The organism is Pantoea eucrina (assembly GCF_002095385.1).
GTDB lineage: Bacteria > Pseudomonadota > Gammaproteobacteria > Enterobacterales > Enterobacteriaceae > Pantoea > Pantoea eucrina.
Genome location: NZ_MIPP01000024.1, coordinates 1 through 55,069 on the forward strand (window position 1 = coordinate 1; position 55,069 = coordinate 55,069).

Below are 55,069 nucleotides of genomic sequence, written 5' to 3' on the forward strand. Positions count from 1 at the left end.
GCTGTGATTTTTAATTCCGCTAGCTACAAAGCCCACTGAATAGTTTATTCTTAGTGTCATGGAATATTGACTATTGCTGCGCATGCTGCGGAGAGGTTAGCCGCGCCATGCTATGAAACCGGGAGTAAGGATCGAACATGAGTTCACTGCTGCGAATCCGCCAGCTCTATCCCCGGCTGGCGCTGAATGAGCGCCGGCTGGCCGACTTTTTACTGTCACAGCCCGATCGGGCGCGCCATCTCAGCTCGCAGAAGCTGGCTGAAGAGGCGGGCGTCAGCCAGTCGAGCGTGGTGAAATTTGCGCAGAAGCTGGGTTATAAAGGCTTTCCTGCACTGAAGCTGGCGCTGAGCGAATCGCTGGCGGATCGCGATGCGATCACCGTGCATAATCATATCCTCAGCGACGATCCGCTGAAGATCGTGGGAGAGAAGCTGCTGACGGAGAAGATCTCCGCGATCCGCGCCACGCTGGATATTAACAGCGAAGAGAAGCTGATGGAGACGCTGCATCTGCTGAAGAATGCCAACCGCATTCTGCTGGTGGGTATCGGGGCATCCGGTCTGGTGGCGAAAGATTTCTCCTGGAAACTGATGAAAATCGGTATTAACGCGGTGGCAGAGCAGGATATGCACGCCCTGCTCGCCAGCGTTCAGGCGATGGCGCCGGGCGATGTCCTGCTGGCCATCTCCTACACCGGCGAACGACGCGAAATCAATCTGGCGGCACAGGAAGCAGCCGCTATCGGTGCGGATGTGGTGGCCTTTACCGGTTTTACGCCAAATGCGCTGCAGCAGTGCGCGTCAATCTGCCTCTATACCGTTGCAGAGGAGCAGAGCACGCGCAGCGCGGCAATCTCCTCAACCAGCGCCCAGCTGGCCCTGACAGATTTGCTGTTTATGGCGCTGGTGCAGAACGATCCCGAGCGGGCATCGAGCCACATCCGCCACAGCGAAGCGCTGGTGAAAAAGCTGATATAAGCGTCAAACCGGCTTATAATGACCGCGTTTTTATTGAGGATTAACGGACGTGAAGAATGGCGTTACTGATTACGGCGAAATGTATTAACTGCGACATGTGTGAGCCGGAGTGTCCCAATCAGGCTATCGCGCTGGGTGAGGCGATATATGAAATCGATCCGGCGCGCTGCACCGAGTGCGTGGGGCATTATGAAACGCCAACCTGCCAGAGCGTCTGTCCTATCGACAATACGATTATCAGCGACCCGCAGCGCGCCGAAAGCCGCGACGCGCTGTGGGAGAAATTCGTGCAGCTCTGGCCGCACTGAGCGCGTAACGCTCAGTCCTCGATGATCACCGTGGCACAGGCGTAGTGGCGCTCATCAGCCAGCGTCACGTGCACGCGCTGCACGCCCAGCCGTTCAGCAATGATGCTCGCCTGCTCAAAAAAGCGCAGACCCGGTTTTCCCAGCGCATCGTTGAACACCTCAAACTGATTAAACGCCAGTCCGCCGCGGATCCCGGTGCCAAAGGCTTTGGCCGCCGCCTCTTTCACGGCGAAGCGCTTGGCAAGGAAACGCACCGGCTGCTGATGCGCCTGATACTGCTGCCACTCCGCGTCACTCAGTACGCGGCGCGCCAGACGATCGCCGGATCGTTCGATAACGCCGGCGATGCGCTCAATTTCCACGATATCGCTGCCGAGGCCGAGAATCGCCATCAGCGCCGCGCTTCCCGCATCAGCTGCTTCATTTCGCTTACCGCATCTGCCAGCCCGCTGAAGAGCGCGCGGCCGATGATGGCATGGCCGATATTCAGCTCATGCATCTCCGGCAGCGCCGCAATTGGCTGCACATTGTGATAAGTCAGTCCGTGGCCGGCATTGACCTTCAGCCCGAGAGAGGCAGCGTAGTGCGCTGCTTCGCGAATACGCATTAGCTCGGCGTCACGCGCCTGCCCTTCCGGCGCTTCAGCGTATGCGCCGGTATGAATTTCGATATAAGGCGCGCCGCTGGCAACCGCTGCGTCAATCTGCCGGCGGTCGGCATCGATAAACAGTGACACCAGTATGCCCGCCTCTGACAGCTGCTGTACCGCTGCGCTGACGCTCGCCTGCTGGCCCGCCACATCCAGGCCGCCCTCCGTGGTGACCTCCTGACGCTTCTCCGGCACCAGGCAGACAAAGTGCGGCCGGATGTCACAGGCGATAGCGATCATCTCATCCGTGACCGCCATCTCCAGGTTCATCCGCGTCTGAATGGTATCGCGCAGGATACGCACATCGCGATCGGTGATATGCCGGCGGTCTTCACGCAGATGCACGGTAATACCATCAGCGCCCGCCTGCTCGGCCACGAAAGCGGCCTGTACCGGATCGGGATAGTGGGTGCCACGCGCGTTACGTACGGTAGCGATATGATCAATATTGACGCCTAACAGCAACTCAGCCATAACTACGCTTCTCTTTATTTAATGTCAGTGCAGTGTATCGCGACGATACGTTCAGGTGGTCTGACCGCCGCTACGCCTGCGGCGCATCAGGTTTCTTCTTTGGAATAAACTGGCGAAACAGCTCCTGACTCTTCAGCGGTTTGCCGCCGAGATAGGGCTTTAGCGCAATGCGCGTGAAGCGCTTGGCGGCCCGCAGGCTATCGGCATCGGGGAAACTGCGCGCTTCAATGGCGCGCAGCTGGTGACCGGTAAAGCTGCGCTGATTCAGCACCAGGCTGGCGATAAAGCCCTTCTCTTCGCGGTAGCTGTAAGTCATGGCGTCGTCGATCGCCTCGCCGCTGCCGGCGCAGTGCAGAAAATCGACGCCGTAGCCGAGATGCCCGAGCAGCGCCAGCTCAAAACGGCGCAGCGCCGGTTCCGGCGAGGCGGTGCCGGCGGCCAGCTCCTGAATACAGTTCAGGTAATCGAAGAAGAGTTCAGAAAAGGGGATCTCCTGCTCCAGCACGCGCGACAGCAGTTCATTGACATAGAGACCGCAGTAGAGCGTGATACCGCTGAGCGGCAGCGCCAGCGAAACCGCTTCGGCATTACGCAGCGTTTTGACTTCACCGCGTCCGCCCCAGCGGACCAGCAGCGGCGTAAAAGGCTGCAGGGTGCCTTTCAGCTGAGAGCGACGCGAGCGCGCGCCTTTAGCCAGGACGCGAACGCGTCCCTGACTTTCCGTAAAGAGATCGAGCAGCAGGCTGGTTTCGCTGTAGGGGCGACTATGCAGCACAAACGCGCGTTGCCAGCCTTCCATCAGTTACAGATCGTCTGTGTAGCCCAGGCTGCGCAGCGCACGTTCGTCGTCTGCCCAGCCCGATTTAACTTTCACCCAGAGTTCAAGGTGCACTTTGGCTTCAAACATCTCTTCCATGTCACGTCGCGCTTCAATGCCGATGGTTTTGATTTTCGAGCCTTTATTGCCAATTACCATTTTCTTCTGGCCTTCACGCTCTACCAGAATCAGGCCATTGATGTCGTAGCCGCCGCGCTCATTGGCCACAAACTGTTCGATCTCAACGGTCACAGAGTAAGGCAGCTCGGCACCGAGGAAACGCATCAGCTTTTCGCGGATGATCTCTGAAGCCATAAAGCGCTGTGAGCGGTCGGTGATGTAATCTTCCGGGAAGTGGTGCTCCGCCAGCGGCAGACGCTTACGGGCAATCGCTGCGATGGTATCGACGTTTTTGCCATTCTCAGCAGAGATAGGCACGATATCGAGGAAATTCATCTGCTGGCTCAGGAACTGCAGGTGCGGCAGCAGGATACTTTTATCCTGAATGTTATCCACCTTGTTCACCGCCAGCACCACCGGGACTTTGCCGTCGCGCAGCTTGTTGAGCACCATCTCATCATCCGGCGTCCAGCGCGTGCCTTCCACGACGAAAATTACCAGCTCCACGTCGCCAATTGAGCTGCTGGCAGCACGGTTCATCAGGCGGTTGATCGCCCGCTTCTCTTCCATATGCAGCCCGGGTGTATCCACGTAGATCGCCTGATAAGCGCCCTCGGTGTGGATGCCCATAATACGGTGGCGCGTGGTTTGCGGTTTGCGTGAGGTGATCGAGACCTTCTGCCCCAGCAGCTGGTTCAGTAAGGTTGATTTACCGACGTTGGGCCGGCCTACAATCGCGACAAAGCCGCAATAAGTTTCGTGTTCGCTCATTCGGGTCCTGACTTAGTCAGCGCCGGGATGGCGCTGTCGTAAAACAATTTATTCGAGTCCAAGCTTAATTAAAGCCTGTTCGGCGGCAGCCTGTTCCGCTTTGCGGCGGCTGGAGCCTACGCCCACGACCGGATCGGCCATGCCACTCACCTGACAGTGAATGGTGAACTCCTGGTCGTGCGCTTCGCCCCGCACCTGCACCACCAGATAGGAAGGCAGCGGCAGATGGCGACCCTGCAGATACTCCTGCAGGCGCGTTTTGGGATCTTTCTGTTTATCGCCCGGGCTTATCTGCTCCAGACGGTTCAGATACCAGTCGAGAATCAGCTTCTCAACGGTCTGGATATTACTGTCGAGGAAGATGCCGCCAATCAGCGCCTCTACCGTATCCGCAAGGATCGACTCGCGACGGAAGCCGCCGCTTTTCAGTTCGCCTGGTCCAAGACGCAGGCACTCGCCCAGTTCAAACTCACGCGCCATCTCAGCCAGCGTATTGCCGCGCACCAGCGTGGCGCGCATGCGGCTCATATCGCCTTCGTCCACGCGCGGGAAGCGGTGATAAAGCGCGTTGGCAATCACATAGCTGAGAATTGAATCGCCTAAAAATTCAAGCCGTTCGTTATGCTTGCTGCTGGCGCTGCGGTGTGTCAGGGCCTGCTGCAAAAGTTCCGGATGAGTAAAAGTGTAGCCCAGTTTGCGCTGCAGCTTAGTAATGAGAATGGGGTTCATGCGATTCCAGTTGTTCTGTGCGTCTGTAACTCTGCATACGAAACAGGGCTGATAGCAGCGCGTTCTGTTTCGTGTGCAGTGGCTTCCTGTCAGACAGGAAGCCACCCGTATTTAGTGAATGCCGCCGATACGGCTCAGGCGTACGCCTGTCGGCCACTCACCTTCCTGTTTTTCAAAGCTCATCCAGATAGCGACCGCTTTACCGACCAGATTCTTCTCAGGCACAAAGCCCCAGTAGCGGCTGTCGGCGCTGTTGTCACGGTTGTCGCCCATCATGAAATATTGACCCTGCGGTACCACCCAGGTCGCCTGCGGCTGGCCCGGCTGCTGATAGTACATGTTCGCCTGACTCTGCGCCTCATTCACCAGCAGAATATTGTGCGTCACATCGCCCAGCGTCTCTTTGCGCGTCCCGAGACGCAGGCCACCGCGCAGCGTTTCACCCTGCGGTTTCCGGAAGAAGCCGTTGCCGGTCTCGTTGCCGTCAAAGCCGCTGAACGTCTGGATAAAGTCGCTTGGCTCAATATTGGTATAGGTGACCGGCAGCGCCGTATCACATTTACCGTTACCGCAGCCGGGATTGATGGTCAGCGTTTTACTGAACGGATCAAACACCACTTTATCGCCCGGCAGACCAATCACGCGCTTGATGTAGTCAACGCTGGGATCTTTCGGATATTTAAACACGGCGACATCGCCGCGCTTTGGATGTCCGGTCGGGATCAGCGTGGTCTGCGTAATGGGATCTTTAATACCGTAGGCAAACTTCTCCACCAGAATAAAGTCGCCAATCAGCAGCGTTGGCATCATTGAGCCGGAGGGGATCTGAAAGGGTTCAAAAATAAATGAACGTACAATCAGTACCACCGCCAGCACCGGGAATACCGATGCCGCCGTTTCAATCCAGCCTGGCTGCGCAGCCACTTTCGCCAGCGTTTTGCTGTCGAGCGAGTTACCCGCCTGCGCCTGTGCAGCGGCCTGTTTTGCCCGACGCTCAGGTGCCCACTTCACGCGATCGATACACCAGATGATGCCGGTCAGCAGCGTAGCGATAACCAGAATCAGGCGAACATGTTAGCCATTGTGGTTCCTTATTTGCTGTCTTTACCGACATGCAGAATGGCGAGGAAAGCTTCCTGCGGCAGCTCAACGTTGCCGACCTGCTTCATGCGTTTCTTACCATCTTTCTGTTTCTGCAGCAGTTTTTTCTTACGGCTGACGTCACCGCCGTAGCATTTTGCCAGAACGTTTTTGCGCAGCTGCTTCACGGTCGAACGCGCAATGATATGGTTGCCAATCGCCGCCTGAATCGCGATATCAAACTGCTGGCGCGGGATCAGATCTTTCATCTTCTCCACCAGCTCGCGACCGCGGTACTGCGAGTTATCGCGGTGGGTGATCAGCGCCAGGGCATCAACGCGCTCTGCGTTAATTAATACGTCCACGCGCACCATGTCTGACGCCTGGAAACGCTTGAAGTTGTAGTCCAGCGACGCATAGCCGCGCGATGTCGATTTCAGACGGTCGAAGAAGTCGAGTACCACTTCAGCCATCGGGATATCGTAGGTGAGCGCGACCTGGTTGCCGTGGTAAACCATATTGGTCTGCACGCCGCGCTTCTCCACGCACAGGGTAATCACGTTACCCAGATACTCCTGTGGCAGCAACATGTGACACTCTGCAATCGGCTCACGCAGCTCTTCAATATTGTTGAGCGGCGGCAGCTTGGCCGGGCTGTCAACATATACCACTTCGCCATCGGTGGTTTGCACTTCATACACAACCGTTGGCGCAGTGGTGATCAGATCGAGATCGTACTCGCGCTCCAGGCGCTCCTGAATGATCTCCATATGCAGCAGACCCAGGAAGCCGCAGCGGAAACCAAAGCCCAGCGCGGTTGAACTCTCTGGCTCATAGAACAGAGAGGCGTCGTTCAGGCTCAGCTTGCCGAGCGCGTCGCGGAATGACTCATAGTCATCTGAACTCACCGGGAAAAGACCGGCATAAACCTGCGGTTTGACCTTTTTGAAGCCAGGCAGCGCTTTATCTGCCGGGTTGCGCTGCAGCGTCAGCGTATCGCCCACCGGCGCACCCAGAATGTCTTTGATGGCGCACACCAGCCAGCCCACTTCCCCGCACTTCAGTTCGGTGCGGTCAACCTGTTTGGGTGTGAAGATACCCAGGCGGTCAGCGTTATAAACCTGACCGGTACTCATGACTTTGACCTTCTCGCCCTTGCGCAGCGTACCGTTTTTAATACGGATCAGGGAAACAACGCCAAGGTAGTTATCGAACCAGGAGTCGATGATCAGCGCCTGCAGCGGGCCATCCGGATCGCCTTCCGGTGCCGGAATATCGCGCACCAGGCGCTCCAGCACATCCGGCACGCCGATGCCGGTTTTAGCCGAGCAGCGCACGGCATCTACGGCATCGATACCCACGATATCTTCAATCTCTTCGGCTACGCGCTCAGGATCGGCAGCGGGCAGGTCGATCTTATTCAGTACCGGTACCACTTCCAGATCCATTTCCATGGCGGTATAGCAGTTCGCCAGCGTCTGTGCTTCAACGCCCTGTCCTGCATCGACCACCAGCAGCGCCCCTTCACAGGCCGCCAGCGAGCGGGAAACTTCATACGAGAAGTCTACGTGGCCCGGGGTGTCGATAAAATTGAGCTGGTAAGTTTCACCGTCTGGCGCTGTGTAATCGAGCGTGACGCTCTGCGCTTTAATCGTAATGCCGCGCTCGCGCTCCAGATCCATGGAATCAAGAACCTGCGCCGCCATCTCACGATCGCTCAGGCCACCACAAATCTGAATCAGACGATCGGAGAGCGTTGATTTGCCGTGGTCAATGTGAGCAATAATAGAGAAATTTCGTATGTGCTTCATTTATATGAATATCTTCACGTAGAGAATCAGTTGAAAACGTGAGCACAGACACATTCAGGCAAGCGATCTTTACCCGGAACCCTGTCGGCCTCATTAATGACGTCGCATATTACACTGTTAACGCCGCGCGTTAAAGAATGGAACCTGTGGGATTTGCAACAGAATTCAGCGGGTAAGCGGGAAATGAAAAGGCCGCACAGCAGGCGGCCCGGGCGGCATCAGCTGACATCTTCAACCCGCAGCGCATCAGGCGGAAGCGCAACGCTGAGGATCACCGGCTGAAAGGCTTCGCGTCCGGCGTAGCGGGATGAGACGCCTTTAGCAATGATAAATCCCCCTACGCCGCCAAGCAGCGCCCCGCAGGCGGCCGCGAGGTCGCTGTGAAACAGCATCTGGAACAGGCCAGCCACAGCAAACAGACCAAACAGCGGCGTCATATAGACCAGCAGCGCTGAGCCGAGCAGGCTGCTCTCGCGAATGCCTAACTCAATGCGCTGACCCGGCTGTAGCGGCTCAGCGCTGGGAATGGTCATGACATGAGCGTTCTTCGGCCCAAGCTTATTGAGCGCATGGCTGCCACAGCCTTTACGCGCTGAACAGCTGTTGCAGGAAGTTTTCGCTTCAGAATGCAGCGTGGCAACGCCATCCTGCCATGCCACTACGGTGGCCCACTCTCTCATCATTTTTTTGCCCCTGCATCAATAGCGCTGGCGATACGTTTCGCGGTTGCAGGCGGTAATTCGCCCACCACGGTGATCTCCTGATTATCGCGCACAACGGTCTGCACCGTACGACGTCCCGTGCGCAATTGCTGAGGCACGCTATTTTTATCGGCAGGCGCAATGTTAATGGCAAAACTGAACAGCCCGTCGCTGTAGAGACGCGATTCAACGGTTTTATTCATAGCGGGTATTGCGCGACGACTCTGCGAAATCAGCTTCATGCCTGCCGGTATCCAGCCAGGCTGCCAGTTAAGCTCCACTTTGTCTCCCGCCGGCAGGGAGAGCGACGGCGGCAGATTTGCCTTCTCAAGCCCCTGCATCAGATTGCGCACGCCCTCATCCACTGCAAAGCTGATAACGCGGAACTGCTCCAGCGTTTCACCATCGCGATCCAGCAAATCGATGCGCAGCGGCAGTTTGGTATCCACGTCCAGCCAGACCACATAGCTGTAGCGCGTACCGTCACGAGAGACAATACGCACAACTTCGCACATCTGGTCAGCCATACGCGATCGCCCTACCGGCACAAAGTCATACGCCTGACCCAGCCGGGAGAAATCAGCAAACATCAGTGAAGGCAGCGCGTCGATAATATGGTTGCCCGGCAGTGAGAACGGATCCAGCCCGGGTTCAAAATAGCTGATGTCGTTACCGCGCTGGATCACTTCACGGCGCGGACCATCCATCTGCAGCAGCTGCGCAAAGACGCGCTTATCCACCACGGCGTGACGATAGCGCAGAGACTCAATGCCCAGTCGTGAGACATTAATATACGCAAATTCATAATTGAGATTTTGAGTCGCCTGCTCCATCTGCTGTAACAACGCCCCGGAAGACGACGTCTGTGCCGGGGCGGTTGATGTCCAGAGCAGGCTGCCGGCCATAAGGCTAACGGCGCACCAGAGTTGCTTCATTACTGCTGTTGAGTTCCTAACGACTGCGTTCCGGGAACGGTGGCCTGCGCCTGCTGCGGTACGCTGTTTTCAAACTGTACCTGATCGGCATGCAGACGGCGCTGCAGTTCATAATCCTGCAGCATGGCGTTAACACGACGCCGCTGATCCTGAACCTGCTGATTTGAACTGTTGGTTTCAAAGGCATCAGACGGTACGCCCAGGCTTACCGGTGATGCTTTACCCATCATCGGCAGCGTATTGAACGCCGGAGCATCTGAGGATTCTGCTGCCCCACCGGCAGAAGAGCCGTTGTAATGCTGCACGCCAACAATTACCGCCAGTGATACGCAGGCGGCTACGCCAATTTGCGTGACTGATGCCACCCAGCTGCCACCGCGACGCCAGAACGGCATTTTTTGCCAGCGTGCCGGTTCCGGCTGCGCTTCAGGGATCAGCGGTGTTGCCGCAGGGCGCAGCGGTTCATTTTCAATGGCTGCGGCCACGCGGGCGGAGATATCAAAATGCAGCACTTCGCCTACATCCCCGCGAAGGGTGTCGCGAATAAGATGGTAGCTCTCCCAGCTTTTTTGAAGTTCGACATCCTTTGACAACGAGGACAACAGCTCGCTGTCTAACGTTTCACCATCCATTAAAGCGGAAAGTTTTTCTTTCTGCATGCCTTGGTACCCTTTCAGTAGCCGTTATCACTAACGTTGGATAAGCGGTTGAACTTTGTTATCAATGGCTTCCCGGGCACGAAATATGCGCGATCGGACAGTACCAACCGGGCAATCCATAATGGCAGCGATCTCTTCATAACTCAGACCATCCAGCTCCCGGAGCGTGATAGCCATACGGAGATCTTCAGGAAGTGACTCAATTGTCCGAAAAACAATTTGTTTCAGTTCGTCAGACAACATTAAGTTCTCAGGGTTCGATATTTCTTTTAACGCGCCCGCACTTTCGAAGTTTTCTGCATCAATTGCATCTACGTCGCTGGAAGGCGGACGACGGCCCTGAGCCACCAGATAATTTTTTGCCGTGTTTACCGCGATGCGGTAAAGCCACGTGTAAAAAGCGCTATCCCCGCGGAACGACTCCAGCGCGCGATAGGCTTTGATAAATGATTCCTGTACCACATCGGGCACGTCACCCGAAGGGACATAGCGTGAAACTAGGCTCGCCACTTTATGCTGGTATCGGACTACCAGTAAGTTAAAGGACTTTTGATCTCCTTTCTGAACCCGCTCAACGAGAACCTGATCCGTTAACTGCTCGCTCATCCGAGGTAATGTCTCCCCAAAACTCTTTTATGCGTAAGTGGACTGCCAGCACATCTCATACCCGTGAGCAAGCATGCGCTTTGAGTTCTGTTCTGGCCTGAAGTTCACTACGACCTGTTTTTTCGTCGCGGCATTGCAACCCGTTATGACGTAGCGGCTGACCCGCTTTCAATAGCTTATGCAGTGCCGATCGGTGCTGGCAGAGTAGCGTAAGGCGATCTCTTTTTCATCTTTATTACTCTTCTTTTCAGCATAGCTGACGGCAGCGCGCAAAATCCGCCACTTTGCAACACGATGCAGCAGGGATCCCGCGAACGTAACGACAGATCGCGACCGCTGCTGCAGTATGGTGACAGCCAATACTCAGCGGAAAAGATAGAAGTCTGTCACCAGGCTCAGCCAGTCAGCGGAGTAGCTTTTATCTTCATTGCGGATCGCCAGCCGCTCCTGGATCAGCTCCCCGGCCGCAGGTGAAAAGCCCAGCACCAGCCGGTTAGGCGGCCGCTGTGCGTAAGGCGCGACGTCGTAGCGCAGCCGCAAATGCCAGCCATCGGCGCGGGCGAGCTGCACCAGCGCCTCGCCGCTATCCACCGGCAACACCACGCAAAACAGCCCCTCTTCTTCGATAAGCTGCGCCGCGCACTGCAGCAGCGCGGCGTGATCGAGCGTGGCGGTGCTGCGCGCCGCGTCCCGTGCTGCGCTGGACGAGGCCATGCCGGGCACAAAAAAAGGCGGATTACTGACGATCAGCGAGTAGCGCTTTTCGCACTGGCGGCTCCAGTTAAGAATATCGGCCTGATGCACGCTGATACGGGCGGCCCACGGCGACGCCTGCACATTCTCCTGCGCCTGCGCGGCGGCTTCGCTATCAAGCTCAACCGCATCCAGCGTAACCTGTTGCGGCGTACGCTGCGCCAGCATCAGAGCGATAAGCCCGCTGCCGCAGCCAATATCCAGAATACGCCGCGCCCCGGCCACTGGCGCCCACGCTCCCAGCAGCACGCCATCCGTGCCAACCTTCATTGCACAGCGATCGTGTGCGACAAAAAATTGTTTAAACGTAAACCCATCTTTTCTTAATGTCGCCCGTGCTGGCGGCTGGTACTGAGACATGCTTTCGGCCATTGAATTGTTATCTGGCGAGAGTGTAACGTGGTCGCACAATGAATTCATCTGCGCCTGATGAACACAAACAGATGAAGATTGCGGCCGATCTGTCTATAATCAGCGCCCCAAACTGAGGTAGAACATGACAGTAACCACATTCTCCGAACTCGAACTCGACGAAAGCCTGCTGGATGCCCTGCAGGAAAAAGGCTTCACGCGCCCGACGGCCATTCAGGCTGAAGCCATTCCTGCCGCGCTGGAAGGCCGTGACGTGTTAGGTTCGGCACCCACCGGAACGGGGAAAACCGCCGCCTATCTGCTGCCCGCATTACAGCATCTGCTGGACTTCCCGCGTAAGAAGTCGGGTCCGCCGCGTATCCTGATCCTCACCCCTACCCGCGAACTGGCGATGCAGGTGGCCGATCAGGCGCGTGAGCTGGCGAAGCATACCCATCTGGATATCGCCACCATCACCGGCGGCGTTGCCTATATGAACCACGCTGAAGTCTTCAGCGAAAACCAGGATATTGTGGTGGCGACCACCGGCCGTCTGCTGCAGTACATCAAAGAAGAGAACTTTGACTGCCGCGCGGTAGAAACACTGATTCTCGATGAAGCGGACCGCATGGTCGATATGGGCTTTGCCCAGGATATCGAGACCATCGCCGGTGAGACGCGCTGGCGCAAACAGACGCTGCTCTTCTCCGCCACGCTGGAAGGCGAGCACATCAAAGATTTTGCTGAACGCCTGCTCAACGATCCGGTCGCGATTGAAGCCGACCCGAGCAAAAGCGAACGCAAGCGCATTCAGCAGTGGTACTACCGTGCTGATAACCTTGAGCACAAAACCAAACTGCTGGTGCACCTGTTAAAGCAGCCGGAAGTGAAGCGTGCGATTGTGTTTGTGCGCAAGCGTGAACGTCTGCACGAGCTGGTAACCTGGATGCATGAGGCGGGCCTGCGCAGCAGCTACCTCGAAGGTGAGATGGTACAGGCGAACCGTAATGAAGCGATTAAACGCATCAACGATGATCGCGTCAATGTGCTGGTTGCCACTGACGTTGCGGCGCGCGGTATCGATATTGATGATGTGACCCACGTGATCAACTTTGACCTGCCGCGTACGGCAGATACGTATCTGCACCGCATTGGCCGTACCGGCCGTGCCGGCCGCAAAGGGATCGCCATCTCGCTGGTAGAAGCGCACGATCACGTTCTGCTGGGTAAAATCAGCCGCTACGTTAATGAGCCGCTGAAATCACGCGTGATTGATGAGCTGCGCCCTGAGTCGCGTGCGCCGAGTGCTAAAGTCACCGGAAAGCCGTCGAAAAAGGCGCTTGCCAAACGCAAAGAGAAGAAAGAGAAAGAAGACGAAAAGCCGCGCGTGAAGAAACGTCATCGCGACACTAAAAACGTCGGTAAACGCCGCAAGCCAAGCGGATCGACCACACCGGAGTCTGGTGCGGAATAAAACGTCACCGCAGTAAAAAAAGCGCCTGAACCGGCGCTTTTTTTTTACTTTTTGTGAACTTTACGTGCCACTGCCATGCAGGTCAGCGCGAACCCCGGTAAAGGGCGCCTTTCAAACAGCGCCCGGGTTCCGGGCCGCTTCCGCGCTGACCTGCAGCATGAGCAACTTTTCATCGCTGCTTCAGTTACAGGCTCTCTGTAAAGGTACGGGTGATCACATCGCGCTGCTGCTCGGGCGTCAGGGCGTTAAACCGCACGGCATAACCGGATACGCGAATGGTCAGCTGCGGATACTTTTCGGGATGCTTAACCGCATCCTCCAGCGTCTCCCGCTGCAGTACGTTGACGTTAAGGTGCTGTCCGCCCTCAACCCGCACCTGCGGTTTCTGCTCCAGGGGCACTTCACGGTATGCCATCTCGCCCAGCTCGCTCAGGGCAACCACCTGATCCTCCTCATAGAGGCCTCTGGCGCACAGACAGCGCGCCTGTCCCGCCTCTTCATCCAGCAGCCAGAATGAGTTCAGCAGCAGCGGGTTATGGGTTTGGGTAATTTGAATGCCGGTAATCATAGCGATCTCCAGAAAGGGGCGTTCTGTCTCTGAACGCCGTTGACAGATAGACAGGCTGGTATATCACCGGGACGCTGCCAGCGCCTTGACCTGCATCAAGCTGAAACGGCGGGGTTAATCCTTCTGCTCCCGCGCTGAAGCAGCTAAGCTAAGGAAAACTAGCGGCAGGAGTTAACCATGAGTGACAAGCTGACCTGGCACGATGTGCTGGCAGATGAGAAAGAGAAACCCTATTTCAAAGAGACGCTGCAGGCGGTTGCGCAGCAGCGGGCAGCAGGCGTGACCGTTTATCCGCCGCAGAAAGATGTGTTTAACGCATTTAAGCTGACAGAGCTGGGCGATATTAAAGTGGTGATTTTGGGTCAGGACCCCTATCACGGGCCAAATCAGGCGCACGGCCTGGCTTTTTCGGTGCTGCCTGGCGTGGCCATCCCGCCCTCTCTGCTTAATATGTATAAAGAGCTTGAACAGGATATCGACGGCTTTCAGCGCCCGCAGCACGGTTTTCTGGAGAGCTGGGCCACGCAGGGGGTAATGCTGCTGAATACGGTGCTGACCGTTGAGGCGGGCAAAGCACACTCGCACGCGCGGCTTGGCTGGGAGACGTTTACTGACAGGGTGATTGATGCCATCAATACGCACCGTGAGGGCGTGGTTTTTCTGCTGTGGGGATCGCATGCGCAGAAGAAAGGCAGCATCATTGATGCGCAGCGTCACCACGTGCTGAAAGCGCCCCACCCCTCCCCGCTCTCTGCGCACCGCGGCTTTTTAGGCTGCCGGCACTTTTCACAGACCAACGCGCTGCTCAGTAAGGCAGGAGAAACGCCGATCGACTGGACGCCGGTACTGCCCTGAAACAACAACGGCCGCGTCAGGGCGGCCGTTATGATGTACTACTCTGCTCAGGCTTTGGCTTTAGAGACCGCCACCATGGCCGGACGCAGCAGGCGACCATTCAGGGTATAGCCACGCTGCATTACCATCAGTACATGGTTCGGCTCAACCTCATCCGATTCCATCATCGACATCGCCTGATGCAGATCCGGGTTAAACGGCACGTGGGTGTCGCCCACCACTTCAACGCCAAACTTGCGCACGGCGCCCAGCAGGGATTTCAGCGTCAGCTCGATGCCTTCAATCATTGAGGCGAGCCCGGTGTTCTCTTTATCAGCCACTTCCAGCGCGCGTTCCAGGCTATCAATCACTGGCAGCAGCTCGTTGGCAAATTTTTCCAGCGCAAATTTATGCGCTTTTTCGACATCCATTTCTGCACGGCGACGGATGTTTTCAATTTCCGCCTGCGCACGCAGCTGCGCTTCACGCACGCCACCCTGCGCCTGGGTAAGCTCCGCTTCCAGTTGCGCAATGCGCTCATCACGCGGATCCACCTCAGTTGCTGTCTCCGCGTCCGCCGGCTGTTGATCCTGTTGAATTTCGTCTGAGACTTGCTCGTTTGGGGTGTTCTGTTCTTTACTACTCATGAATTTCTCCGCGTTTTGCACATTCATTTCGCTGGTTGGCTTATTATGGGGATCAGTTTGACGGTTTCAAGTGAACCCATCACATTGCCAGGCCGTTTTGGCTTATGAGGAATACCCGCCACATGAACACACACTTTAGCTGCATCGGGATCGTGGGTCATCCGCGCCATCCAACCGCGTTGACCACCCATGAGATGCTCTGGCGCTGGCTGACTGATAAGGGATACGAGGTGATTGTCGAACAGCAGATTGCGCGCGAGCTGAGTTTAACCGATGTCAAAACCGGCACGCTGGCGGAAATAGGACAGCAGGCCGATCTGGCCGTGGTGGTCGGCGGTGATGGCAATATGCTGGGCGCAGCCAGGGTGCTGGCACGCTATGACATTAAAGTGATTGGCATCAACCGTGGCAATCTGGGCTTCCTGACCGACCTCGATCCGGATAACGCGCAGCAGCAGCTGGATGATGTCCTGCAGGGCGACTACTTTGTCGAGAGCCGCTTTCTGCTTGAGGCGCAGGTCTGCCGCGATACCTGCTCGCCGCGCATTGGCAGCGCCATCAATGAAGTGGTGCTCCATCCGGGAAAAGTGGCGCATATGATTGAGTTTGAGGTCTATATCGACGAAGTGTTCGCCTTTTCTCAGCGTTCCGATGGCCTGATTATCTCCACCCCTACCGGTTCCACCGCCTACTCGCTCTCCGCAGGCGGACCTATCCTTACCCCTTCGCTTGATGCCATTGTACTGGTGCCGATGTTCCCGCACACGCTGTCGTCGCGTCCGCTGGTTATCAACAGCAACAGTACCATTCGCCTGCGCTTCTCCTCGCTGCGCAGCGATCTGGAGATCAGCTGTGACAGCCAGATTGCCCTGCCGATTCAGGAGGGTGAAGATGTGCTGATCCGGCGCAGCAGCAGCCACCTTAATCTTATTCATCCTAAAAACTATAACTACTTCAACACATTAAGCTCAAAACTCGGCTGGTCGAAAAAATTGTTCTAGAAATCAGTGCTGGCTACTTTACTGGTTAAAAAACCAGTTTATACTGTACGAAAAACCATATCTGTTTTTCTATACAGGTGATTGTATGCTGGCACAACTGACCATCAGTAACTTCGCAATCGTTCGTGAGCTTGAGATCGACTTTCATCGCGGTATGACAGCGATCACCGGTGAGACCGGCGCAGGTAAATCTATTGCCATTGATGCGCTGGGCCTCTGCCTCGGCGGACGGGCGGAAGCGGATATGGTGCGTCAGGGCGCAAGCCGGGCTGATATCTGTGCCCGCTTTCAGCTGAAATTATCGCCGTCAGCGCAGCGCTGGCTGGTTGATAATCAGCTGGATGACGGTAATGAGTGCCTGCTGCGTCGCGTTATCAGCGCGGATGGTCGCTCGCGCGGCTTCATCAACGGCACGGCCGTACCGCTCTCACAGCTGCGCGAGCTGGGCCAGCTGCTGATTCAGATCCACGGTCAGCACGCGCATCAGCTGCTGCTGAAAACCGATCACCAGAAGCATCTGCTCGATGCTTACGCGGCGCATGACGGGCTGCTGACGGAGATGCGTCAGCACTACCAGCGCTGGCATCACAGCTGCCGTGTGCTGGCGCAGCATCAGCAGCAGTCGCAGGAGCGTGAAGCGCGCCGCGAGCTGCTGCAGTATCAGCTGAAAGAGCTGAATGAGTTTGCCCCGCAGGCGGGTGAATATGAGCAGATTGATGAAGAGTACAAGCGTCTGGCTAACAGCGGACAGCTGCTCTCTACCAGCCAGCAGGCGCTGCATATTCTTGCCGACGGTGAAGATACCAACCTGCAGAGCCTGCTCTACAGCGCCCGCAACATGCTCAGCGAGCTGGTCTCGCTGGATGATAAAGTCAGCGGCGTATTTAACCTGCTGGAAGAAGCGGCGATTCAGCTGAGCGAAGCCAGCGACGAACTGCGTCACTACTGCGAACGCCTCGATCTTGATCCTAACCGTCTTTACGAGCTGGAGCAGCGCCTGTCGCGGCAGATTGCACTGGCGCGCAAGCATCACGTTGCGCCTGAAGCGCTGCCGGCCCTGCATCAGCAGCTGCTGGAAGAGGCGGAGCTGCTGTCGCAGCAGGAGAGCGATCAGGAGAGTCTGCAGCACGACGTGGTAATGCATCACAAAGCCGCTATCACCTGCGCCGAAGCGCTGCATCATCAGCGTGAAAAATCCGCTCAGGAGCTGTGCGATCTCATTACGCAAAGCATGCGCACCCTGGCGATGCCGCACGGGCAGTTTGCGATTGTGCTGGAGTTTAATCCCGATCAGCTCACCGCCGAAGGTGCCAGCCGCATCGATTTCCGGGTGACAACTAACCCGGGCCAGCCTCTGCAGCCGCTGGGTAAAGTCGCCTCTGGCGGTGAGCTGTCGCGTATTGCGCTCGCTATTCAGGTGATCACCGCGCAGAAGATGGAAACCCCGGCCATGATTTTCGATGAAGTGGATGTTGGCATCAGCGGCCCGACGGCTGCTGTAGTGGGCAAGATGCTGCGTCAGCTGGGCGAATCGACGCAGGTTATGTGTGTCACGCACCTGCCACAGGTTGCGGGCTGCGGTCATCAGCACTTCTTTGTCAGCAAAGAGACCGACGGCGCGATGACGGAAACGCATATGCAGCCGCTGGATAAGCGGGCACGTCTGCAGGAGCTGGCTCGTCTGCTGGGCGGCAGCGAAGTCACGCGTAACACGCTGGCGAACGCCAAAGAACTTTTAGCAGCCTGAGACCGCACTTTTTTCCGGCCTGATGGTCATATGCATGCTCTGTAGAGGTTCCCAACCGGGAAAAGGTCTATTATCATCGGCAGTGATATCGCCATAATAAAAGCCTGCCGCGTGCAGAGTTCAGAATGTAATGGCAACAAAACTGCCTGCTGAAAGGCGTTTGGCCCGAAAAAAGGAATGTACAGATGCGCTTTAAGACGCTGACTGCTGCGGCAGTGGTAATGTTGATGACAACCGCCGGATGTTCCACGCTGGAGCGCGTTGTCTATCGTCCGGATATCAATCAGGGGAATTACCTGGCCGCCAACGATGTCGCCAAGATCCACACCGGCATGACGCAGCAGCAGGTGGCCTATACGCTGGGCACCCCGATGATGCACGATCCCTTTGGCAGCAACGTCTGGTATTACATTTTCCGCCAGGAGCCTGGTCACGAGCGCGTGAAGCAGCAGACGCTGACGCTGACGTTTGATCGCAGCGGTGTCCTGACGAATATTGATAACAAGCCGCGGCTCGCGGGTCAGAAAAACAGTTAAGCTGATGACAATAAAAAAGGCGCCCGGGGCGCCTTTTTTAATGCTTAACGTCAGCTACTTTTTCACCGCGGCACGCTCAGCGCGCTGGCGGCGCAGCTCTTTCGGATCGGCAATCAGTGGCCGGTAGATCTCAACCCGATCGCCCTCTTCAACCGTGTCACCAAGCTTAACCGGCCGGCTGAAGATCCCGGTTTTATTCTGCGCCAGATCGATATCGCGGCGCAGCTGCAGCAGGCCCGATGCCTCTATCGCCTGCTCTACCGTGGCGCCCTGCTCCAGCGTAACCTCACGCAGATACTGCTTATCCGGAAGCGCATAAACTACCTCCACGCGGATCTCAGTCACGATAGACCTCTTTGGCACGCTGGGTAAACGCCTGCACCATGCTGTTTGCCAGCTCTTTGAACACGCGCCCGAATGCCATCTCAACCAGCATATTGGTGAACTCAAAGTCGAGGCTCAACTCAACCTTGCAGGCGTCATCACCCAGCGAGATAAATTTCCAGCCGCCGGTCAGCTTACGGAACGGGCCGTCAACCAGCTGCATGTGAATGCTCTGGTTGTCAGTCAGCGTATTGCGCGTGGTAAAGGTTTTACTGATGCCCGCTTTTGAGACATCGACCGCAGCGGTCATCTGATGACCGCTGTTATCCAGCACGCGACTGCCGGTGCAGCCAGGAAGAAATTCAGGATAGGCATCCACGTCATTCACAAGCTGGTACATCTGTGCAGCGCTATAGGGGACCAGCGCTGAGCGGCTAATCTGAGCCATAAGGGTTCCTGTTGGTCACAAAACCATTGAATTGTACCATTTTAGGCCATTAAACAAAAATTCATGCTTTTGCCAGCTGTGCTAAAATAGGATGTTTTTTACCGCCCCGCAGGACATGGGGATGCGCCCACAAACTGAGTAATGTAGACTACGCCGCACTATGACAAAGAAAAAAGCTCACAAACCCGGTTCAGCCACCATTGCCCTCAACAAACGCGCGCGCCACGAATACTTCGTCGAAGAGGAGTTCGAAGCGGGTCTGTCGTTACAGGGATGGGAAGTTAAAGCACTGCGCGCCGGTAAAGCCAATATCAGCGAAAGCTATATCATGCTGCGCGACGGCGAAGCGTTTCTGTTCGGCGCCACGTTCCAGCCGCTGATCGGTGCTTCAACGCACGTGGTATGCGACCCTACGCGCACCCGTAAGCTGCTGCTGAAAGAGCGCGAGCTCGCTTCACTGTTTGGCAGCGTTAACCGCGACGGTTATACCATCATACCGCTTTCGCTCTACTGGAAAAACGCCTGGGCCAAGCTCAAAATCGGCGTCGCACGCGGTAAGAAAGAGCACGATAAGCGCTCTGATATCAAAGATCGCGAGTGGAAGATGGATAAAGCACGAATTATGAAGAGCGCCAGCCGTTAAGCACTGGATTCTTTTATAGATTTGCGCTACAGTTTTAGAACTTGGGGCTGATTCTGGATTCGACGGGATTCGCGAAACCCAAGGTGCATGCCGAGGGGCGGTTTGCCTCGTAAAAAGCCGCAAAAAAATAGTCGCAAACGACGAAAACTACGCACTAGCAGCTTAATAACCTGCTTAGAGCCCTCTCTCCCTAGCCTCCGCTCTTAGGACGGGGATCAAGAGAGGTCAAACCCAAAAGAGATCGCGTGGATGCCCTGCCTGGGGTTGAAGCGTTAAAACTAATCAGGCTAGTCTGTCAGTGGCGTGTCTGTCCGCAGCTGCCAGGCGAATGTAAAGACCGACTAAGCATGTAGTACCGACGGTGTAGTAATTTCGGACGCGGGTTCAACTCCCGCCAGCTCCACCAAAATTCTTCAAAGATGGTTCCAGTGCCATCCGCAGAAGTCCTGAAAGCCCGCATGGCACAAGCTGCGGGCTTTTTTGTGTCTGTAATCTTCCGAGACGATCCGCCTGAATCCAGTGATTATTGGTACACGTTTAGGTACACGCTATAATGTGGGCCAAAAACGTGTACCAATTATGGACGGAAATCAATCATGGCGCGGATTACACGCCCCCTCACCAATAATGAAATCCTCAAAGCTAAGCCTCAAGAGAAAGACTTCACACTGCATGATGGGGATGGGCTTTTCCTGCTCGTCAAAACATCCGGTAAGAAGCTATGGCGTTTTCGCTACCAGCGACCAAATAGCAGCAGTCGCACAAATCTCAGCCTTGGCTCTTATCCTGCCCTAACACTCGCTGTCGCACGCCAAATGCGTGACCAATATCTTTCGATACTTGCGCAAGGGATTGACCCGCAGAAGCAGCAAGAGGAAGTTTCTGAGCAACGACAAATTGAGCAGGATAGTATTTTTTCGGTCGTGGCCGGAAGGTGGTTCCAGCTCAAAAGCAAAAGCGTCACTGAGGATTACGCAAAAGATATTTGGCGATCGCTGGAGAAGGACGTTTTTCCGGCTGTTGGTGAAATTCCTGTTCAACAGCTCAAGGCTAGGACGATCGTTGAAGCACTGGAGCCGATTAAAGCTCGCGGTGCACTTGAGACAGTTCGCCGGTTGGTGCAGCGCATCAACGAAATCATGATTTATGCAGTTAACACCGGGTTAATTGATGCGAATCCTGCTTCGGGCGTTGGTATGGCTTTTGAACGACCAAAAAAACAGAACATGCCAACGTTACGACCGGAAGAACTGCCAAAGCTAATGCGCTCATTAGTGATGTCCAATCTCTCAATCACAACTCGCTGTTTAATTGAGTGGCAGCTTCTTACTCTCGTGCGACCGTCAGAAGCCTCGGGAACACAATGGGCAGAGATCGACTTCGATTTAAGCCTTTGGGTTATTCCAGCGGAGCGCATGAAGGCCAAGCGCCAACATGTCGTTCCTTTATCGAAACAAGCTCTAGAAATTCTTGAGGTTATGCGACCTCTAAGCGCCAACCGGCAGTATGTTTTTCCAAGCCGTAACGATCCCAAGCAACCAATGAATAGCCAAACTGCGAATGCTGCATTAAAGCGTATAGGCTATGGCGGCAAGTTGGTTGCTCATGGTCTTCGTTCCATAGCCAGTACCGCGCTCAACGAAGCCAGCTTTAACCCTGATGTCATTGAGTCAGCTCTTGCACATATCGATAAAAACGAAGTTAGGCGAGCCTACAACCGTTCCACCTATCTTGAGCAGCGTAAAGATATGATGAGTTGGTGGGGCACATTCACGTATAAAAGTTAGCCCAACATGAAATGTATTAGCTTAGTTTTGACCTGACACAGCTATGACACAGAGCCAAATCTAATCTAACAGGCAAGCCTGTGCCAAAAGCGGAAACTTCAAGATTCAACTATGCGATCATTACGAATAAAATAGATGGGTAGTCTTTTGGTTTTTAACAACTGAGTATTTGTGATATCAGGCCCGTTGATGCGGGCCTCACTTATCAATTTGAAGTGGAAAATAGTTTAGATGATCAACAAAGGATAATTGAAACGTAAAAGTTATGCTCAATTAGATAGTAATTAGCTCAGAAATTTTTTTTGCCACGATTGTCAGTGTATCTTCAGCCGTGTCTAGACCGCTTCGGGAGCCAAGTAAAGGGCTGACATTCCGGAGTGCTTCATAGGTTGTATTGTGCACAATAGGAACAAGTTGATTGCGCGCTAATAAGGCTGAAAGCTCTTTATCAGCAACGCCTTCTTTGGGAAGCCGGTTCAAAAAAGCTGGAGTTACCAGTACTAATCCAACCCGAGAATTTGCTAAACCTTTATCAATGGCACGCATCATAGGAACCCCGAGGGAAAGATCTTTCTCACTGAACCATACTTTTACACCTGCCGCCTCAAGTAAATCATGTAACTCTTTGGCTACACCTTGGCGGTCATCCCAAGCGTGGCAAAGGAATACATCGCGAAGATCTGGTTGTTCTGCCGCTCGTTGCTCAACTGTTTCCCTAATTGGTGTGAGTGATTGTACCTGGGCAGTCGTGTAGTAAACCGATGAACTGGATTTTGACCAGCGTGGTTTTGTGCTGCTACTGCCTCCGCCTCGACTTGCGTTACTACTATTATTTCCTCCATTTGGTGAGGAGTAAGACGGAGTGTAATTCTCATAGCGATAGCTACTGCGATAACCACTGCGATTGCGACAGGCAGGACAAGCGGCAGCAGCAGCTGCTGAACTATGTCCTCGAACGGGGGCGGTGCATCTGCTCATATTATGGATTTCCCTTATTATTTTTAAAAGCTCATGCTGTTGTAGTGATACATAAGAATTAATAAATGTTTTTGGCTAAAAATCCAACAGCCATCCGAAGGTAATTTTGATCTTAATCACGTTACACAATCAAAAATTTATTAGCATTTCAGTTCCACCCACCTAAAGTGACCCCAGGCTCTTGCATGTGGGCATTAAAACATAATGCTTGCGCTAATCTGCAATGTCCGCCTCTAGCTCTAAACAGACTGTCAGATTTGATTGTGTGCTGCCGATGAAAACTGTCAGCTCAAGTCTGAGCTAATACACATGAAAGGAAGCAAATTGCGCCCAAGAATTACATAAAGAGGTCAGCGCGCAATGCTATCCCCCCCTCGCCTGCCCGCTTTATGCATCGTTTTTCATGCAGGTGCATAAAGCCACTCAAGCCGCGCCTTGTGTGGCCTCAACGCATCCCGCTTACGCATGATTTTGCATGCAGAACCATGCACTCTATGCATGCATGGCCCTTTACAAACCGGCTTGCCAGAAAAAAGGCTTTCAAGCGGCGAATGGCAGATACAAAAAAGCCGCTGGTTAGGCAGCGGCCATAGGGATTAGTGAATACTTCGAAAAGCTGAGCCATATCGTCCCAGCGTCTGACGTTCTTTGACCATAACCGGTGCGATATCTTCTACCGGTTCCTGTGGTGGCGCTGTAATAACTTTGGTAATGCTTTCATTCGTTTTGAAAGTGCAGGAGCAATCCAGATTGGTGCACTGGTGATAACGTTCCTTCACCTGCTCAGACATGTAGCGGCTGGATTTGGTATGCGCCGGACTTTTGCAGTATGGACAGTGCATCATGAGCGATGCTCCTGTTCAAGCTTCTCACGGCGGGCTTTAAGTTCCGCCCCCAGCTGCATGCGTCTGGCAGGGCTGCCATAGAGGTTCATATCCACGCCCGTAAGCGCCGGGCGATGCAGGCCGACCTGCGTAAGCTCCGGGTCTTCCAGCAACTGCGCATCGCTCACGCGGCTAGCAAGCTTTATTAGTTCTTCACCAATAATCCGGGCGACATACTGTTCCGGCTTTTCGTTATCGTTCTCCTCGGGCGACCGGGCCAGCATCCTTAAGCGCAGAGCGTGCAGCAGCTTCGGGCTGACGCAGCGCAGGGCTGACTGCCAGTAAATGTCTGCAATGCCATTAAGGGCGCTGCGATGCGCCTCAACCAGGCGCTTGCCGGTCGCACAGCATGAGAGCATGTTGCTCTGCTTATCCAGCTCCAGCACCTCAATCAGGCCGGTGAACTCCCCGGCGAGCTCGCGGCTGGCGATGCGCTGGCTATGTTCGGCCTTAAGCTCGTCAGTCAGTTTCCCCCGTGAGCTGCGAAAACGCGCGCGCCAGTTGCTCTCCGCTTCCTTACCGGCCTCAATGGCCGCCTGCCGCTCCTGCTCGCAACGTGCAATGTCGTTGCATGTGGCGTTGTAGGATTTCATCTCCGCGGCGTGAGCCTCTCTGGCCGTAGTGACGCTCTGTACATGCTGCTTCATCTGGTCTGCCTGTGTCATGGTCATCTTCCGTCTTTTGTAAAGGATGAGATGATTCTGCCGTGTACCACAGGACAAAACATTCTCTTGCTGTCTGCTCATTGGCCAGCGGACAGCGGTCATCAGAACTACTGAAGAAGCGTTGAGATTTTAGTTTTATATAAAACTGTTCACTACTCCTCACCTTAAGAAAAAATATAATAAATACAGTAACTAAAGAAGTGAACACTTCAAGGTTAACTGTTCACCGGGTGTTCACTAGTGTTCACCCTGCCTTTAAAAGCCTTTTTTCTGGCGAGCTTTATCAAATGTTTTTTCCTTTCAATAACTCTTTACCGACCAGAAATAACTGTTTGATTTTTACCTGCTGGTGGATATTGGTGGATATTGACGGATATTGGCCGATACGGGCAAACGCGACCCGTTTTTGCTCACCGACAGGTAAAAATGGGGTTGTTTACACCGGGAAAAATATTCTCACAATAGGGCGTTACCACATGACCCGACCGGAACCGGCCAGCGCCGTCCGGATTTTAAAAAGGTAACGCTATGCTTGTTGTATCACCCTCTTCCGCCCCCGCCGTCCCGCCTGTCACTGGCGGCCAGTTCCCCCGCGACCGCTTTATGCGCCTGCCGGAAGTCATCAGCACCTGCGGCCTATCGCGTTCGACCATCTACGACTTAATCAGCCGGGAGCAGTTCCCGTCGCAAATTTCTCTCAGCGGTAAGAACGTTGCCTGGCTGGCATCAGAAATTGACAGCTGGATGCAGGAACGCATCAGGCAGCGTGCCGGAGGTACGGCATGATTACGCTGAATTTCGGCGCGAAAACTTTTCCTCTCACCCGCGAAGAGGCCACCTTTGTCGCAGAAAATCTGACGACAGCCACAAGCGGCAGGCTGGCTAAGGCATCCACCTTTACCAGCAGAATGCACGGTAAAATTTGCGTTATGAGTAAAAAGGCGAAGCCTGCTAAGCAGTGCCAGAAAAAAGAGAACAGGGAATTCCGATCAAATCCGCCGCAATCCGATCAAGTCCTGACCGATTGCTGAGGAAAAAGGCCCGATGTTCAAAAAAAGCTTTTTTCTGGCGAGCCGCCGATGTACTGTTTTCCCGCTGTCGCAAAATCGGCAGCCGGGATTGGCGTCCTGAGCAACTCAATGGTGACACCAGACGCGCCATGCGTCTTTTTTTGTGTCTTCGCCTCAGTGCACCCATTTCACGGGCAGTGGCTTTTGCGCCATTGTCTCGTCTGTGTAATGGTGGCTCGGGCAGGGGCTTCTAACGAAGCGCCGGTATCCATTGAGGCCGGTTACGCCAACCCTGTCCGGGCTACCACCAGTGAAATTGGCGTTTCCGGTGGTGGCGTTAACCGCTACTCAATGGAGACAGCCACTATGGCCGCAACCCTTATTCCTGCATGCATGCAGTTCACCTTTCTTTTTGCCGCCGTGCGCCGTGCCGATACCGTCGCCCGTCCCTGCATGCTGCGCATTACCGCCGAAACCGAATCCGCTGCCCGCCGCCTGCTGGCCCGCAATTACGTGCTGTTCTTTGCCGGTCGCCTGCCGCTCTGCGAGGTGGTCGCATGAATACCCTATCTGCACGACTTAACAACCACGACAGCTATTCCATTCCCCACGCCGATTTTCTGCGCCTTCAGCATGCCCATAACGTAGGCGTAACCGTACTCGACATGCTTAATATTCTTGAATGCTCCGGTAGCCGCCACTGCGCACCGGACGCGGAGGCGATGGTCTCCGTCGTTGCCCTTCTCACCGACCAGTTAGGCAAAGTCGTTGAAACCTGTGAATCCCTTATGTTTGCCACGGAGGCCCGCCATGATGACCGCTAATAATTCCTGCTTACCTGTTGAAGTCCGCACTGCCGTTTACCGTCGCGCGCTGGCGCAGGGTTATCTCAACGCCTGCAAAATGCTGGGCATCACCGTTTCGGCAACGCTCGACGAGCTACAGATGACCATCGCGCTTGAACTGGAAGGATTTTACGTGCGTCGTCACGGCGCAGAAGCCGGAATGGAAATGGCCTGCACCATGCTGGGCGATATGGTTGAGCCTGACCTGCTCACCGCGCCGCCGCGCCTGACGCGTCTTGGCGCAACCATGATGGATGAACTGTTTTGCAGCCAGCTTGCCGCAACCCGCCGCGCCACGTTGCACTAAGGGAGATCGAGCAGATGAAACATATTGTCTCTGACACAGTAAAGGCGGCCGCCGGATTCTGGCCGCAGCTGTTGCCCGCGCTCGGCATCAGCATTCATGCCAGCGGCAAACATGGCGCATGCCCGGTTTGCGGCGGTAAAGATCGTTTTCGCTTTGATAATCAGGACGGGCGCGGGACGTGGCACTGTAATCAGTGCGGAGCCGGTGACGGTTTGAATCTGGTTGAAAAGGCGCTCGACGTCAGTGCCAAAGATGCGGCAATCAAAATCGCCGATATGCTCGGCGCGCTTCCACCAGTATCAAAAGCACCGGTGAACACTGTTGATAAAGCCGTCGCACAATCTGAGGCCGCCGCACGGGCGCAAAATTTGCTCGCCGCCGCCGTCAGCCGCACGGATAACACCTACTTATTGTCAAAAGGGCTGCACAGCACTAATGCGTTAACGCTTGGTGCCGGGCTGCGCTGTGGTGGTGTCGCTTTTGTAGCCGGTGATCTGCTTGTCCCGCTTACCGACGAAACCGGCAATACCGTCAACGTTCAGCTTATCAGCGCGGCTGGCGACAAGCGCACCCTGCCCGGCGGACTGGTGAAAGGCGCTTATCACCTTGCGGGCAAATCTGACAGCAAAACGCTGTGGCTCACCGAGGGTTACGCAACCGGCCTGACGGTTCAGCGCCTGACCGGGCAGCCGGTTTATATTGCGCTCAGCGCGAATAATCTGCCGTCACTTGCTGCACAGCTGCGTAAAGCCAATCCAGATGCGCTGATGCTGATTGCCGCCGATCGCGATGAAAACGGCACTGGTCAACTAAAGGCAGATGAAGCCGCGAAGGCGTGCAAAGGCAAGGCTGCTTTACCGCCAAAAACCGGCGACTGGAACGACGTCTGGCAAGCACAGGGCGACATCGCGACGCAGGCTCTACTTACCGCCTTCACTCAACCTCACAAGCCAAGCCCATTTGAGTCGGTGAGCGAGGCCGATCTCAAAGCCATGAGCGCCAGCGAAAAAGCTGAGCTGCTGGTCGATCACTACGGGCAGGCGCTGGCCGTGCCGCCTGTAGGCGAGGAAATCTGCCGCTATGATAACGGCGCTTGGCAGGTGATGCCGGTGCAGATGCTGCGCCGTGAGATCGCCGCGCTGTTTCAGAAGGTGCGCGCACCGTTTTCAGCGGCCGGGATTGGCAGCGTGCTTGATACGCTCAAACTGATGGTGCCGCAGATGGGCGAACCGGCGCGCCGCCTGATTGGTTTTCGTAACGGGGTTTTTGATACCACGAACGGCACATTCAGCCCGCACCGCCGCGAAAACTGGCTGCGCACGGTCAACAGCGTTGACTACTCCGCACCACGTCCCGGCGAAAATCTCGCAGACCATGCCCCTAGCTTCTACCACTGGTTAACGCGGGCGGCCGCGCATAATCACGATAAGCAGGAGCGCATCCTCGCGGCGTTATTTATGGTGCTGGCAAACCGCTATGACTGGCAGATGTTCCTCGAAGTGACCGGTCCAGGCGGAAGCGGTAAAAGCGTATTAGCTTCGATCGCCACGTTGCTTGCTGGTCGTGATAACACCACGTCTGCCACCATCGATACACTGGAATCATCTAGGGAACGTGCAAGCGTGGTGGGATTCTCGCTGATTATTCTGCCCGATCAGGAGAAATGGAGCGGCGACGGCGCGGGCATTAAAGCAATTACTGGCGGCGATGCGGTAGCCATCGATCCAAAGTATCGCGATGCCTATTCAACGCATATCCCGGCTGTAATTCTGGCGGTGAACAATAATCCGATGCGATTCAGCGATCGTAGCGGCGGCGTATCGCGCCGTCGGGTGATCCTAACGTTTCCGGAAGTGATACCGGCGAAAGAGCGTGACCCGCAGCTACTCAATAAAATAAGCAACGAGCTGGCCGTGATTGTTCGTCACCTGATGCAGCGCTTCGCATCGCCAGATGAAGCCCGTGAGCTGTTGCAGGCGCAGCAGTCATCCGGAGAAGCGCTGGAGATAAAACGCCAGGCTGATCCGCTTGTCGATTTCTGTGGCTACCTGATGCCGTTGAGCACGCCGAACGGGCTGTTCATCGGTAACGCCAATATTCGCCCGATTAACCCGAAGCGCTATCTCTATCATGCGTATCTATCATTTATGGAATCGCGTGGGCATCAGCACCCACTCAGCCTCACAGCTTTCGGCCAAGCTGTACCGCAAACGCTGAAGGAGTATGAGCGCGTGTTGCTCAAGCGCCGCACGAATAACGGCATACAAACTAATCTGACGTTGCATGAGGACAGCGAGACAGATTGGTTGCCAGCATGTGGCGTCTGATAACATAATCCCACGTAAACCGGCTTAGGCCGGTTTTTATATATTTGATGCAATTATTAATGTCAGCCAAGGTCCGCTAAGAGCGAAAAGCGGACATTATGTCCGCGTCTCATTACGATTGATCATTGGGCCGATGCTAAGTTCATAAACCACGCAGGGTGTGTCGTAATGCCGTTCTATAGCTTTGTAAATCATCCCTAGCCGCTGCATTACTTTCTGAGAGGGAATATTTTCAGGATCGGCAACAGCCACTAAATACGTTGCACCTGTCTGCACCGCTGCAAATTCAACAATTGCTTTAGCCGCTTCTGTTGCATAGCCTTTGCCATTGTGTTGCGGCACGAGTCGCCAGCCGATCTCTAAAGGCGCACCCTCAACGTTTGCCAAATGCTGAAGGCACGCTGCGCCAACGATAATCTCAGAAGCCTTTTCTTTAATAGCCCACCACGAATACCCGTAACTCTCCCAACGCGACTGAACACGCCTTATACTTTCCCAGGTCTCTTCGGGTGTTTTAACAATCCCTTTGTTGATATAACGCATCACGCTGGGATCGTTATCCATCATCCTCAAACCCTCGTAGTGTGAGTCATTAAAGGGTTCTAGCATCAAACGTGCAGTTTCTAAATCCATCTGACGTTCCTTTTCTACGTTGAGGGGGATTGCATGATGCTCTCTTTACTACTCAATCTATCATGCTGCGAGCAATGTCAGCTACTGGCACAAAGCGGACTGATTGAAAGAACGATGTCCGCTATGAGCGATAAGCGGACGTCAAAATCATGGCGACAGGGAAGTCCTACCGTATTAAACTTAATAATCCCTGATCGCACCGCCTGAAAAGTCCTCAACACGTTTCCGCGCCCCTAAGGCCATTTCCGGCATCTTACCTTTACAGAGCCCTGAAAAATGTCCCTGATGATTCCTGGATATTTGCATGGTTATGCAGTAAAGCTATTCTCCACGAGTTAGTGCATGCAGATGTTGAAAACGTCCGATCCTGACACAAAGCGGGCTTAAGGCAGGCTAGTGTCTGCTATGCGTAAAAAGTGAACTTCACTGTTGGTGACTGGCTACTATGCTTGCACATTCGTAACTCACAGCCGGGCGCAGTGCCTGTTATTCTCATATCGCTTGGCGCAAACAGGGAGGTCGGGCATTTTTATCTCCGGGACGGCATGGGCATGGGCATCGGCGGGCAGGGTAATTTCAAGGGGGTTTCTGCAGTTTCTGAAGGTGCATTGCTCCGGCCTGGGTATTGACAGTCACACCAGTCGGGGGGGCAGCGCTTATCCCGGTAAACGATCGGCACTACGTGGTGCAGTTTGACTCCATAAACACGGCCATACAGACAGAAAGCTGTGAAATGGATGCGCACTAATTTTATTACACTCATGGTACAGGTCATAGATGCAGTGCAGGCCAACAACACGCTGGTGGAATTCAGCAAAAGCCGGGACAAAGCCGACGCGAAGGAGCAAGATAACGGCAACGTGATGAACGGGTCAGCGCCCAACGGCGACGTTACGGCCAGCTGGACACATGAAGCGCTGGTGGAGTTTGCCCGGTATGTTGTCAGGCCGGAAAGTTAATTTCCGGAAAAACTAAAAAGGCCGCACACAAATTCACAGGGGAGTGTGCGGCTTGATGAAACCAGTCATCTAAAGCAGATATAAAAACTGAAGGAAAATATATCTGCGCTCCGGGATGATTAATGTCCCTGCCTTTAACTCTTATCCAGATGCTTCACCGGTCTGAATATCAATTTTTCAGCAGGTTTTTTGGGTTTCTTCGGGGTATTAAGTACCAGGTATTCATTCTGCACTTCTGTTTCGTCCGGCTTAGTAATACAGAATGGACAAACCTTAACACCCGAAAAGTGTATTCCGGCTACGGTCAGCGCCTGATTCAGCGTATAGCAGCTGCCAATAAAGGTGCGCTCCTCAATGGACGGCAGCTGCGGGCAATCTATACGGTGCAGGAGCAACCCGGACGGGAAATGGTCGCTGACATAAAACTTCATAGCCTTGTACATGCTTCATCCTCTTGCTGCGTGCATAAAACTTCCATGTTGAACATGAAACTTTCAGCGTAAATTTACGCGTGAAAGCTTTCGCAAAAGCTATGTGATGTTTATTTAACTCCGTCAACACATTAACTTATTTGCGTTAACTGAAAATAGCATCATCAATTAAATTTAAAAAAGCATTTTTTCCAGGCTAAATTAAATGTCAACCCTAAACCTGGAAGGGTTAAAATGTCTCTTTTAATGGTGCATAATCTATAAGTGTATGATATTTACCGCTTCGGTTTCTATCACTGACCAGAAGGAACCGGAATCATTAGGAAAACACCTGTTTAAAAAAACCAGGTATTTGTTGAGTGAATTTTTTTCATGTAGCAGCGCCGGCTTGCACCATCATTATTTCTGAATAAAAAACATGATTATGCTCAGAATATTTGCCGCTTTGCTTTTTTAATACAGCAGTGATAATTCACTCCGGCAATAATATGTAAGCAAAACAGTTGTGTGGTCAGACCATTTGATTAGAAAAACTTGTGACTCAAGAGGTCAGCCTGAGCGCGCGATGATCTGCGAGTCAGTTGAAAGCATATCTTCAGGCGATGAGTAGCAGAAGACCAGTTCTCCGGTGTCATTTATGAAAACATACTTCATATCGGGATCTACATCCGTCCGTTTGAAAACGTGGCAAGCCGATGGCCCCACTTTTATCAGTGGCAAACAATATCGACATTCTGGATGATAGTTAACATGGCATCAGCAAAAGTGTGTGTCTCAGGGAGCAAAAGGGATACCAGGCATGGTGTGCTTTCTATGCTTCAAGAAGTGTCACGATGAGTGGTTCTAATCTCCGGGTGGTGACGTTGACGAGGCTGTAACCATCTTTGCACAAGAAAACCAACTTACCCGAAGGTAGCTCCAATAGCGCAATCATAGACAAGGCCGGAATAATCAGGACGAGCTAGCAACAAAAGCACTGTGTGCCAGCCCTCATGCTTTTATCAGGGTTCCAACTCTTCTACTTTTTTGCAGCTGCGCACGCCCTGGACCTACCATGTTGAGCTATCCAGCATGTTCAATGCGAAATTATCCACTGGTCATTAGATCCACGCATGGCTCAAGAAGTTACTTACGCAAATTACAGCTTTTCTATTATTACTGAACAGAGACAACCGCCAGCATTGCTGCCACTTTGAATATATTCTTTGGCATCACCATCGACTCATTTAAAGAGGGAGGGCATGCAGCACAAAGCGAACTGTGCCATGTTCAATCTCTATTGAGTTAGGAGATGTGATTATGGTTTTCCCATATGAGCGATGAACGAACGTTATTCGTTTTTTTGTTGTTCGTAATCCAGCAAGTATTTATCTAACGGATAAGCAGTGCCGAAAGAGTGAATTTCTCCATTATCTTTATCAATCATCAACGGTGCATTTCCCGCCAACTGAGTAGAAAAATCACCCGTTTCCAGATACTCTTTCGATTGATAACAATAGAACCTGCCTTCTGAAAATCGACCATGAAGTGTAATGACAACTGGAGTGTCAAAGCCTTTAAGGTAATCCAAAGCTTTTTCCATCGCATTTTGATGAGTAATCATTATTCCATTCTCAATCAATAACGTTATGTGAACTAGCCGGTTTGACCAGATCCCGACAAACCAACATAGCACTATGTATGCAACTTCCGCTTCTGGCACAAAGCGGACCATTGACAACAGCAGCGCCTAATAACTTCACATTACGCATAGTGGCTCAGGTCGCTTTTTGTCATCTTGGCGAAGGTGATCACCAAAAGTGCACACTAGTGTGCATCCCGCCTCAAACCATTCACTACCTAACAAATTGAAATTTATACATAAAAAACAAAAGTGAATAGTGTGAACACTTTTCTATAAAATCATTTCAATTGAATCTAGCGCCGGGCATTCGTTATGCTTGCCGTGCTGCTCCGGGGTATGAGATCCAATAATTGGTACACGTTTAGGTACACGGCACAAAGTTGAATTAGATAAAAAAATAATAAATACAATAGGTTGCGATATTTATTCAGATTTCGCCAGCGCAGTAGACCCGAAAGCCCCTACAACATAATCCCCGCAGCCTTTTGCACCTGCTGCTTACCAACCCAGGCTTACCGTACAGCTCTTTCACCTTCTTCCCTAACTCACTTCCCCCATATAACTCCCCCACCCATCCAAACAATAAATCACCCTAAAAACCTGCATTCGCCATTTCAACCCCCGCCCCTGAGCAGTAATACCCTGCGACTGTTTTCACAGTTAACCTAACCCCTCACGGCGTTTTCATTCACTTACAGTTTTATCCTGGAGCGCAACGTTGCTCAGTGTGCCACTCTTAACTACGCTCATATCACCAAATACGTTAAATGAGGGACTATGATGAAAAAGACCATTATTGCTGTATCTGCTTTCCTGCTGGCTTCTTCCGCGTTTGCGGCTACCACACACGCAACTGATGATACGGTCGCTAACGCTCAGGCTGGCGCTAACACCGCGAAAGAGAAACTGCATCAGGCGCAGCATCAGGGCGAAGAGCAGCGTCTTAAAGCGAAGCACGCGGCGCAAGGCGAAAGCGACAGCATGACCAGCAAAGCCAGCGAAGGCACCCAGAAAACCTGGAACAAGACCAAAGAAGGGACTGAGAAAGGCTGGGATGCGACCAAAGAAGGCGCACAGAAAGGCTGGAACAAAACCAAAGAAGGTGCCAGCGATCTGAAACAGAAAGTCAGCGAGTAAGCTGCACTGCTGTGATAAAAAGGCCGCCCTGCGGCCTTTTTATTTTCCGCTGCCGCATTTTGCATCCGGCGCCGTAACTCCCTACACTATTCCCACTCTCTGCAAGCTTAACGGTTACTTATGTCTGAAACCTTCACACGTCAGCCGCTGCCGCTGCCCGGCGGACACAATAAAGTGCTGCTGCACTCATGCTGTGCGCCCTGCTCCGGCGAAGTGATGGAAGCGATGCTCGCCTCCGGCATCGACTACACCATTTTCTTCTACAATCCGAATATTCATCCGCTGAAAGAGTATGAGCTGCGCAAAGAGGAGAATATCCGCTTTGCTGAGCAGTTTGGCGTGCCGTTTGTGGATGCTGACTACGACAAAGATAACTGGTTTGAGCGCGCGCGCGGCATGGAGTGGGAGCCGGAGCGCGGCGTACGCTGCACCATGTGTTTCGATATGCGCTTTGAGCGCACCGCGCTTTACGCGCACGAGCACGGCTTTCCGGTGATCACCAGTTCGCTAGGGATTTCACGCTGGAAAGATATGAAGCAGATCAACGACTGCGGCGTGCGGGCGGCGGCGCACTATCCGGATATGCTCTACTGGGAGTTTAACTGGCGTAAAGGCGGCGGCTCGTCGCGCATGATTGAGATCAGCAAGCGCGAGCGCTTCTATCAGCAGGAGTATTGCGGCTGCATCTATTCACTGCGCGATACCAACCGTCACCGCGTGGCCGGCGGCCGCGAACGCATTGAGATCGGGGTGCAGTATTACGCGCCTGACGACGCGTAATACGGCTCAGAACCTCACCAGGCGAGCGCGTCACCTTTGTAATCAAGGTAGTGATGACCGCCCTCGCCGCGATAGCGCTGCAGCTGGGTAACCAGTCCTGCCGCGCTCTCTTCTGCCGTGATATCGGCGTTCTCGCCACCCATATCGGTTTTCACCCAGCCCGGATGCAGCGACAGCAGCGTCGCTCCCTGCGGCCGCATCTCTTTTGCCAGCGCGCGGCTCAGCATATTGAGTGCCGCCTTGCTGGCCGAGTAGAGCGGCATCGCGGCGACGCGGTTTTCATTCAGGCTCGCCAGCTGTGACGTGGTGATCCCTACCACGCTCTGCTTATCACGCAGCAGCGGCAGCAGGCTCTCCGCCAGCCGCACCGGGGCTACCGCGTTGGTGAGAAATAGCTCGCTCAGCTCCGCATCCTCTGCCTGCTGCAGCTGCTGCGCATCCGGGCCAAAGATGCCGGCGTTGATCAGCACCGCATCAAAATGCTCACCCTGTAACTGCTGCAGCAGCGCCGCACGCGCCGCGCCGTCGGTGATATCCAGCGCCAGCCAGCGCAGCCGATCGTGCTGGTATGATACCGCCGTGCGGCGGAAGGTGGCGGTCACGTCCCAGCCCGCCTGTAAAAACTGCTGTACCACCGCAAGCCCGATCCCTTTTGAAGCACCGATAATCAACGCACGTTGTGACTGGCTCATACCTTTCTCCCGGACAGATAGCGAAACGGGCAGCGTATGCTGCCCGCGATGAACTAACGTAACACTAACGTTAGCACGGTAATCACCGTCATCATTAACACCAGGTGGCAGACCACCTTTGTCAGTTCCGGCTTTTTCATCGCTCCTCCTGCAGATCAGAACCACTGACCAAAACGTTTGATGTAGAGGGTCTTCATGCCCTGCGCCACCAGGCAGTAACCGCACAGCGTCGCCACCAGCCACGGAAAGTAAGACCACGGCAGCGGCGTCAGCCCGACGCTGGCCCCCAGCGATGAGAACGGCAGCAGGACGCCGGCGATCATGACGCAGGCGGTGGTCAGCAGCACCGGCAGCGCGGCGCGGCTCTGAATAAACGGGATTTTGCGGGTGCGCAGCATATGCACCACCAGCGTCTGTGACAGCAGTCCCTCGACAAACCAGCCCGACTGAAACAGCGACTGCATCTCTGGCGTATTCGCGGCAAACACATACCACATCAGCGCAAAGGTGGTGATGTCGAACAGAGAAGAGGTCGGCCCGATCCACAGCATAAACCGTTTAATATTACGCGCGTCCCACCTGCGCGGCTTCTGCAGAAACTCTTTGTCCAGTTTGTCCCACGGCATCGCCAGCTGCGAGATGTCATACATCAGGTTCTGAATCAGCAGGTGGATCGCCAGCATCGGCAGAAACGGAATAAACGCGCTGGCGACCAGCACCGAAAAGACGTTGCCAAAGTTAGAGCTGGCGGTCATGTTGAGGTACTTGATGATATTGCCGAAGGTCTCGCGCCCTTTGATGATCCCCTCCTCCAGCACCAGCAGATTTTTCTCCAGCAGAATGATATCGGAGGACTCTTTGGCGATATCCGCCGCGCTGTCTACGGAGATCCCGACATCGGCCGCGCGCAGCGCCGGGGCGTCATTGATGCCGTCGCCCAGGAAACCGACGGTATGCCCCTGCTGCTGCAGCGTCGTTACAATGCGCGCCTTCTGCAGCGGCGTGAGTCTGGCAAACACCGCGCTCTGCTGCACAGCCTGTGCCAGCTGCTCGTCGCTCATCCGCGCCAGCTGCTCACCGGTTACGATGGCGCCGCTGTCGATACCCACCTCTGCACAAATGCGCGCGGTCACCACCGGGTTATCTCCGGTCAGGACTTTTACCGCGACGCCGTTATCGCGCAGTGCGCTGACCGCCGGCGCGGCGCTGGCTTTGGGCGGATCCAGAAACGTCAGCAGCCCTTCTATAATGAGGTTCTGCTCATCCGCAACGTTCAGCGCCTGCTGCAGACCCGGCTCTTTAAGTACGCGGCTTGCCACCAGCAGCACGCGAAAACCCTGCTGATTATACCCGTGCGCCAGCGCCAGCAGCTCCGCGCGCCGGGCCTCATCCAGCGGCTGAATCAGCCTGCCCTCACGCTCTGCCACCGCGATGCTGAGCATCTCTTCAACTGCACCTTTGCAGATCAGCAGCTGCTGGTTAAGCCGGCGGTTGTGTACCACGACCGACACGCGCCGCCGGACAAAATCAAACGGCAGCTCATCGATTTTGCTCCACGCGTCGCTGACCGCACTGCCCAGGCGCGCGCCGCCATAGTGCAGAATGGCGCGATCGATCGGATTCGCGGTACTGCTCTGATAAAGGCTGTTGAGCCAGCTCAGCATCAGCACGCGGCTGTTCTCCACCCCGGCGCAGTCGACGTGCTGTGCCAGCGTAATGTTGTCCTGCGTCAGCGTGCCGGTTTTGTCCGTACACAGCACATCCATCGCGCCCAGGTTCTGAATCGCGTTCAGGCGTTTCACAATCACCTTGCGCCGCGACATGGCGATAGCCCCTTTTGCCAGATTAGAGCTGACAATCATCGGCAGCATCTCTGGCGTCAGACCCACCGCGACCGCCAGCGCAAACAGAGAGGCTTCCAGCCAGTCGCCTTTGGTGAAGCCGTTAAGCAGCAATACCACCGGCACCATCACCAGCATAAAGCGGATCAGCAGCCAGCTGACGCTGTTTACTCCGCGATCGAACGCCGTCTGGCTGCGTTTACCGGTCAGCGATGTCGCCAGCGTGCCGAAATAGGTATCGCTACCGGTGGCGACGACCACCCCTTTTGCGCTGCCGCTGGCTACGCTGGTCCCCATCAGGCAGATGCTGCCGATCTCCAGCAGCGACCTCCCCGCTTCATGCGCGCCGGCCGCTTTACTGGTGACGTGATCGGTGATGTCATATTTTTCCACCGGCAGCGACTCACCGGTCAGGATCGCCTGACTGATAAACAGATCGCGCGATTCCAGCAGGCGAATATCGGCCGGCACCAGATCGCCTGCGGAAAGACAAACGATATCGCCCGGCACCAGCGAGCCGGTATCCACTCCCCTGCGCACCGGCGACGCCTGCAGCGAGGGGCGTCGTACCACCGTTGCGGTGGTGCGCACCATCGATTTCAGCGCCTGCGCCGCTTTATTGGTACGAAATTCCTGCCAGAAGCGCAGCAGTCCGCTCAGCGTGACCATGGTGAGGATGATTGCGATACCGGTCAGATCGGTCTCCCCGCCCTGCCGCCGCGGGATCCAGTAGTCAGTAAAAAAACTCACCGCGGCCAGCGCCATCAGCACATAGATAAATGGATTGCTGAACGCCTGCAGCAGCTGCAGCAGCGCCGGTGGCGCGTCAATATGCCGGGCATCGTTAGGGCCATAGCGGCGCAGACGTGCCGCAGCTTCTTCTTCGGTCAGGCCGGTAGCCTGACTGCACAGCCGTACCAGCGTTTCATCCGCAGTAAAGCCTGCTTCCTGTTCAATACGGTAACGCGGCGACTGCAGATCCTTTTTCCGGTTATTCCGCTGCAGATTATATTTCATATTGTTCATGTGACACCCCGATGGTGTTATTCAGGCGAGCGCTATCCTGCGCCAGACGCATAATAAACAGAGAGCCTGATAATTAATCAGCACGCTGAACCCGCAATTATCGGGCAAAAAGATGACGCGCTTTTAATTAATAAAAAGCGTGACGATCCCGCACCAGATAAAAGTGAGCCAGTGAATTTGTATGGCGTAATGTCTGACTGAAAATACGCAGTCAGGTTTAACGCGCAGCAGACAGGTGCACGCTGAGGATCAGCGTGCGCATCGGGGCGGTGGAAATAGCGCGTTGTAAATCAGAGACATAATAACTCCCGCGAACCTGTATTGGTTATCAGCATTGAGTGTCCGGGAGCATTCTGCAGAAAACAGAACGTGCCGCCCGCCAGAGTGGCAAGCAGCAGGAAAAGGATCCGTGCGTCAGCTTGCCCTGTATCGCCATCGATAAAGTTGACTGTTCAACGAGATCCTCCAGATAGTTAATTGCCGTTATTATATTTACGCAGTTAATGAAGTAAAGATGAATATAGCGCATGAGCGTTTTATCTAAATTTTGTTGCCGTTTGGTTGAGCAAGCTATTAACGATCTGCGACAGTCGCCCCATTCATCGGGAGAAAAGCCGGGGGCTGAAACATTTCTGAAAAAGCGTATCTGATGCGTACTATGCTGGTTATTAGCGGCCATAACCCTTATAACAGAGCCGCCGGGCTTAGAACCTAAAAGCATATGCATAGCCATAAATAGACTATTCTTCACTGGTACGCTCTCGTAAACTCGCGTTACTTTTTTAAGGCAAGGAAACAACATGAAAAAAATTATTCCCTCACTGCTGGCGCTGTCGCTGGTGGCCGCCTTCTCTGCGCACGCTGTCACACCCAAAGATACGCTGGTGATTGCACAGTCTACCGATGATGCTGACAGCTTCGATCCGGCGCAGGGTTTTGAACTCACCACGGTACAGTCATTCACTAATATCTATCAGCGTCTGGTTCAGTCCGATCCGCAAAACCCGACTGACCTGAAACCGACGCTGGCGACCTCATGGCAGCCGGGCAGCGATAACCGCAGCCTGACGTTTGAGCTGCGTAAAGATGCGACCTTTGCCAGCGGCAACCCGCTGCGCCCGGAAGATGTGATCTTCTCGCTGGGTCGCGTGGTTAAACTCAATCTTGACCCCTCTTTTATCCTGACGCAGCTCGGCTGGAATAAAGATAACGTTGATAGCTTCCTGAAAAAGGTGGATGACCAGCACGTACAGATCAGCTGGAACGCTAACGTCAGCCCGGCCTATGTGCTGAGCCTGCTCTCGGCACCGGTCTCTTCTATCATCGATGAAAAAACGGCGCAGGCTAATGCGAAAAACGGTGATTTCGGTCATGCGTGGCTGGGCACTCACTCTGCCGGCAGCGGCCCGTATCAGATCCGCAAAGTTGTGCTGCATGAAGCGGTTCTGCTGACGGCAAACCCCTCTTCTCCCGCCGGCGCGCCGAAGCTGAAGAACATTCTGATCAAAAACGTACCGGAGCCTGCGGCGCGCCGCCTGCTGCTGGAACAGGGTGATGTGGATATCGCACGTAACCTGGGCGCTGACCAGATTGCCGCGCTAAAAGGCAAGGCGGGCGTCAAAACTGACGCGATCCCGATGGCGTCGCTCTATTACATTCAGTTTAACGTCGGCAAAGATCCGGTGCTGAAAAATCCGGCGCTGTGGGAAGCGGCACGCTACCTGTTCGATTATAAAGGCATTGCCGATAACCTGCTGAAAGGGCAGTTTGAAGTGCATCAGACCTTCCTGCCAAAAGGCTTCCTGGGCGCGCTGAATGAAACGCCATACAGCTACGATCCGGAAAAAGCCAAAGCGATTCTGAAGAAAGCGGGCCTGACCAATGTGAGCTTTACCCTCTCCACCAGCAATCAGCCGCCTTATCTTGATATCGCTCAGGCGCTGCAGGGCAGCTTTGCGAAGGGCGGCGTAAAAGTTGAGGTACAGCCGGGCCTCAGCTCTGAAGTCTCAACGCGCGTTAAAGCGCATCAGTTTGAAGCGACTCTGAACGCCTGGGGTGCCGATTATTTCGATCCCAATACCAACGCCGCCTCATTTGCCTATAACCCGGAAGATGGCAGCAAAACCATCGCCTACCGCTCTGACTGGCACATTCCGGAGCTGAGCAAGCAGACGCTGGCTGCCACAGCGGAAGCGGACAGCAACAAACGCGCAGAGCTGTACCAGGCGATGCAGCGCGAAGTGCTGAAAAACTCCCCGTACGTGATTGGCCTGCAGGCGCGTAATCTGGTTGCGCTGCGCGACAATCTGAAAGGCTATGTGCAGGGTATTAACCCCGATATGGTCTATTACGCGCAGGTCTCTAAATAATGTCCGTATCTGCTTCACAGACCGGGTTCGCCCGGTCACTCTGGCAGCGCGGCAGCCGCCTTGTCACCAGCCTGCTCTCGCTGCTGGTGACGCTGCTCGGGCTGCTGGCGTTTACCTTTATGCTGTCGCACCTCTCACCGGTCGATCCGGTGCAGCAGATTGCCGGCGATCACGCCAGCGAAGCGACCTACGCGCAGGTGCGGCACGATCTCGGACTTGACCAGCCGGTGCTGGTGCAGTTCTGGCGCTATATCAGCCACCTCGCGCGCGGCGATTTGGGTCTCTCTCATCTGACAAATCAGCCGGTGAGCGCCGACCTGCTGCGTACCTTCCCGGCCACGATTGAGCTGGCCACCTGCGCGATGATCTTTGCCGCCGTGTTTGGCGTGGCGCTGGCGCTGCTGGCGGCGTGGAAGCCGGGCAGTGTTATCGACAACGTGGCGCGTTTTATTTCGCTGCTGGGCTATTCGGTGCCGGTGTTCTGGCTTGGGCTGCTGGGCCTGCTGCTGTTCTACGCGGTGCTGCACTGGTCAGCCGGACCGGGCCAGCTGGATGATATCTGGGTCTATACGCTGGAACCCAAAACCGGCTTTGTGCTGATCGACAGCTGGCTCTCCGGCGATCCGGAGATGTTCCGTAACGCGATTGCGCACCTCTGGCTGCCGGTCGTGATCCTCGGTCTGCTGGCGATGGCGGGCATTACCCGCCTGCTGCGTGCGGCGCTGCTCGAAGAGAGCAGCAAAGAGTATGTGGTACTGGCACGCGCAAAAGGCGCAGGCCGCACGCGCATCCTGCTGCGTCATATCCTGCCCAACGTCACCGGTACGCTGATCACCGTGATTGCGCTCTCGTATGCCACGCTGCTGGAAGGCTCGGTGCTAACAGAGACCGTATTCGCGTGGCCGGGCGTGGGGCGCTATATGACCAACGCCCTGTTCTCAGCGGATGTGCCGGCTATCCTTGGCGCCACGCTGCTGATTGGCGGCTGCTTTATTCTGCTTAACGCCGTGGCTGACGCCCTGACCTGGTTAACCGATCCGAGAACCCGATGACTCAACAACTTCACGAACTGGAAAGCGTGCGTCCGCGTCGTCGTCGGGCGCGCGTGACTTCCCTCTCCATCGGCCTGACGCTGGTGGTGATTCTGATTGCGATGGCGCTGCTGGCACCCTGGCTGGCCCCGTTCGATCCGAATGTGCAGACCATTAACCAGCGCCTGCTGCCGCCCTCCGCCCTGCACTGGTTTGGCACCGACGGCTTTGGCCGCGACCTGCTGTCGCGCGTGATTTACGGTGCGCGCCCGACGCTGCTGCTGGTGTCGCTGATTCTGGTACTGACGATCCCGGTGGGATTACTGATTGGTATTACCGCCGGTTACGTCGGCGGCTGGACCGAGCGCGTGCTGATGCGCATTACCGATATTTTCCTGTCGCTGCCGAACCTGGTGATTGCGCTGGCGCTGGTCGCCATGCTCGGTCCGGGCCTGATGAATGGCGCGCTGGCGCTGGCGCTGACCAGCTGGCCGCCGTTTGCCCGCCAGGCGCGTGCAGAGACGCTGGCGCTGCGCCGCAGCGACTATCTTGCCGCCGCACGCATGCAGGGTATCACCGGCCTGCGGCTGATGTTCGGCCATATTCTGCCGCTCTGCCTGCCGACTGCCGTTGTGCGTGCTGCGCTCAGCCTCGGCGGTATTATTCTCTCCGCTGCCGGTCTCGGCTTCCTCGGTATGGGCGTACAGCCCCCTACTGCCGAGTGGGGCTCGATGGTTGCTGAAGGGAGTAAAGTGATTTTCGATCAGTGGTGGGTGGCGGCTGCGCCCGGCGCTGCGATTCTGTTCGCCAGCCTGGCGTTTAACCTGACAGGCGACGGCCTGCGCGATCGACTGGATACCCGCCATGCCAAATGAGTTATTGATTGATGCCCGCGGGCTGAGCATCCGCAGCGGCGACGCGCTGCTGGTGGATAACATCAGCTTTCAGATTGGCCGCGAACGCGTGGCGCTGGTCGGTGAGTCCGGCTCCGGCAAATCGCTTACCGCACGCTCGCTGATGGGCCTGCTCTCCCCTTCCCTGCAGCTGCAGGCTGAACGTCTGCGGATTGCCGGTGCTGATGCTCAGCGTCTGCAAGAGCGTGACTGGATCACGCTGCGCGGCGGAAAAGTAGCGATGGTGATGCAGGACCCGAAATATGCGCTTAACCCGACGCGCACCATCGGCTGGCAGGTAGAAGAGCCGCTGATTTTACATCGCAAGCTGAGCCGCGCTGAGCGACGCGAGAAAGTGTGTGAGATGCTGGCTGCCGTTGGCCTGCCTGAACCGCGTCAGCTGATGAAGCGCTATCCGCACCAGCTCTCCGGCGGCATGGGTCAGCGCGTGATGCTGGCGATTGCGCTGATTACCGATCCGGAACTGCTGATTGCCGACGAGCCAACCTCCGCGCTCGATCACGCCATGCGCGATCAGGTGCTGGCGCTGATCCGCCGGCTGGTGGAGCAGCGTAATATGGGGCTGCTGCTGATCAGTCACGATCTGCAGCAGGTCTCAGAGCACTGCGAACGGGTGATGGTGATGTATAAGGGCCGGCTGCTTGATACGCTGCCTGCCGCACAGCTCTCTCATGCTACCCACCCCTATACCCGCACGCTGTGGGCCTGTCGTCCCGGTAAGGCGACGCACGGCGAACGTCTGCCGGTGCTGGATCGCGCCGCGCTGGAGAGAGAGAATGATTGAGTTATCAAACCTGAGCGTTGCCCATAAGCACGGCTATGAGCTGCGTACCGTGGTGCACGACGTCTCCCTGCAGGTCGCTGCCGGTGAGTGTTTTGGTCTGGTTGGCCCATCCGGCTGCGGCAAATCGTCGCTGCTGTGGGTGCTGGCCGGTCTGAATCCGCACTGGCAGGGCGAGATGACGCTGGCGCAGACGGCAGTCCAGCCGGGCAAAGCCTTTACCGGCCAGCTGCGACGCGATGTGCAGATGGTGTTTCAGGATCCGTATGCCTCGCTGCATCCGCGCCATCGCCTGCGCCGCACGCTGGCGGAGCCGCTGAAGTTGTTAAAGCGCGATAATATCGATGACCGCATCGACGCAGGCTTTCGTCACGTGGGTCTCGATCCGGCGCTGGCGAACCGCTATCCGCATCAGCTCTCGGGCGGACAGCGCCAGCGCGTGGCGATTGTGCGCGCGCTGCTGCTGGAACCTAAAATCCTGCTGCTGGATGAACCGACATCGGCGCTGGATATGTCAGTTCAGGCGGAAATCCTCAACCTGCTGAACGATCTCAAACAGAACGACGGGCTGACCATGGTGCTGGTCAGCCACGATCCGGACGTTATCGATCATATGTGCGACCGCGCGGCGCATATGGCGCAGGGACGGATCGTGGGCTAACGGCGCAAGGGTCCCGGGTCGCATATGCCTGCATCACATCTGCAGGGTGCGCATTTATGCGCACCTCGTATTCAGGCGCACTCCACTAAACATTCAGGAACTGTTATGACGGTGAAATTACGCCCTCTGGAGCGGGAAGATCTGCATTTTGTTCATCAGCTGGATAACAATGCCAGCGTAATGCGCTACTGGTTTGAAGAGCCTTATGAGGCGTTTGTTGAGCTCTCCGACCTCTATGACAAGCATATTCACGATCAGACCGAACGACGCTTTGTGGTCGAGTATGAAGAGGAAAAAGCGGGACTGGTCGAGCTGGTGGAGATTAACCATGTGCACCGCCGCGCGGAGTTTCAGATCATCATCGCGCCGGGGCATCAGGGGAAAGGCTTAGCCAGCAAGGCGGCGCGGCTGGCAATGGATTACGGTTTTTCCGTGCTGAATCTCTACAAGCTCTATCTGATTGTTGATCAGGAGAATGAGAAAGCGATTCATATCTACAGTAAGCTGGGCTTCGAAGTCGAAGGCGTGCTGAAGCATGAATTTTTTATCAACGGTGAATACCGTAACACCATCCGCATGTGTATTTTTCAGCAGCAGTATCTCGCCCAGCATAAACCCGGCAACGCCATGGTCAAGCCCACCGCCCAGTAAGCAGCGAATTTTACAGGTTTGCAGGGGCGCATGAATGCGTCCCCTACGGTAATCCTGAGGCAGCTGAACATTATGCCAGGGGCGCATTAATGCGCCCCCTACGGCACCTGAACCCTTCGTAGGGACGCCATTAATGGCGCCCTGGCCGACGTTGCCGGGAATCTGCCAGGAGCGCATGAATGCGCCCCCCACGAACCCGCGGGGGCTAGCGGCCGCGCGCGCCTGTTACGTTCAGTACCGGCTGCGGATGATCCGGCTTCAGGGTATACATCCCGCCATAGAACGGATCGACTAACAGCCAGCCCGGGAAGCCGAGCAGCGGAATATTTCCCAGCACGTACCAGAGATTGGCACTCGCCTCAATGGGCAGCGTCAGCGGGACATAGCCCGGGCTTTCCAGCATGACCTGATAATGTTTTTTGCCGAAGTAACTGCCGTTTGATTTTGCCAGGTCTACGGTCTGGGGCGTGTAGCCCTGCGCCACCGCGCGCCCGGTCTCATCCTGTACCGTAAAGCGGGCGCCTTGCGGAATGGAGTCAATTTTTACCGGCTGCGTGTCTGTACCGACAATAGTGGCGCAGCCGCTTAGCAGCAGCGCGCAGGCGGGAAGAGTGTGTCGCAGGTTCATAGCAGATCCGCATCAGAGTCAGAGAGCACAGTGTAAACCGTGCTCTCTGGCTTTTCACTGACGACAATCGCGCTATCAGTGTGCTTTTTTTGTGCTTATTCAGCGTTGACAACAGGCAGCAATTGCCCGGATATCCTCAGGCGACGTCCGGCAGCAGCCGCCAATCAGCTGCGCACCCGCCTGCTGCCATTCGCTAAACTTCTCCTGCAGCGTGCAGCCAGAGGGTGCCGAGTGCCAGCTTTTACTCTCTGCATCATATTGCTCGCCCGAGTTAGGGTAGACCAGCAGCGGCTTCTGCGTCAGCGCCTGCAGCGTCCGCAGCGCCGGTGTGACGCTCTCCAGCGCGATACAGTTGATCCCCACCGCCACCACCTGCGGTGCCGCGTTAATCACCTTCATCACGCTCTCAAGCGGCGTGCCGTCGCTGATATGCTCTGCATCACGCAGCGTAAACGAAAACCACGCGCTGCTTTGCGGAAATTCAGCCAGCAGCGCGATCAGCGCCTGCGCTTCACCAAACGACGGCAGCGTTTCACACGCCAGCAGATCGACACCCGCTTCCAGCAGCGCCGCCACGCGCGGCCGGTGGAAATCTTTCATCTCTTCCGGCGGCAGCGCGTAATCGCCGCGATATTCGGCCCCGTTTGCCAGATAGGCGCCCCACGGCCCCACTGAACCGGCGACCAGCAGCGGCGCCGTGGTGCCGGAAGCGGCGCGATAATCATCGCGTGCACGCTGCGCCAGCGTCACGCTCAGGCGAATCAGCTCGCCCGCCTTGCCGCTCTCCAGACCGCGCGCGGCAAAACCGCGCGGCGTTGCCTGATAGCTGGCGGTGATCGCCACCTGCGCGCCGGCAGCAAAGTAGTCGCGGTGCACGGCATAAATCAGTTCCGGCTGCTCCATCAGCACCTTTGCTGACCAGAGGGAATCTGCCAGATCGCAGCCGCGCGCCTCCAGCTCGGTGGCCAGCGCGCCATCAAGGATCAGCGGACGGGTCTGGGTGAGTGCTTCAGCAATCGGGTTACGCGGCATGGTTGCTCTCCTGCGTCTTAAGGGGTTTACGTCGCCGGGTAACATAGTAAGCAGCATAACAGAGCAGTACAAACGGAATACCGCACCAGAGCGCAATGCGCTGCGACGGATCGAAGGCCAGGCCCACGCACGCCAGCAGGCAGAGCACAAACCCCAGCACCGGCACCACCGGATAGAATGGCGCGCGCCAGGCGAGCTGTCTGATATCTTTGCCTGCACGCACGTAGCGCCGGCGGAAAACGTAGTGCGAGGCGCAGATGCTGAGCCAGACGGCCACCACGGCAAAACCGGAGATCGCCGACAGCGCCACAAATACCGTATCCGGCGCGATCACGCTGGAGAAGAGCGCCAGCAGGCCCCCCAGCATGCTGATGGTGATCGCCAGCACCGGAATACCGCGCCGGTTCACGCGCGCAAAACAGCGCGGCAGCGTATTTTCATTCGCCAGCGACCAGAGCATGCGTCCGGAGGCATAGAGGCCGGAGTTAGCGGCGGAGAGGATCGCCGTGAGAATCACAAAATTGAAGATGTCAGCCGACCAGGGAATACCGATTTTTTCAAACACCAGAACAAACGGGCTTTTGACGATGCCCGCCTGGTCCATCGGGATAAGTGCCGCCAGCACAAACACCGTGCCGACAAAAAAGATAATCAGGCGCGCGACGGTAGTACGGATAGCCAGCGGCAGCGCTTTCTGCGGATCCTCGGTCTCCCCTGCTGCAATCCCAATCAGTTCAGTACCGGAAAACGCAAAGTTTACCGCCACCATGGTCATCAGAATCGGCAGCGTGCCGTGCGGTAGCCAGCCTGACGCCGTCAGGTTATGCAGGCCAGGCGCGGCAGAGCCATCTTTCAGCGGGATAAAGCCAAACATCGCGGCGCCGCCCAGCACAATAAAGGCGATGATGGTGACCACTTTAATGACTGAGAACCAGAACTCACCTTCGGCAAAAAAGCGCGTCGAGATGATATTCAGCAGATAGATAGCCAGGCAGAACACCAGGCACCAGAGCCAGACCGGCACCGTCGGGAACCAGTACTGCATACAGAAACCGGCCGCGGTCAGGCTCGACCCCAGCGCCACGGTCCAGGTGAGCCAGTAGAGCCAGGCGACGGTATAGCCCGTGGCCGGGCTCAGATAACGTGCGGCATAGACGTGAAACGCGCCGGTTTCCGGCATCGCTACCGCCAGCTCGCCCAGGCAGGCCATGACCAGCCAGACCACCAGCGCGCCAATCAGATAGGCCAGCAGCGTGCCCGCTGCACCGGTGGTTGAGATGATATAGCCGGTATTGAAAAACAGGCCGGTGCCGATGACGCCACCCAGCGACAGCATCACCAGGTGCCGCACTTTCATCGTGCGTTTAAAACTTTCCTGCGGAGGGGTATTCGCGCTTTGCATACTGATAATCCATATGGACGTCTAAACTTCTATATGGATATAGAGTTATACGCATCCGCGCTGCGTTTTGCAACGTGGCAGAAACCGGGGATGGTGCAGGCCGGGAGAGCCCCGCGTTAACGGGGCGGGAAATCAGGCGCCAAACACGCCCTGCAGATAGCGCTCCAGCGCAACGCGGGAGCTGAAACCGTGGGGAATACCGTAATGCTCCTGTGAATCACCCATCAGGTAGAGAGGGAATTGCGTGTAGTGATCGCAGGTTTTCATCTCTGAGGCGGGCTCAGCAAAGTGCTGGCTTTTCTCTTTCAGCGTAGGATGGATCACCAGCGCCGTGCGTCCCAGACGCGCCTCACGGTTAACATAGACGTAGTTTTCACCACGACGGTAACCATAGGTTTTTGGCGTCAGAACATCCATTTCGAATCCTGCTTTTTCCAGTACGCGCGCAACCTCATCCGGACGTAAATACATGCTTGCTCCTCTCTTCTCACAGCCCCGCAACCTTACAACAGACCTGGGGTACAGACATTCGGATTTTCCCTAAAGCCTGGCATAGCGCTGCGTTTAATCACGTATCGTCTACACTTAGTATTACGTTTTAAATTAAAGGGAGCGAAAAATGTTTAATCGAACCACTAAAAACGATGACATTGATATCAATCAGGATGTAAACGATCTGGCTGATTCGCTGGAAGCGTTGCTTAAGTCTTATGGCAGCGACGCCAAAGATGAAGTCGACAGCGCGCGCGACAAGGCGCAAAAATTGCTGAAGCAGACCCGCGCGAAAATGAACGGCAATAGTTCAGTTTCCCAGGCGGCACGCGATGCAGGCTATCAGGTTGACGCCTACGTACGCGATAAGCCGTGGCATGGCGTAGGGCTGGGTGCCGCCGTGGGCCTGGTTCTGGGTGCACTGCTGGTGTCCCGCCGCTAACCGGCACATGATTCTGAAAAAGCCCTGCTGATGCAGGGCTTTTTTTTGCCTTTCAGCGACCAGAAAAATTTTTTCCATTGCAAAAAGCGCAGCCTGCCTGGGTTGTTTTACCGTCAGAGCAATACCCCTTCAGTTATCGGGTTGACCGCCACAAATACCACATCTAGTATCTAATTATACAAAAGACGCTACATATTGATTTATACCCGGTTGCGCCTGGCAACAGCAGCTATCTTCCTGTCACTAAAAGGAAATGCGAATCATGAGCATTATTATTTACACTAAGAGTAACTGTGTCCAGTGTGATACTACTAAAAATGCCCTGGACCGCTGCGGCATGACGTATCAGCTCATCAACCTTGATACCGCGCCGGAAGCGCTCGAAGAAATTAAAGCGCTGGGATACCGCCAGGTGCCGGTTGTCATGACGCCGGATGACAGCTGGAGCGGTTTCCGTCCGGATAAAATTGCTGCGCTGCGGCACTCCGCTGCGGTAAGTGAATAGCGCCATGTATCCGCTGGTCTATTTTTCCAGCCGGTCAGAAAACACCCACAGGTTTATTACCCGCCTGGCGCTGCCGGCGCACCGCATTCCTGCAGAAGCTAACCAGCGGCTGCAGGTTGACCACCCCTATATTCTGGTGGTGCCGAGCTATGGCGGCGGCGGTGTGCAGGGGGCCGTCCCGCGCCAGGTGATTCAGTTTCTTAACGACAGCGCAAATCGTCGCGGCATCCGCGGCGTCATTGCCGCCGGCAACCGCAATTTCGGCAGCGGTTTCTGCCTGGCAGGCGACATCATTGCGCGTAAATGTCAGGTGCCCTGCCTTTATCGCTTTGAAATGATGGGCACACCGGAAGACATTGCGCAGGTTAAAGCAGGAGTAACCCAATTTTGGCAACAGCAGACACCCTGAACAGCACGCAGCTCGATTACCACGCGCTGAACGCGATGCTGAATCTGTATGACACAGCGGGTCATATTCAGTTTGAAAAAGATCGCGAAGCGGCGCGGCAGTTTTTCCTGCAGCACGTTCAGCCCAATACGCTGACCTTCAGCTCCGCCGCTGAGCGGCTGCGCTATCTGGTTGAGGAAGGCTACTACGAAGCCAGCGTCCTGAATCAGTATGACTTTCGCTTTCTCTGCGCGCTGCATGACGAAGCGGATGCGCAGGATCACCGCTTTCACACCTTCCTCGGTGCCTGGAAGTTTTACACCAGCTATACGCTGAAAACCTTTGATGGCAAACGCTACCTGGAGACCTTCACCCAGCGCGCCTGCATGGTGGCGCTGACGCTGGCGCGTGGCGATGAGCAGCAGGCACGGGCGCTGCTGACAGAGATCCTGAGCGGCCGCTTCCAGCCCGCCACGCCTACGTTTCTGAACTGCGGCAAACAGCAGCGCGGTGAGCTGGTCTCCTGCTTCCTGCTGCGTATTGAAGATAATATGGAGTCGATTGGCCGCGCGGTGAACTCTGCCCTGCAGCTCTCTAAACGCGGCGGCGGCGTGGCGTTTCTGCTTTCTAACCTGCGCGAAGCGGGAGCGCCGATCAAGCGTATCGAAAACCAGTCATCCGGCGTGATCCCGGTCATGAAGATGCTGGAGGATGCGTTCTCTTACGCTAATCAGCTGGGCGCGCGTCAGGGGGCCGGTGCGGTCTGGCTGAACGCCCATCATCCCGATATTCTGCGCTTCCTCGATACCAAACGTGAAAACGCGGATGAAAAAATCCGCATTAAAACGCTCTCGCTGGGCGTAACGATCCCGGATATCACTTTTCAGCTGGCAAAAGAGAACCGGGATATGGCGCTGTTTTCGCCGTATGACGTTGAGCGCATCTATGGCAAAGCGTTCGGCGATATCAGCATCAGCGAGCACTATGACGCGATGCTGGCGGACGAACGCATCCGCAAAACCTATATCAACCCGCGCGACTTTTTCCAGACGCTGGCAGAGATCCAGTTTGAGTCGGGCTACCCCTATATCATGTATGAGGATAGCGTTAACCGCAGTAATCCGATTGCCGGGCGCATTAATATGAGCAACCTCTGCTCAGAGATTTTGCAGGTCAACAGCGCCAGCGAACTGAATGAGGATCTCAGCTACCGGCGCACGGGCAAAGATATCTCCTGTAATCTCGGCTCGCTGAATATCGCACACGCGATGGATTCCCGTGACCTCCCCCGCACCGTGGCGGTGGCCGTGCGGGCGCTCACCGCCGTGTCAGAGATGAGTGAGATCGCTTCGGTGCCGTCCGTCGCCGAAGGCAATCGCCGTTCACACGCTATTGGCCTCGGGCAGATGAATCTGCACGGCTATCTGGCGCGGGAAGGTATCGCCTACGGTTCAGATGAGGCGCTGGATTTCACCAACCTCTATTTTTACTGCGTCACGTTTCACGCACTGCGTACCTCAAACCAGCTGGCCCGGGAGCGTCAGCGCAGCTTTGACGGGTTTGAACAGTCTCACTACGCCAGCGGAGAGTACTTCGATAAATATATTACGTGCAGCTGGCAGCCGCGCACCGCGCGCATTGCGCAGCTATTTGACGATGCCGGTCTTGTCCTGCCGACGCAGGCTGACTGGCAGGCGCTGCGGTCGGCGGTGATGCAGCACGGGCTGTTTAACCAGAACCTGCAGGCAATCCCGCCAACCGGTTCTATCTCCTACATCAACCACGCCACCTCAAGTATTCATCCGATTGTGTCGCGCATTGAGATCCGTAAAGAGGGTAAAACCGGACGCGTCTATTATCCGGCGCCGTTTATGACCAATGAAAACCAGGCGTTTTATCAGGATGCCTACCAGATTGGCCCTGAGGCGATTATCGATACCTATGCGGAAGCAACCCGGCATGTCGATCAGGGATTGTCGCTGACGCTGTTTTTCCGCGACGACGTTACCACGCGCGATATCAACAAAGCGCAGATTTACGCCTGGAAAAAGGGCATTAAAACGCTCTATTACATTCGCCTGCGTCAGATGGCGCTACAAGGCACGGAGGTTGAGGGCTGCGTCTCCTGCGCCCTGTAAAGTTATGATGAAACTTAATGCTATTCAGGCGATTAACTGGAATCGCCTGCAGGATGATAAAGATCTTGAGGTCTGGAACCGTCTCACCAGTAATTTCTGGCTGCCGGAAAAAGTGCCGCTTTCCAACGATCTGCCTGCGTGGCAGGCGCTGGCACCGGCGCAGCAGCAGCTGACTATCCGCGTATTTACCGGCCTGACGCTGCTCGATACGATTCAGAATGTCGTGGGCGCACCGGGCCTGATGCCGGACGCCGCCACGCCGCACGAAGAAGCGGTGCTGTCAAATATCAGCTTTATGGAGGCGGTACACGCCCGCTCCTACAGCTCGGTTTTCTCCACGCTATGCAACACGGCAGACGTTGACGCTGCCTACCGCTGGAGCGAAGAGAACGCCGCGCTGCAGAAAAAGGCGCAGATCATTCTGGCGCACTATCAGGCGGACGATCCGCTGAAGAAAAAGATCGCCAGCGTTTTCCTGGAGTCGTTTCTGTTTTATTCCGGCTTCTGGTTGCCGATGTACTGGTCCAGCCGGGGCAAGCTGACTAACACCGCCGATCTGATCCGCCTGATCATCCGCGATGAGGCGGTTCATGGTTACTATATTGGCTATAAATATCAGCAGGCGCTGCAGCACGCCGATGCCGCGCGGCGTGAAGCGCTGCAGCAGTTCGCTATCGATCTGCTGCTGGAGCTGTATGAAAACGAACTGGCTTATACCGATGCGCTGTATGGGGAATCGGGCTGGGCGGAAGAGGTAAAAGCCTTTCTGCACTACAATGCTAATAAAGCGCTGATGAATCTGGGCTATGAAGCGCTGTTTCCGGCGGAGATAGCAGCAGTCAACCCGGCAATACTGGCGGCATTGTCGCCGAACGCAGATGAAAACCACGACTTCTTCTCCGGCTCCGGCTCCTCCTATGTCATGGGCAAAGCCGTGGAAACGGAAGATGAGGACTGGGATTTCTAATCGGCTCTGGCGCCAGGTGGGTAGTCCTCTCTGGCGCTCCTGATGCAACGCAGTGGCGGCTCTGCGGATCGCCACTCCGCGTAATGGCCTCACGCGCCCTGCGGAACGTCCTTATGATAAACGCAATCTCCTGTTTCATCCTGCCTTACTTATCTATCAACGCACCGGAATATTTCCGACACTCAGCGTCCGCTATTTAATTAATATCAGTGCCGTTAAAGCGCGATTTATCCGCATTTCACGCAGCGATTTGACTAAAACCTGCCAAATTTCACAAAAAATTCAGAAAAAATTGATCCGCGCTCATCCCTCGTGGGCTCTGGAATTAGCGGCAATAGTCAGGATGCATTTGCCGGAAATATTCTGTGCAAGGGTTGTCAGACACTCTCACTATGTTAGGTTATAGGGCGCTTAAATTTAATCAGGGTACAACAAGAAATAGTCAGACATTTAACCAGGAATGTAATTATTGCATGGCAATTAAACTCGAAGTTAAAAATTTATATAAAGTATTTGGCGATCATCCGGAAAAGGCATTTAAGCTCATTGCGCAAGGCGCAAGCAAAGAGACAATTCTGGCGAAAACCGGTCTCTCAGTAGGCGTACAAAATGCCAGTCTGGCCATTGAAGAAGGCGAGATCTTCGTCATCATGGGGCTGTCAGGATCTGGAAAGTCCACCATGGTTCGCCTTCTCAATCGTCTGATAGAGCCCACGCAGGGCCAGGTGATTATCGATGGTGTCGATATTGCTAAAATATCAGATAGCGAACTGCGTGAAGTACGCAGAAATAAGATCAGTATGGTGTTTCAATCCTTCGCGCTTATGCCACATATGACGGTACTGAATAATACCGCCTTTGGAATGGAATTAGCTGGCACGCCGCTTCATGAACGTCAGGAAAAAGCGCTTGAGGCATTGCGTCAGGTAGGGCTGGAAAATTATGCCAATGCTTATCCGGATGAACTTTCCGGCGGTATGCGTCAGCGCGTGGGATTAGCGCGCGCGCTGGCAATTAATCCCGATATTTTACTGATGGATGAAGCGTTCTCCGCTCTGGATCCCTTAATTCGTACCGAAATGCAGGATGAGCTGGTAAAGCTGCAGGCAAAACATCAGCGCACCATTGTCTTTATTTCTCACGATCTTGACGAAGCCATGCGTATTGGCGATCGCATTGCCATTATGCAGGGCGGCGAAGTGGTTCAGGTTGGTACGCCTGATGAGATCCTCAATAATCCCGCGAATGATTATGTCCGCACCTTTTTCCGCGGTGTGGATATTAGTCATGTCTTTAGCGCTAAAGATATTGCGCGCCGCAGTGCCGGAGCGCTGATCCGTAAAGCGCCCGGCTTCGGTCCGCGCTCCGCCATTAAGCTGCTGCAGGATGAAGACCGCGAGTTTGGCTATGTGCTGGAAAAACAGAAGTTTGTTGGCGTGGTCTCCAGTGATTCGCTGAAAGCGGCGCTGGCCGCCGGTGCCGGGCTGGATAGTGCGCTGCTGGAAGCCCCGCAGGCGGTGCCTGCTGATACCTCACTGAATGATTTGCTTTCCCATGTGGCGCAGGCGCCGTGCGCCGTACCGGTAGTCGGTGAAGATAATCAGTACGTCGGTATCATCTCTAAAAGCATGTTATTGCGCGCGTTAGACCGTGAAGGAGCCCAGCCATGAGTAAACACACCGCCAACCCATGGGATAGCGCCAGCCAGAGCGCAGCGCAAACAACCACGCCTGATGCCAGCGCCGCCGATCCCTGGTCAGGTGCCGCTTCAGCCACGCCTGCAGAGAGCAGCACCGGTGGCGCAGATGCGTGGGGGGATCCCGCAGCCACCAGCGGCGGTCATGACGCTGCCACTGGCACGGCCAGCGGCAGCGACTGGCTCAACAGTGCACCTGCACCAGCGCCAGAACATTTCACTATCATGGACCCGTTCCATAAAACCTGGATTCCGCTCGACAGCTGGGTGACCGAGGGCATCGACTGGGTCGTGAACCACTTCCGCCCGCTGTTTCAGGGTATCCGCGTTCCGGTGGATTACATCCTGAGCGCCTTCCAGCAGCTGCTGCTGGGCATGCCGGCACCGGTGGCGATTGTGCTGTTCGCGCTGATTGCCTGGCAGATTGCGACGCCGGCGATGGGCATTGCCACGCTGGTTTCACTAATTGTAATTGGCGCGATTGGCGCATGGTCGCAGGCCATGGTAACGCTGGCGCTGGTGCTCACCGCCCTGCTGTTCTGTATTGTCATTGGGCTGCCGCTGGGTATCTGGCTGGCGCGCAGCGAGCGTGCCGCGCGTATCGTCCGTCCGCTGCTGGATGCGATGCAGACCACGCCCGCCTTTGTTTATCTGGTGCCGATTGTGATGCTGTTTGGTATCGGCAACGTACCAGGCGTGGTGGTAACCATCATCTTTGCGCTGCCGCCGATTGTGCGCCTCACCATTCTCGGTATTAAACAGGTGCCTGCTGACCTGATTGAAGCCAGCGAATCCTTCGGCGCCAGCCCGCGTCAGATGTTGTTTAAGGTCCAGCTGCCGCTGGCGATGCCAACTATCATGGCCGGGGTTAACCAAACGCTGATGCTGGCGCTATCAATGGTGGTTATCGCCTCCATGATCGCGGTCGGCGGACTGGGCCAGATGGTGCTGCGCGGCATTGGCCGCCTCGATATGGGGCTGGCCACCGTGGGTGCGTCGGCATTGTGATCCTCGCCATTATCCTCGATCGCCTCACGCAGTCGGTTGGCCGCGATAGCCGCAGCCGGGGTAGTCGTCACTGGT

57 protein-coding genes, 1 other RNA gene and 2 pseudogenes (1 of these 60 cut by a window edge) are annotated in these 55,069 nt (G+C 55.3%); 32 read left to right on the plus strand and 28 right to left on the minus strand.

The features are described from left to right. The first annotated feature begins 137 nt into the window (after positions 1–137). Together HA43_RS11575 and HA43_RS11580 are read left to right on the plus strand one after the other, a co-directional pair. On the plus strand, positions 138–977 hold the full coding sequence (locus HA43_RS11575) for a MurR/RpiR family transcriptional regulator (RefSeq protein WP_094111705.1): 840 nt from the start codon (positions 138–140) through the stop codon (positions 975–977). 56 nt (positions 978–1,033) lie between these two features. Then, positions 1,034–1,285, plus strand: coding sequence for a YfhL family 4Fe-4S dicluster ferredoxin (locus HA43_RS11580; RefSeq protein WP_071667884.1), 252 nt, complete (start codon positions 1,034–1,036; stop codon positions 1,283–1,285). An 11-nt stretch (positions 1,286–1,296) separates the two neighbouring features. Here HA43_RS11580 and acpS read toward each other — a convergent pair whose 3' ends face one another. The 12 genes and pseudogenes from acpS to trmN form a co-directional block, all read right to left on the minus strand. Next, positions 1,297–1,677, minus strand: coding sequence for a holo-ACP synthase (acpS, locus tag HA43_RS11585; RefSeq protein ID WP_039379688.1), 381 nt, complete (start codon positions 1,675–1,677; stop codon positions 1,297–1,299). Continuing rightward, positions 1,677–2,408 carry a pyridoxine 5'-phosphate synthase gene (pdxJ, locus tag HA43_RS11590; protein WP_094111706.1) on the minus strand — a complete coding sequence of 244 codons (732 nt, stop codon included), beginning with the start codon at positions 2,406–2,408 and terminating at the stop codon, positions 1,677–1,679. The genes acpS and pdxJ overlap by 1 nt, the downstream gene beginning before the upstream one ends. Positions 2,409–2,478: 70 nt before the next feature. Further along, complete coding sequence (gene recO, locus HA43_RS11595; RefSeq protein WP_039379693.1) at positions 2,479–3,207, minus strand: DNA repair protein RecO; 729 nt, start codon at positions 3,205–3,207, stop codon at positions 2,479–2,481. A gap of 3 nt (positions 3,208–3,210) precedes the next feature. Then, complete coding sequence (gene era / locus HA43_RS11600) at positions 3,211–4,116, minus strand: GTPase Era (protein ID WP_039379695.1); 906 nt, start codon at positions 4,114–4,116, stop codon at positions 3,211–3,213. 48 nt (positions 4,117–4,164) lie between these two features. Next, positions 4,165–4,845 carry a ribonuclease III gene (rnc, locus tag HA43_RS11605; RefSeq protein ID WP_039379698.1) on the minus strand — a complete coding sequence of 227 codons (681 nt, stop codon included), beginning with the start codon at positions 4,843–4,845 and terminating at the stop codon, positions 4,165–4,167. A 111-nt stretch (positions 4,846–4,956) separates the two neighbouring features. After that, a pseudogene (gene lepB / locus HA43_RS11610) lies at positions 4,957–5,927 on the minus strand (signal peptidase I). A 9-nt stretch (positions 5,928–5,936) separates the two neighbouring features. Then, the gene (lepA, locus tag HA43_RS11615; protein ID WP_039379703.1) at positions 5,937–7,736 is read right to left on the minus strand and encodes a translation elongation factor 4; all 1,800 of its coding nucleotides are present in this window, start codon (positions 7,734–7,736) and stop codon (positions 5,937–5,939) included. A 218-nt stretch (positions 7,737–7,954) separates the two neighbouring features. Then, a complete protein-coding gene (gene rseC, locus HA43_RS11620; protein ID WP_094111708.1) occupies positions 7,955–8,419 on the minus strand; it encodes a SoxR-reducing system protein RseC in 465 nt (154 codons plus the stop codon). Then, a complete protein-coding gene (gene rseB / locus HA43_RS11625) occupies positions 8,416–9,372 on the minus strand; it encodes a sigma-E factor regulatory protein RseB (RefSeq protein WP_094111709.1) in 957 nt (318 codons plus the stop codon). Before rseB ends, rseC begins: the two co-directional genes overlap by 4 nt. Then, positions 9,372–10,031, minus strand: a complete 660-nt coding sequence (gene rseA / locus HA43_RS11630) for an anti-sigma-E factor RseA (RefSeq protein WP_039379711.1) — start codon at positions 10,029–10,031, stop codon at positions 9,372–9,374. The genes rseB and rseA overlap by 1 nt, the downstream gene beginning before the upstream one ends. A gap of 30 nt (positions 10,032–10,061) precedes the next feature. Next, positions 10,062–10,637 (minus strand): RNA polymerase sigma factor RpoE, encoded by a 576-nt coding sequence (rpoE, locus tag HA43_RS11635; RefSeq protein ID WP_039379714.1) that lies wholly within the window; start codon positions 10,635–10,637, stop codon positions 10,062–10,064. A gap of 363 nt (positions 10,638–11,000) precedes the next feature. Next, complete coding sequence (gene trmN / locus HA43_RS11640) at positions 11,001–11,750, minus strand: tRNA(1)(Val) (adenine(37)-N(6))-methyltransferase TrmN (RefSeq protein WP_094111740.1); 750 nt, start codon at positions 11,748–11,750, stop codon at positions 11,001–11,003. A 136-nt stretch (positions 11,751–11,886) separates the two neighbouring features. On the opposite strand from trmN, the gene srmB reads away from it, so the two are divergent. Next, the gene (gene srmB, locus HA43_RS11645; RefSeq protein WP_094111710.1) at positions 11,887–13,215 is read left to right on the plus strand and encodes an ATP-dependent RNA helicase SrmB; all 1,329 of its coding nucleotides are present in this window, start codon (positions 11,887–11,889) and stop codon (positions 13,213–13,215) included. A gap of 184 nt (positions 13,216–13,399) precedes the next feature. Here srmB and grcA read toward each other — a convergent pair whose 3' ends face one another. Beyond that, positions 13,400–13,783, minus strand: a complete 384-nt coding sequence (gene grcA, locus HA43_RS11650) for an autonomous glycyl radical cofactor GrcA (RefSeq protein WP_039379718.1) — start codon at positions 13,781–13,783, stop codon at positions 13,400–13,402. A gap of 177 nt (positions 13,784–13,960) precedes the next feature. On the opposite strand from grcA, the gene ung reads away from it, so the two are divergent. Beyond that, positions 13,961–14,638, plus strand: a complete 678-nt coding sequence (gene ung / locus HA43_RS11655; protein WP_094111711.1) for a uracil-DNA glycosylase — start codon at positions 13,961–13,963, stop codon at positions 14,636–14,638. A gap of 47 nt (positions 14,639–14,685) precedes the next feature. Here the strand turns inward: ung and grpE are convergent, their stop codons facing one another. Beyond that, positions 14,686–15,264 carry a nucleotide exchange factor GrpE gene (gene grpE / locus HA43_RS11660; RefSeq protein ID WP_071667881.1) on the minus strand — a complete coding sequence of 193 codons (579 nt, stop codon included), beginning with the start codon at positions 15,262–15,264 and terminating at the stop codon, positions 14,686–14,688. Between the two features lie 122 nt (positions 15,265–15,386). Between grpE and nadK the strand changes: the two genes are divergently transcribed. From nadK to bamE, 3 genes are all read left to right on the plus strand, one after another. Beyond that, positions 15,387–16,265 carry an NAD(+) kinase gene (gene nadK / locus HA43_RS11665; RefSeq protein ID WP_065648649.1) on the plus strand — a complete coding sequence of 293 codons (879 nt, stop codon included), beginning with the start codon at positions 15,387–15,389 and terminating at the stop codon, positions 16,263–16,265. A gap of 85 nt (positions 16,266–16,350) precedes the next feature. Then, a complete protein-coding gene (recN, locus tag HA43_RS11670; RefSeq protein ID WP_094111712.1) occupies positions 16,351–18,012 on the plus strand; it encodes a DNA repair protein RecN in 1,662 nt (553 codons plus the stop codon). Between the two features lie 185 nt (positions 18,013–18,197). Next, entirely contained in the window at positions 18,198–18,548 is a 351-nt protein-coding gene (gene bamE / locus HA43_RS11675; protein WP_094111713.1) for an outer membrane protein assembly factor BamE, read from the plus strand. A gap of 54 nt (positions 18,549–18,602) precedes the next feature. Here bamE and HA43_RS11680 read toward each other — a convergent pair whose 3' ends face one another. Continuing rightward, positions 18,603–18,893 (minus strand): RnfH family protein, encoded by a 291-nt coding sequence (locus HA43_RS11680; protein ID WP_094111714.1) that lies wholly within the window; start codon positions 18,891–18,893, stop codon positions 18,603–18,605. Further along, positions 18,886–19,320, minus strand: coding sequence for a type II toxin-antitoxin system RatA family toxin (locus HA43_RS11685; RefSeq protein ID WP_039379733.1), 435 nt, complete (start codon positions 19,318–19,320; stop codon positions 18,886–18,888). The genes HA43_RS11680 and HA43_RS11685 overlap by 8 nt, the downstream gene beginning before the upstream one ends. Positions 19,321–19,480: 160 nt before the next feature. Between HA43_RS11685 and smpB the strand changes: the two genes are divergently transcribed. From smpB to HA43_RS11700, 3 genes are all read left to right on the plus strand, one after another. Continuing rightward, a complete protein-coding gene (smpB, locus tag HA43_RS11690) occupies positions 19,481–19,963 on the plus strand; it encodes an SsrA-binding protein SmpB (protein WP_065648644.1) in 483 nt (160 codons plus the stop codon). A 43-nt stretch (positions 19,964–20,006) separates the two neighbouring features. Continuing rightward, positions 20,007–20,369, plus strand: a transfer-messenger RNA (tmRNA) gene (gene ssrA / locus HA43_RS11695). 190 nt (positions 20,370–20,559) lie between these two features. Continuing rightward, the gene (locus tag HA43_RS11700) at positions 20,560–21,750 is read left to right on the plus strand and encodes an integrase domain-containing protein (protein ID WP_094111715.1); all 1,191 of its coding nucleotides are present in this window, start codon (positions 20,560–20,562) and stop codon (positions 21,748–21,750) included. A 273-nt stretch (positions 21,751–22,023) separates the two neighbouring features. Here the strand turns inward: HA43_RS11700 and HA43_RS11705 are convergent, their stop codons facing one another. The 3 genes from HA43_RS11705 to HA43_RS11715 all read right to left on the minus strand — a co-directional run bounded on the left by HA43_RS11705 (position 22,024) and on the right by HA43_RS11715 (position 24,277). Next, positions 22,024–22,728: a toll/interleukin-1 receptor domain-containing protein gene (locus HA43_RS11705; RefSeq protein ID WP_094111716.1), complete on the minus strand. Its 705-nt coding sequence runs from the start codon at positions 22,726–22,728 to the stop codon at positions 22,024–22,026. A gap of 596 nt (positions 22,729–23,324) precedes the next feature. Continuing rightward, entirely contained in the window at positions 23,325–23,573 is a 249-nt protein-coding gene (locus HA43_RS11710) for an ogr/Delta-like zinc finger family protein (protein ID WP_094111717.1), read from the minus strand. Continuing rightward, entirely contained in the window at positions 23,570–24,277 is a 708-nt protein-coding gene (locus HA43_RS11715) for a hypothetical protein (protein ID WP_094111718.1), read from the minus strand. Before HA43_RS11715 ends, HA43_RS11710 begins: the two co-directional genes overlap by 4 nt. Before the next feature lie 528 nt (positions 24,278–24,805). Here HA43_RS11715 and HA43_RS11720 point away from each other — a divergent pair. The 6 genes from HA43_RS11720 (at position 24,806) to HA43_RS11745 (ending at position 28,766) form a co-directional block, all read left to right on the plus strand. Continuing rightward, a complete protein-coding gene (locus tag HA43_RS11720; RefSeq protein ID WP_094111719.1) occupies positions 24,806–25,063 on the plus strand; it encodes a helix-turn-helix transcriptional regulator in 258 nt (85 codons plus the stop codon). After that, positions 25,060–25,308, plus strand: coding sequence for a hypothetical protein (locus tag HA43_RS11725; RefSeq protein ID WP_094111720.1), 249 nt, complete (start codon positions 25,060–25,062; stop codon positions 25,306–25,308). Before HA43_RS11720 ends, HA43_RS11725 begins: the two co-directional genes overlap by 4 nt. A 108-nt stretch (positions 25,309–25,416) precedes the next feature. Next, positions 25,417–25,848: a host cell division inhibitor Icd-like protein gene (locus HA43_RS11730; RefSeq protein ID WP_342039322.1), complete on the plus strand. Its 432-nt coding sequence runs from the start codon at positions 25,417–25,419 to the stop codon at positions 25,846–25,848. Continuing rightward, positions 25,845–26,111 carry a hypothetical protein gene (locus HA43_RS11735; RefSeq protein WP_094111722.1) on the plus strand — a complete coding sequence of 89 codons (267 nt, stop codon included), beginning with the start codon at positions 25,845–25,847 and terminating at the stop codon, positions 26,109–26,111. The genes HA43_RS11730 and HA43_RS11735 overlap by 4 nt, the downstream gene beginning before the upstream one ends. Further along, positions 26,098–26,439, plus strand: a complete 342-nt coding sequence (locus HA43_RS11740) for a DUF5375 family protein (protein ID WP_094111723.1) — start codon at positions 26,098–26,100, stop codon at positions 26,437–26,439. Before HA43_RS11735 ends, HA43_RS11740 begins: the two co-directional genes overlap by 14 nt. 14 nt (positions 26,440–26,453) lie before the next feature. Next, positions 26,454–28,766, plus strand: a complete 2,313-nt coding sequence (locus tag HA43_RS11745) for a primase-like DNA-binding domain-containing protein (protein WP_094111724.1) — start codon at positions 26,454–26,456, stop codon at positions 28,764–28,766. 96 nt (positions 28,767–28,862) lie between these two features. On the opposite strand, the gene HA43_RS11750 is transcribed toward HA43_RS11745, so the two are convergent. After that, the gene (locus HA43_RS11750; protein WP_094111725.1) at positions 28,863–29,399 is read right to left on the minus strand and encodes a GNAT family N-acetyltransferase; all 537 of its coding nucleotides are present in this window, start codon (positions 29,397–29,399) and stop codon (positions 28,863–28,865) included. A 782-nt stretch (positions 29,400–30,181) separates the two neighbouring features. Here HA43_RS11750 and HA43_RS18885 point away from each other — a divergent pair. Beyond that, a complete protein-coding gene (locus tag HA43_RS18885) occupies positions 30,182–30,358 on the plus strand; it encodes a hypothetical protein (RefSeq protein WP_158086447.1) in 177 nt (58 codons plus the stop codon). A gap of 134 nt (positions 30,359–30,492) precedes the next feature. On the opposite strand, the gene HA43_RS11760 is transcribed toward HA43_RS18885, so the two are convergent. Beyond that, on the minus strand, positions 30,493–30,801 hold the full coding sequence (locus HA43_RS11760; RefSeq protein ID WP_094111727.1) for a hypothetical protein: 309 nt from the start codon (positions 30,799–30,801) through the stop codon (positions 30,493–30,495). 1,318 nt (positions 30,802–32,119) lie between these two features. After that, a complete protein-coding gene (locus HA43_RS11765) occupies positions 32,120–32,392 on the minus strand; it encodes a YrhB domain-containing protein (RefSeq protein WP_094111741.1) in 273 nt (90 codons plus the stop codon). Between the two features lie 801 nt (positions 32,393–33,193). On the opposite strand from HA43_RS11765, the gene HA43_RS11770 reads away from it, so the two are divergent. Then, positions 33,194–33,550 carry a hypothetical protein gene (locus HA43_RS11770; protein ID WP_094111742.1) on the plus strand — a complete coding sequence of 119 codons (357 nt, stop codon included), beginning with the start codon at positions 33,194–33,196 and terminating at the stop codon, positions 33,548–33,550. Positions 33,551–33,670: 120 nt separating this feature from the next. After that, complete coding sequence (locus HA43_RS11775; protein WP_065648639.1) at positions 33,671–34,330, plus strand: epoxyqueuosine reductase QueH; 660 nt, start codon at positions 33,671–33,673, stop codon at positions 34,328–34,330. Positions 34,331–34,344: 14 nt separating this feature from the next. Here HA43_RS11775 and HA43_RS11780 read toward each other — a convergent pair whose 3' ends face one another. Together HA43_RS11780 and mgtA are read right to left on the minus strand one after the other, a co-directional pair. Further along, positions 34,345–35,022: an SDR family oxidoreductase gene (locus tag HA43_RS11780; protein WP_094111728.1), complete on the minus strand. Its 678-nt coding sequence runs from the start codon at positions 35,020–35,022 to the stop codon at positions 34,345–34,347. A gap of 155 nt (positions 35,023–35,177) precedes the next feature. Then, complete coding sequence (gene mgtA / locus HA43_RS11785) at positions 35,178–37,889, minus strand: magnesium-translocating P-type ATPase (protein WP_094111729.1); 2,712 nt, start codon at positions 37,887–37,889, stop codon at positions 35,178–35,180. An 800-nt stretch (positions 37,890–38,689) separates the two neighbouring features. Between mgtA and HA43_RS11790 the strand changes: the two genes are divergently transcribed. The 6 genes from HA43_RS11790 (at position 38,690) to speG (ending at position 44,296) form a co-directional block, all read left to right on the plus strand. Next, positions 38,690–40,258: an ABC transporter substrate-binding protein gene (locus HA43_RS11790; protein WP_094111730.1), complete on the plus strand. Its 1,569-nt coding sequence runs from the start codon at positions 38,690–38,692 to the stop codon at positions 40,256–40,258. Beyond that, positions 40,258–41,310: an ABC transporter permease gene (locus HA43_RS11795; protein WP_065648635.1), complete on the plus strand. Its 1,053-nt coding sequence runs from the start codon at positions 40,258–40,260 to the stop codon at positions 41,308–41,310. Before HA43_RS11790 ends, HA43_RS11795 begins: the two co-directional genes overlap by 1 nt. Beyond that, complete coding sequence (locus tag HA43_RS11800) at positions 41,307–42,164, plus strand: ABC transporter permease (RefSeq protein WP_065648634.1); 858 nt, start codon at positions 41,307–41,309, stop codon at positions 42,162–42,164. Before HA43_RS11795 ends, HA43_RS11800 begins: the two co-directional genes overlap by 4 nt. Further along, on the plus strand, positions 42,154–42,987 hold the full coding sequence (locus tag HA43_RS11805) for an ABC transporter ATP-binding protein (RefSeq protein ID WP_094111731.1): 834 nt from the start codon (positions 42,154–42,156) through the stop codon (positions 42,985–42,987). The genes HA43_RS11800 and HA43_RS11805 overlap by 11 nt, the downstream gene beginning before the upstream one ends. Continuing rightward, positions 42,980–43,645 (plus strand): ABC transporter ATP-binding protein, encoded by a 666-nt coding sequence (locus HA43_RS11810; RefSeq protein ID WP_039379752.1) that lies wholly within the window; start codon positions 42,980–42,982, stop codon positions 43,643–43,645. The genes HA43_RS11805 and HA43_RS11810 overlap by 8 nt, the downstream gene beginning before the upstream one ends. 105 nt (positions 43,646–43,750) lie before the next feature. Next, a complete protein-coding gene (gene speG, locus HA43_RS11815) occupies positions 43,751–44,296 on the plus strand; it encodes a spermidine N1-acetyltransferase (RefSeq protein WP_039379754.1) in 546 nt (181 codons plus the stop codon). Positions 44,297–44,501: 205 nt separating this feature from the next. Here speG and HA43_RS11820 read toward each other — a convergent pair whose 3' ends face one another. The 4 genes from HA43_RS11820 to HA43_RS11835 all read right to left on the minus strand — a co-directional run bounded on the left by HA43_RS11820 (position 44,502) and on the right by HA43_RS11835 (position 47,829). Next, entirely contained in the window at positions 44,502–44,924 is a 423-nt protein-coding gene (locus tag HA43_RS11820; protein WP_094111732.1) for a hypothetical protein, read from the minus strand. 99 nt (positions 44,925–45,023) lie between these two features. Further along, positions 45,024–45,956 carry a homocysteine S-methyltransferase gene (gene mmuM / locus HA43_RS11825; protein WP_039379758.1) on the minus strand — a complete coding sequence of 311 codons (933 nt, stop codon included), beginning with the start codon at positions 45,954–45,956 and terminating at the stop codon, positions 45,024–45,026. Beyond that, positions 45,946–47,358, minus strand: coding sequence for an S-methylmethionine permease (gene mmuP / locus HA43_RS11830; protein WP_039379760.1), 1,413 nt, complete (start codon positions 47,356–47,358; stop codon positions 45,946–45,948). The genes mmuM and mmuP overlap by 11 nt, the downstream gene beginning before the upstream one ends. 132 nt (positions 47,359–47,490) lie before the next feature. After that, the gene (locus HA43_RS11835) at positions 47,491–47,829 is read right to left on the minus strand and encodes a DUF2002 family protein (protein ID WP_039379762.1); all 339 of its coding nucleotides are present in this window, start codon (positions 47,827–47,829) and stop codon (positions 47,491–47,493) included. A 148-nt stretch (positions 47,830–47,977) separates the two neighbouring features. On the opposite strand from HA43_RS11835, the gene HA43_RS11840 reads away from it, so the two are divergent. The 7 genes and pseudogenes from HA43_RS11840 to proW all read left to right on the plus strand — a co-directional run. Then, the gene (locus HA43_RS11840) at positions 47,978–48,292 is read left to right on the plus strand and encodes a DUF883 family protein (protein WP_039379764.1); all 315 of its coding nucleotides are present in this window, start codon (positions 47,978–47,980) and stop codon (positions 48,290–48,292) included. A gap of 262 nt (positions 48,293–48,554) precedes the next feature. Further along, on the plus strand, positions 48,555–48,797 hold the full coding sequence (gene nrdH / locus HA43_RS11845; protein WP_094111733.1) for a glutaredoxin-like protein NrdH: 243 nt from the start codon (positions 48,555–48,557) through the stop codon (positions 48,795–48,797). A 4-nt stretch (positions 48,798–48,801) separates the two neighbouring features. Further along, a complete protein-coding gene (gene nrdI, locus HA43_RS11850; protein ID WP_039379768.1) occupies positions 48,802–49,206 on the plus strand; it encodes a class Ib ribonucleoside-diphosphate reductase assembly flavoprotein NrdI in 405 nt (134 codons plus the stop codon). Then, positions 49,185–51,323, plus strand: coding sequence for a class 1b ribonucleoside-diphosphate reductase subunit alpha (gene nrdE / locus HA43_RS11855; protein WP_094111734.1), 2,139 nt, complete (start codon positions 49,185–49,187; stop codon positions 51,321–51,323). Before nrdI ends, nrdE begins: the two co-directional genes overlap by 22 nt. Before the next feature lie 7 nt (positions 51,324–51,330). Further along, complete coding sequence (gene nrdF / locus HA43_RS11860; protein WP_039385618.1) at positions 51,331–52,290, plus strand: class 1b ribonucleoside-diphosphate reductase subunit beta; 960 nt, start codon at positions 51,331–51,333, stop codon at positions 52,288–52,290. A gap of 473 nt (positions 52,291–52,763) precedes the next feature. Next, complete coding sequence (proV, locus tag HA43_RS11865; RefSeq protein ID WP_094111735.1) at positions 52,764–53,960, plus strand: glycine betaine/L-proline ABC transporter ATP-binding protein ProV; 1,197 nt, start codon at positions 52,764–52,766, stop codon at positions 53,958–53,960. Next, positions 53,957–55,069 (plus strand): annotated as a pseudogene (gene proW / locus HA43_RS11870) (glycine betaine/L-proline ABC transporter permease ProW) (it continues 53 nt past the right edge of the window). The gene proV and the pseudogene proW overlap by 4 nt, the downstream one beginning before the upstream one ends.

What these genes read in the sequence shown, in the direction of transcription:
- HA43_RS11805 (WP_094111731.1), top strand. Translation starts at nt 42,154, where the DNA reads ATGCCAAATGAGTTATTGATTGATGCCCGCGGGCTGAGCATCCGCAGC.
- recO (WP_039379693.1), bottom strand. Translation starts at nt 3,207, where the DNA reads ATGGAAGGCTGGCAACGCGCGTTTGTGCTGCATAGTCGCCCCTACAGC.
- HA43_RS11580 (WP_071667884.1), top strand. Translation starts at nt 1,034, where the DNA reads ATGGCGTTACTGATTACGGCGAAATGTATTAACTGCGACATGTGTGAG.
- HA43_RS11770 (WP_094111742.1), top strand. Translation starts at nt 33,194, where the DNA reads ATGAAAAAGACCATTATTGCTGTATCTGCTTTCCTGCTGGCTTCTTCC.
- ung (WP_094111711.1), top strand. Translation starts at nt 13,961, where the DNA reads ATGAGTGACAAGCTGACCTGGCACGATGTGCTGGCAGATGAGAAAGAG.
- HA43_RS11775 (WP_065648639.1), top strand. Translation starts at nt 33,671, where the DNA reads ATGTCTGAAACCTTCACACGTCAGCCGCTGCCGCTGCCCGGCGGACAC.
- HA43_RS11765 (WP_094111741.1), bottom strand. Translation starts at nt 32,392, where the DNA reads ATGATTACTCATCAAAATGCGATGGAAAAAGCTTTGGATTACCTTAAA.
- HA43_RS11820 (WP_094111732.1), bottom strand. Translation starts at nt 44,924, where the DNA reads ATGAACCTGCGACACACTCTTCCCGCCTGCGCGCTGCTGCTAAGCGGC.
- HA43_RS11840 (WP_039379764.1), top strand. Translation starts at nt 47,978, where the DNA reads ATGTTTAATCGAACCACTAAAAACGATGACATTGATATCAATCAGGAT.
- HA43_RS11760 (WP_094111727.1), bottom strand. Translation starts at nt 30,801, where the DNA reads ATGTACAAGGCTATGAAGTTTTATGTCAGCGACCATTTCCCGTCCGGG.
- HA43_RS11835 (WP_039379762.1), bottom strand. Translation starts at nt 47,829, where the DNA reads ATGTATTTACGTCCGGATGAGGTTGCGCGCGTACTGGAAAAAGCAGGA.
- era (WP_039379695.1), bottom strand. Translation starts at nt 4,116, where the DNA reads ATGAGCGAACACGAAACTTATTGCGGCTTTGTCGCGATTGTAGGCCGG.
- lepA (WP_039379703.1), bottom strand. Translation starts at nt 7,736, where the DNA reads ATGAAGCACATACGAAATTTCTCTATTATTGCTCACATTGACCACGGC.
- HA43_RS11575 (WP_094111705.1), top strand. Translation starts at nt 138, where the DNA reads ATGAGTTCACTGCTGCGAATCCGCCAGCTCTATCCCCGGCTGGCGCTG.
- acpS (WP_039379688.1), bottom strand. Translation starts at nt 1,677, where the DNA reads ATGGCGATTCTCGGCCTCGGCAGCGATATCGTGGAAATTGAGCGCATC.
- rpoE (WP_039379714.1), bottom strand. Translation starts at nt 10,637, where the DNA reads ATGAGCGAGCAGTTAACGGATCAGGTTCTCGTTGAGCGGGTTCAGAAA.
- HA43_RS11685 (WP_039379733.1), bottom strand. Translation starts at nt 19,320, where the DNA reads ATGGCTCAGATTAGCCGCTCAGCGCTGGTCCCCTATAGCGCTGCACAG.
- proV (WP_094111735.1), top strand. Translation starts at nt 52,764, where the DNA reads ATGGCAATTAAACTCGAAGTTAAAAATTTATATAAAGTATTTGGCGAT.
- mmuM (WP_039379758.1), bottom strand. Translation starts at nt 45,956, where the DNA reads ATGCCGCGTAACCCGATTGCTGAAGCACTCACCCAGACCCGTCCGCTG.
- HA43_RS11780 (WP_094111728.1), bottom strand. Translation starts at nt 35,022, where the DNA reads ATGAGCCAGTCACAACGTGCGTTGATTATCGGTGCTTCAAAAGGGATC.
- HA43_RS11735 (WP_094111722.1), top strand. Translation starts at nt 25,845, where the DNA reads ATGAATACCCTATCTGCACGACTTAACAACCACGACAGCTATTCCATT.
- rseC (WP_094111708.1), bottom strand. Translation starts at nt 8,419, where the DNA reads ATGATGAGAGAGTGGGCCACCGTAGTGGCATGGCAGGATGGCGTTGCC.
- HA43_RS11800 (WP_065648634.1), top strand. Translation starts at nt 41,307, where the DNA reads ATGACTCAACAACTTCACGAACTGGAAAGCGTGCGTCCGCGTCGTCGT.
- grcA (WP_039379718.1), bottom strand. Translation starts at nt 13,783, where the DNA reads ATGATTACCGGCATTCAAATTACCCAAACCCATAACCCGCTGCTGCTG.
- HA43_RS11740 (WP_094111723.1), top strand. Translation starts at nt 26,098, where the DNA reads ATGATGACCGCTAATAATTCCTGCTTACCTGTTGAAGTCCGCACTGCC.
- pdxJ (WP_094111706.1), bottom strand. Translation starts at nt 2,408, where the DNA reads ATGGCTGAGTTGCTGTTAGGCGTCAATATTGATCATATCGCTACCGTA.
- nrdF (WP_039385618.1), top strand. Translation starts at nt 51,331, where the DNA reads ATGAAACTTAATGCTATTCAGGCGATTAACTGGAATCGCCTGCAGGAT.
- HA43_RS11730 (WP_342039322.1), top strand. Translation starts at nt 25,417, where the DNA reads ATGGTGACACCAGACGCGCCATGCGTCTTTTTTTGTGTCTTCGCCTCA.
- HA43_RS11745 (WP_094111724.1), top strand. Translation starts at nt 26,454, where the DNA reads ATGAAACATATTGTCTCTGACACAGTAAAGGCGGCCGCCGGATTCTGG.
- srmB (WP_094111710.1), top strand. Translation starts at nt 11,887, where the DNA reads ATGACAGTAACCACATTCTCCGAACTCGAACTCGACGAAAGCCTGCTG.
- HA43_RS11705 (WP_094111716.1), bottom strand. Translation starts at nt 22,728, where the DNA reads ATGAGCAGATGCACCGCCCCCGTTCGAGGACATAGTTCAGCAGCTGCT.
- rseA (WP_039379711.1), bottom strand. Translation starts at nt 10,031, where the DNA reads ATGCAGAAAGAAAAACTTTCCGCTTTAATGGATGGTGAAACGTTAGAC.
- HA43_RS11700 (WP_094111715.1), top strand. Translation starts at nt 20,560, where the DNA reads ATGGCGCGGATTACACGCCCCCTCACCAATAATGAAATCCTCAAAGCT.
- recN (WP_094111712.1), top strand. Translation starts at nt 16,351, where the DNA reads ATGCTGGCACAACTGACCATCAGTAACTTCGCAATCGTTCGTGAGCTT.
- mmuP (WP_039379760.1), bottom strand. Translation starts at nt 47,358, where the DNA reads ATGCAAAGCGCGAATACCCCTCCGCAGGAAAGTTTTAAACGCACGATG.
- HA43_RS11750 (WP_094111725.1), bottom strand. Translation starts at nt 29,399, where the DNA reads ATGGATTTAGAAACTGCACGTTTGATGCTAGAACCCTTTAATGACTCA.
- rseB (WP_094111709.1), bottom strand. Translation starts at nt 9,372, where the DNA reads ATGAAGCAACTCTGGTGCGCCGTTAGCCTTATGGCCGGCAGCCTGCTC.
- nadK (WP_065648649.1), top strand. Translation starts at nt 15,387, where the DNA reads ATGAACACACACTTTAGCTGCATCGGGATCGTGGGTCATCCGCGCCAT.
- HA43_RS11715 (WP_094111718.1), bottom strand. Translation starts at nt 24,277, where the DNA reads ATGACACAGGCAGACCAGATGAAGCAGCATGTACAGAGCGTCACTACG.
- HA43_RS11720 (WP_094111719.1), top strand. Translation starts at nt 24,806, where the DNA reads ATGCTTGTTGTATCACCCTCTTCCGCCCCCGCCGTCCCGCCTGTCACT.
- nrdH (WP_094111733.1), top strand. Translation starts at nt 48,555, where the DNA reads ATGAGCATTATTATTTACACTAAGAGTAACTGTGTCCAGTGTGATACT.
- smpB (WP_065648644.1), top strand. Translation starts at nt 19,481, where the DNA reads ATGACAAAGAAAAAAGCTCACAAACCCGGTTCAGCCACCATTGCCCTC.
- rnc (WP_039379698.1), bottom strand. Translation starts at nt 4,845, where the DNA reads ATGAACCCCATTCTCATTACTAAGCTGCAGCGCAAACTGGGCTACACT.
- HA43_RS11795 (WP_065648635.1), top strand. Translation starts at nt 40,258, where the DNA reads ATGTCCGTATCTGCTTCACAGACCGGGTTCGCCCGGTCACTCTGGCAG.
- HA43_RS11810 (WP_039379752.1), top strand. Translation starts at nt 42,980, where the DNA reads ATGATTGAGTTATCAAACCTGAGCGTTGCCCATAAGCACGGCTATGAG.
- HA43_RS11710 (WP_094111717.1), bottom strand. Translation starts at nt 23,573, where the DNA reads ATGATGCACTGTCCATACTGCAAAAGTCCGGCGCATACCAAATCCAGC.
- bamE (WP_094111713.1), top strand. Translation starts at nt 18,198, where the DNA reads ATGCGCTTTAAGACGCTGACTGCTGCGGCAGTGGTAATGTTGATGACA.
- trmN (WP_094111740.1), bottom strand. Translation starts at nt 11,750, where the DNA reads ATGTCTCAGTACCAGCCGCCAGCACGGGCGACATTAAGAAAAGATGGG.
- grpE (WP_071667881.1), bottom strand. Translation starts at nt 15,264, where the DNA reads ATGAGTAGTAAAGAACAGAACACCCCAAACGAGCAAGTCTCAGACGAA.
- HA43_RS11725 (WP_094111720.1), top strand. Translation starts at nt 25,060, where the DNA reads ATGATTACGCTGAATTTCGGCGCGAAAACTTTTCCTCTCACCCGCGAA.
- mgtA (WP_094111729.1), bottom strand. Translation starts at nt 37,889, where the DNA reads ATGAACAATATGAAATATAATCTGCAGCGGAATAACCGGAAAAAGGAT.
- nrdI (WP_039379768.1), top strand. Translation starts at nt 48,802, where the DNA reads ATGTATCCGCTGGTCTATTTTTCCAGCCGGTCAGAAAACACCCACAGG.
- speG (WP_039379754.1), top strand. Translation starts at nt 43,751, where the DNA reads ATGACGGTGAAATTACGCCCTCTGGAGCGGGAAGATCTGCATTTTGTT.
- HA43_RS11790 (WP_094111730.1), top strand. Translation starts at nt 38,690, where the DNA reads ATGAAAAAAATTATTCCCTCACTGCTGGCGCTGTCGCTGGTGGCCGCC.